Here is a 54,244-nt window from a genome sequence, read left to right as displayed (position 1 = left end):
CCGAGGCGGTCATGACCGAGGCCAGCGTCGGCGTGGACGACCTGTCCGGCACGCCGAACAAGACGACCACGACCGTGGCGATGGACTTCGGCCGGGTCTCGCTGGACCAGGAGCTGATCCTGTACCTGTTCGGCACGCCGGGTCAGCACCGGTTCTGGTTCATGTGGGACGACCTGGTCCGGGGCGCCATCGGGGCGGTGGTGCTGGTGGACACGCGGCGGCTGTCCGACGCGTTCGCCTCCATCGACTTCTTCGAGGACCGCGAGCTGCCGTACGTGGTGGGCGTGAACTGCTTCGACGGCCTGATGCACCACCGCGTCGAGGACGTGCGGGAGGCGCTGACCATCGACCCGGCCGTGCCGATCGTGCCGTGCGACGCGCGCAACCGGCAGTCCACCAAGCAGACGCTGATCACCCTGGTCGAGCACGCCCTGCGGCAGCCCACCTTCGCCTGACGGGACGCGCGGCTGGCGGGCGGTGCGGCGCGGATCAGCGCCGCACCACCAGATCCGCTCCCGGCACCGCTTCACCGTCGGCCACGACGAGCGCGCCGGTCTCCCGCAGCAGCGGGACCAGTTTGCTCAAGGCGTTGTGCGCCAGCGGTTCCACCGGGGCGGGGGCGAGCTCGACGCCGTGCAGGAGGTGTCGCTCCACAACGGACAGCTCGGCGAAACCACCGCCGAAGGAGTGCAGCAGGCGGCGCACGCCCATGTCCGCCAGCGCGGTCAGGTTGTCCTCCACCGCGTCGGCGTCCTCGCTCAGCGCCCGCGCGTCCAGGCTCAGCCACAACCACTGCGGCGGCAGCTCGGAAGTGCGCAGCGCGGTGCCCACCGACGCGGTCAGGTCCGGATCGCGCGACTGGTCCACCGACAGCCGCACCACCACGGGCAGCCGCTCCACGGCGGCGAACGAGCAGGTCTCGTCCAGCAGCCACGCCCCGAGCCTGCCGCTGAGCCCCAGCTCGTCGGCGAAGCGCAGGCAGTCGCCGTGGTCGGCGACGGCCTGCCCGTGCCGCCAGCGCAACCGCGCGGCGGCGGCCACCTGCTCGTCCCCTCGGCGCACCGGCAGGTAGTCGATCGCGATGTCGCCGCCGTCCAGCGCGCCCGGCATCGCGGCGAGCAGGGCCAGCCGGGCCCGCTCGCGGGCGTCCTGGCCCGCGTCGTAGATGCCCCACTGGCCCTTGCCGCCGTTCTCCGCGCGGCGCAACGTGCTGTGCGCCTGCCGCAGCAGCGCCATCGCGTCCAGCCCGCGCGCCGAGGTGCGCACGAAACCCATGCCCGCGGACGCGCTGACCTCGTGGCCCGCCAGCGGCACCGGCTCGGCCAGCGCGCGGTCGATCGCCTCGGCCAGCGCGGAGATGCTCGGCGTGCCGGGGGAGTCCTCCAGCAGCAGCACGAACTCGTCGCCGCCGATGCGGGCCACGGTGGCCCGTTCCCCCGCCACCACGGCGGTCAGCCGCTGGGCGACCACCTTGAGCAGCTCGTCGCCGTACTCGTAGCCCAAGCCGTCGTTGACGATCGCGACGCCGTCCACGTCCAGGTAGCACAACGTGACCGAGCCCGGCCTGCTCAGCACCTGCTCCAGCTTGGGCAGGAAGCTCTGCCGGTTCGGCAACCCGGTCAGCACGTCGTGCAGCGCCTGGTGGCGCAGGTACTCCCGGAGCACCCGCTGCTCGGTGACGTCCTCCACCACCGCCACGTGGTAGCGGGGGTGCCCGTCGGAGTCGCGCACCACCGACAGCGCCACGTTCGCCCACAGCGGGTCGCCGCGGCGGGCGGTGAACTGGCGCTCGGACCTGGCCGTCTCCGCGCCGTCGAGCGCCATCCGGCTCAGGTCCGCGCGCAGCGCCGCGAGGTCCAGCGGGTCGAACACCGCCGTGGTGCCCGGCTCGTGGTCCAGCATGCCCACCAGCGCCGGGTTGACCTCCACCACCTCGCCCCGGGCGTCGAAGACCGCGATGCCGACCGCGGAGCTGGAGAACACCTGGCGGAACCGGGTCTCGCTGTCGTGCAGCTCGCGCTGCGTGTGCTCCAGGGCGGTCAGCAGCGACGCGCGGACCTCCTCCTGCTGCGAGAAGACCTGCCTGCGCAACGCGTTGGCGTAACCGGCGGCCACCGCGCCGAGGACCGCGGGCACCCGCTCCCCGTCCCGCCCGGCCAGCCCCGGCAGCGCGGAACCCAGCACCTCCAAGGTGTCCTGGAGGCTGGTCTGGCCGGTGAACCGGGCCGACACGAGCCACTCGCCCACCGGGGCCGCCCGGTCCGGCTCGAACCGCGCCGCGCTCAGCACGCCGACCAGGTGCGCCAAGCGGGCGTCGAGCTCGCGGCGCACCTCGGCGCGCGACATCGGCGCGTACGCGCCCGCCGACAGCGCGTCGGCCCAGCGCTCGACCACCTCGGGGCGTGCCGCCATCGCCGCGGGCGGCGCGCTGGTGGCGACCCGCGTCGGTTCGGGGGGCTGCGTCACAGGTGTCGGTGTCCCGGCCGGGGCGGTGGTGGATCTCCGCAATTCTTGCGGAGGGTGCATACTCGCCGTCAACCCTAGCGCCGACCGCCCGCGGGGTGCCGCTTGGCCCGCCGTGCCCCGGTGGGGTCCGCGTGACGCGGATCAGTCGATCAGGACGCCGTAGCCGGGGAAGTGCTCGGAGGCGGCGAGGAGCTTGTCCCGTGCTTGGGGCGCGGTCAGGCCCTGGGCGGTCATGGTCCCGGCGATGCGGCCGGAGACGTGCGCGGCCGCGAACGAGGTGCCCAGCCAGTAGGCCCAGTTCTCGAAGACCTCCGCCGGGGCGCCGGGAAGTTCCCAGCGGCCCTTGAGGTAGGTGGAGGTGCGGTTGCCCACCGCGCACGCCCGCACCCAGTGGCCGTGGTTGCTGTAGCACGCCGGGCCGCGGCTGCCGTCGCGCTCCTCGGCGAGCGCGGCCACCGACGTCACGCCCGGCAGCGCGGCGGGCCAGCAGGGGCGGGTGGTGCCCTGGTTGCCCGCCGAGGCCACCACGACCACGTCCTGGTCGAGCGCCGCCAGCGCCCGGCGCACCGGCTCGGAGGCCACGTCGTCCTGGGTGAAGCAGCCCGTGGAGATGTTCACGACGTGCGCCTGCCGCCCGCCGAAGGAGGCGATGGCCGCGGCGAGCATCTCCTCGTCCCCCAGCCCGGTGGGCAGCAGGGCCCGCGCGGGCTCGATCCGGGCGCCCGGCGCGGCCTGTCGCACCAAGCCCGCCACGAACGTGCCGTGCCCGCCCCCCAGGGCGAACACGTCGGCGTGGTCGTACGCGGCGTCGACCTGGTCGGGGTGGGCGGTGAAGCCGCTTCCCAGCCACACCGGGTGATCACTCGCGGCGGTGGCGGAGATGCCCGTGTCGACCACGCCCACCGCCACGCCCCGGCCGCGCGGGTCGTCCAGGGCCGGGTCGTCCAGCGGGTCCGCCACGCCGGGTGGGCGGATGGTGTGGCCGTGCATGTTGCCGCCGTGGCCGACCGTCACGTGGTGCGGCTGCACGAACGGCACCCGCTCGCCCGGCCACTGCTGCGGGTCGCGCAGCAGCCGCACGATGTCGGGAATGTCGTCGGGATTGCGCGGCAGGATCAACCGCGCCATTCCCGCGAAATCCCGTCCCCGTTCGACGGGGATCGCCTTCTGCGCGAGTTTGCGGAGGACCCGGTCGAGTTCCTCGCCGATGGTGAGCAGTTGGCCGGGGCGGTAGAGGAACTCGCGGCCCCGCTCGGCGTGCAGCCGCACGTCCTGGCTCTGCTTGATGATCAGGTCGAATGCGCTCCGGTAAAGCTCGGCTCGATCCGGCGGTTCGGTCACCACGGCCTCACAGCGGTGTCGACGGGTGAGAGTTCGATGAAGCTATCACGGCGGCACCGGTAATAAGGTGTGGAACGTGGTGCTGCTTTCCGCCGCCGCGTTGGCGGTCCGGCAACGGGGTCCGCGCGGCGCAATCGAGATGGGCCGTTCGGCGCTGGCCGAGGCACGTCGGTCGGGTAACGCGGAGGAGGCGTCGAACGCGGAGCGCGTGATCGGGTTGTCGCTGCGCGAGCTGCACGACTTCGACGGCGCGCTGCGACACCTGCGCAGTGCGATTCGCCTTGCCGAAGGAGCGGGGTTGGCGCGGACCGCGGCGCTGGCGCGGGTGGACCTGGCATTCGCGCTGTCCGACACCGGACGGCACGCGCAGGCGTTGCGGGCGATCGACGAGGCTTTGCCGGAGTTGCGCGAAAGCGACGTCCCCATTGCGCGGACGCAACGCGGCTCGGTGCTGCGTTGCTTATGCTGGTACGACGAGGCGTTGCGCGAGTACAACTGGGCCGTCGAGGCGGCGCGGCGCACCGGGGACGAGCTGGGCGAGGCCCGAGCCCGTAATAATCGGGGTTTGTTGCGCGCTTATACCGGCGGTTCGCGCGCGGCCGACGAGGATTTCGACCGGGCCGCCGCGCTGTACCGGGAGCTGGGGCTGGAGCTGGCGGTCGCGGACGTCCGGTGGAATGCGGGGATTTCCGCGTCGCGGGCGGGTGACGTGCCGCGCGCGCTGACCATGTTCGCCGAAGCCGAGCGGGAGTACCGGCGGCTGGCGGTGCCCCGGCCGCTGCTGCTGGTGAACCGGTTGGAACTGCTGGTGTCGGTGCCGCTGCTGGAGGAGGCCCGCGCGGCGGCGGACCGGGCGCTGGCCGAGTTGGCCGAGGGCAACCTGGTGCTGGGCCGCTCGGAGTCCCGCTTCCACCGGGCGCGGATCGCGCTGGCCGAGGGCGACCTGGAGCTGGCCGCGACGATGGCGGCGCTGGCGCGCGAGGACTTCCGCCGGGAGGGGCGCGAGGTGTGGGCGGCCGGTGCGCGGCACGTGCGGCTGCGCGCGGCCTATCTGAGCGGGCAGCGGACCCGGCGGCTGTGCACGGAGCTGGAGCGGGTGGCCGCGCGGCTGGAGGAGCTGGGCTGGCGGGTGGCCGGGCTGGAGGCGCGGGTGGACGCCGCGCTGGTCGCGCGGGACCTGGGGGACCGGCGGCGGGCGGTGGCGCAGCTGGAGGTGGCGGCCCTGGCACGCCGCCGGGGCACGGCCGCGCAGCGAGCGCAGGGCTGGTACGCCGAGGCGCTGCGGCGCGGGCTGGAGGGCGACCGGCGCGGCGCGCAGTCGGCCCTGCGGCGCGGACTGGTGCTGCTGGACGAGTACCGGGTGTCGCTGGGCGCGGCCGAGCCGCGGGCGCTGAGCGGGGCGCAGGGCGAGGCACTGGCGCTGGAAGGACTGCGCGCCGCCGTCGCGAGCGGACCCGCCGCCAGCGTGCTGACCTGGGCGGAGAGCTGGCGGGCCGGTGCGCTGCGGATGACCCCAGCCCGGCCGCCGGAGGACCCCGGCCTGGCCGACGCGCTGGCCGAGCTGCGCGCGGTGACCGCCGACCTGGACGCGGCGCTGTCAGCGGGCAAGCCCACCTCGTCGCTGCGCGGGCGGCAGCTGCGGATGGAGCAGCGGGTGCGCGAGCTGACCAGGCGCACCAGCGGCGGCGCGGTGCACCGGCCCCCCTCGGTGCGCGAGCTGGCGCGGGCGCTGGGCGCGGCGGCGCTGGTGGAGTACGTCGACCACGACGGCGAGCTGCTGGCCGTGGTGGTCGCGGGCGGGCGGGCCAGCCTGCACCGGCTGGGCGCGGCGGACGCGGCGGTGCGGGAGATCCGGCTGCTGCGCTTCGGCCTGCACCGGCTGGTCACGCTGCCCGAGCACCTGGACCGCGCCCCGGTGCGGGCGGGCGCCGAGCACGCCGCGCGGCTGCTGGAGTCGCGGCTGGTGGCGCCGCTGCGGCGGCGGATCGCCGACCGGCCGCTGGTGCTGGCCCCGACCGGGCCGCTGGCGGGCCTGCCGTGGTCGGTCCTGCCCTCGTGCCGAGGACGCGCCCTGGTGGTGGCGCCCTCGGCGACGGTGTGGTTGCGCGCCGCGTCGTCGCCGTCGGCGGGGTCGGGGCGCGCCGTGCTGGTGGCGGGACCCCGGCTGCCCGCCGCGCCTGCCGAGATCAACGCCGTCGCACCGCTGGCGGGGGAGTCCTCGGTGCTGGTGGGCGAGGCGGCCACGGTGGACGCGGTGGCGGCGGCGATGGACGGCGCGCCGCTGGCCCACGTGGTCGCGCACGGCTCGTTCCGCGCGGACAACCCGCTGTTCTCCACGCTGGAGCTGGCCGACGGGCCGTTGGCCGTCCACGACCTGCAACGCCTGCGCACCCCGCCGGAGCGGGTGGTGCTGTCGACGTGCGGGTCGTCGGTGCGGCCGGGGGACGAGCTGATGGGGTTCACCGCGGCGCTGCTGGGGCTGGGGACGCGCACGCTGGTCGCCCCGGTGGTGCCGGTGCCCGCCGACAGGACCACCCCGCTGATGGTCGACTTCCACCGGCGGCTCGGTTCGGGCGCGTCACCCGCGCAGGCGCTGGTCGCGGCGCAGGAGGCGCACTCGGCGCGGGGCGACGAGGAGTTCGCGGCCGCCGCCTGCTTCCTCTGCTTCGGCGCCTGACGCCTGCAAGTACCACCCGACCCGTCCGCCGGGGCAGCTGACTACTACCCGGCGGTGCCGAAGGGGTTGTCGACGGCGTACCGCCAGCACCCGTCCGCCCCGCGCCGGGCCACGTCGGTCGCGGTGCCCGCCACCTCGTCCCCGATGGTCCAGTCGACCAGCAGCAGCGCGACGTCACCCGCGACGTAGACGTGCCGCGGTCGCACCTCGATCGGCAGGCCCAACGCCTGGAACCGGCTGTTCGCGGCACGGGCGGGCGCTCCGGTCAGCGGCACGCCGGGCTCGGGCACGAACACCGCCCCGCTCTCGTACAGCTCGGCCACGGCGGCGGGGTCGCCGCTGTTGAACCGCTCGGCGAACACGGCGGGCAGGTCCTCGGGGCGCTCGGCGAGCCGCACCGGCAACTCCTCTCGGGCAGGATCGGCACGACCGCGACGCTAGGAGGCGCCCTCGTGACTCACCAAACGGTTGGCCTGCCCGACGACCCCCGCGCGGAGGTCGCCGAGCCCAGCCCCGTGTGCCCGGTGGAGATCACCCTGGCCGCTCTGCGCGGGCGCTGGACCACCCTGGTGGTCCGGGAGCTGCTGCGCGGCGACCGCTCGTTCAGCGACCTGCGCCGGGCGCTGCCCGCGCTGTCGGACAAGGTCCTGGCCGACCGGCTGGCGCAGCTGACCGGCGCGGGCGTGGTGGACCGGCACCGGGAACCGGGCTGGCCGCCGCGCACCCGCTACCGGCTGACCGACGCCGGACGCGGGCTCGGCCCGGTGCTCCAGGCGATGTGGGACTGGGGCGAGCGCAGGCGGAGCCTTGACGGGTAGTGGCAAACGGCCCCGTGGATCGGGCCGGGTAGTACTTGCCGACGCTCTAGGGTGGGGTGGCATGGACGTGCGGGAGATGCTCGCGGTGGCCGTCGCGGAGGCCCGGCAGGGCCTGGTCGAGGGCGGCATCCCCATCGGCGCGGCGCTGTTCGGCCCCGACGGCGACCTGCTCGGCCGCGGGCACAACCGCCGGGTCCAGGACGGCGACGCCTCCACCCACGCGGAGACCGCCGCGTTCCGCGCCGCGGGCAGGCGACCGGGCTACCGGGGCACCACCATGGTGACCACTCTCTCACCCTGCTGGTACTGCAGCGGGCTGGTGCGGCAGTTCGGGATCTCGCACGTGGTGATCGGCGAGGCCCGCACGTTCCACGGCGGCCACGACTGGCTGGCCGAGCACGGGGTGCGCATCACACTGCTGGACGACCCGGAGTGCGTGGCCATGATGACCGACTTCATCGCGGCGCGGCCCGAGCTGTGGTTCGAGGACATCGGCCAGGAGGGCTGACCCCGCGCGGTCCGCAGGCGCGGACGGCGGCTCGGGAGTCGGCCTGGCCCGGTGGTCCGTGCCGTCGTCGGGGGGCGGCCAGGGCGTCGTCGCCTGCTGGCCGCCGTCCCCTCGGTGCGGATCAGACCTGGGCCAGGGCGTCCTCGACCGACTCGACGATGGTGAACACCGAGCTCAGACCGGTGGCCTGGATCGGTCGCAGCGCCGAGCGGTTGGTCGCCACGAGCACCAGCCGCACACCGAGCTCCTCGGCGCGCTGCCTGCCCACCACCAGCGACTCCAGGCCCGCCGACCCCAGGAAGCGCACACCGCCGAGGTCGACGACCACGGCCCGCACCCCCTCGGACAGGTTCGCCTTGAGCGGCTTGGCCAACTCTTCCGCGCTGGTCGTGTCCAGTTCTCCGGACACGTGCAGCACCACTACGCCGTCCGCGGGCCCTTCGACCCGCACGGAAGCGAGCGTCGCGGGTTCCGGCACGCCGGTCTCCTCTCACTCTGACGCCGCCGGTGCGGCGCTCGGTCCACGGTAATACGTCAGCGGTCGTCGGCGATGGTCTCGGTCAGCACCATGTCGACGAGCTCCCGCGCGTCGGCGGCGGCGCCGAGGGCCCGGCGCTGCCGCGCGGCCCCGCTGCCGTGCCCGCGCAGCCACTCCAAGCGCGCCTCCACCTCGGCCAGCACGCCCGCGTCGCGCAGCGCGGCCGAGCCGCGCCCGACCAGCTCGGCGGCCAGCTCACGGGCCTGCACCAGGCCGCCGGTGCGCGGGTCGATGCCCAACCCGTCCACGCCGTCGCGGGCGGCCCGCCAGTACGCGCCGCGCAGCAGCACGTCGTCGACCGGCTCGGGCTCGCCCTCCTCCGCCGCAGTGCGCGCGAAGGCCCGGACGATCTCGGCGATCACCACGGCGTCGCGGCTGGTCAGCGGGATGTCGGAGACCCGGATCTCGACCGTGGGCACGTGCGCGGAGGGGCGGATGTCCCAGTAGACCATGCCGGGGTCCAGCAGCACGCCGGTGTCGACCAGCGTGGTGACCAGCCGGTCGTAGTGCTCGGCGGAGTCCAGGTGCGGCGGCGGGCCGCCCACCGGCCAGCGCGACCAGACGATCGAGCGCCAGCTCGCGTACCCGGTGTCACCGGCCTGCTCGATGGGGGAGTTGGCGCTGAGCGCGAGCAGTGTCGGAAGCCACATGCGCAGCGCGTTGGACACCCGCACGGCCGTCTCGCGGTCCGGCACGCCGACGTGGACGTGCATCCCGCACACCCCCTGGCCGCCGAGCAGCTTGCGGTGCGAGTACTGCATCCGCCGGTAGCGCGGCTCGTCGGTGTTGGGCGGCGGGCCCGCGGTGCCCAGGGGCGGGACGGCCGAGGCCATCAACCTGCACCCCGCCGCGTGTGCGGCCTTGGCCAAGTGGGTACGTCCCAAGAGGACCTGGTCGTAGAGCTCTTCGGACGTCCGGCAGACCGGGGTGGCCACCTCGATCTGGAAGGGCGTCAGCTCGCGTTGCACGTCGAGCTCGTCGCCCGCGTGCTCGGCCACCTCCTCGGCCAGCGGCACGGGGTGGCGGGTCTCGGGGTCGACGAGGAAGAACTCCTGCTCGACCCCGACGGTCCACGGCTGCGTCATGCGCAGCCCTTACCCATTCCGAGGATGGATCAATCATGCGTGTTTGCCGGGGTCTGCCCGAGGGCACCTCGTGGCGGTGAGATTGCGGCGCAGCGACCCGTCGGCCCCCGGCTGGCGCAGGCGGCGGCGCGGGCGCGGGTTCAGCTACGTCGACGCCGAGGGCGCGGTGCTGGACGACCCCGAGCAGCTGGCGCGGATCAAGGACCTGGTGATCCCGCCCGCCTGGCGCGACGTGTGGATCTGCCCGCACCCCAACGGCCACATCCAGGCGGTGGGCATCGACTCGGCAGGCCGCAAGCAGTACCTCTACCACGAGCGGTGGCGGCGGGAGCGCGACGAGGAGAAGCACGACCGGGTGCTGGCGCTGGCGCCGAAGCTGCCCGCGTTCCGCGAGCGGGTCGCGAGCGGGCTGCGGGAGCGGGACCGGGCCATGTGGGTGGCGCTGGCGCTGCTGGAGCGCGGCGTGTTCCGGGTGGGCGGGGAGACCTACGCCGAGGACAACGGCTCGCACGGGGTGGCAACGCTGCTGTGCGGGCACGTCGCGGTGCACCGGTCGGCGGTGGACTTCTGCTATCCGGCCAAGAGCGGTGTGCAGTTCACCACCACCGTGGAGGACCGGGAGCTGGCGCGCGCCGTGGCCTCGTTGCGGCGCGGGCGCGCGGCCGAGGAGCGGCTGCTGGTGGACAAGGCGGGCAACCCCGTCCGCTCCGACGACGTGAACCAGCGGTTCAAGGAGCTGGTCGGCGAGGAGTTCTCGGTCAAGGACCTGCGGACCTGGCACGCCACCGTGCTGGCCGCCGCCGCCTTCGCCTACCAGGGGCGCCCCGACTCGAAGCGGGGCCGCAAGCGCGTGGAGGCGGCGGTGATGCGGGAGGTGTCCGAGGCGCTGGGCAACACCCCCGCCGTGGCTCGCAAGTCCTATGTGGACCCTCGGGTGGTCCGGCTCTACGAGCGCGGGGTCGTGCTCAACACGCGCCGGACCGACCGCGAGTCGCTGGAATCGGCGGTGCTGCGGATGTTGCGACGGGGGTGAGGTCCCGGCCCCACACGACGGCGAGGCCGCCGGGAAGGCGGCCTCGCCGTCGTGGTGGAACTCAGGGGGTGAGGAGGGCTCCGACGTCCTCGTGCAGGCGGACGGCGCCGCCCACCAGGACGATCTCCGCGTCGTGCTCGACCGCCAGCAGCGGCAGCACCTCGTCGGCCCGACCCCCGCCGATCAGCCGGTCGCCCACCAGGGGATCGCTGAGCAGCAGCGTGGCCACCCGGCCCTCGCTCAACGCCGTGAACACCGCGTCCATGCCCTGCACGGCCCGCCCGGTCATCCGGGTGGCCTCGTCGCGGAACCGCACGACCACCGCGCGCCGCTCGTTCCGGTTGGCCCGCCCGGCGAGGTGGTGCACCGCCGGGTCGGCGGGCCCCTCCATCTCCACCACCAGCCGGTGGCACCGGCCGGGCAGCGCGACCCGCAGCGCCCGCCGCGCCGACAGCGGCCCGGACAGCACCAGCAGCTCGGCGCGCAGCCGGTCGACCAGCGCGGTGGCCTCCTGCGCCACGTCCCGCAGCTCCACGTCGTCGAGCCCCGGCGGCAGTGGCCCGCTCTGCCGCGCGCCCACCGTGGCCACCGCGACCGGCCTGCCCGAGGAGTCCACCCCGCGCAGGTCCGCGCTGCGCTCGTCGACCTGCACGACCACGTGCGGGATCAGCGGTTCGGACAGGTCCACCAGCGGCAGCAGGTAGGGCAGCGGCCCGACCCGCTCGGCGCTGCCTCTGGGCGGCACCGGCAGGTGCCGGTCCAGCACCACGTGCCCGTCGGCGGCGATGAGCGCCCGCCCGGTCATCCCGTGCTGCCGCGACCTCCTGGCCACGGCCTCGTCGAGCGCGCTCAGCGAGTCGGCGTCGGCCTCTTGCGCCTCCAGCCTGTCGCGAATCGTCTGCCAGCGCAGGTCCACGTGCTGGGCCGCGTCGAAGTACACCGAGATGAACGGCCCACCGGCGCGGACGACGCTGCGCAGGGAAGCGGTGTGCATCGCAGGCACTCCTCCCAGTCGTCCTCACCGGGGAAGTACCCGTCGCGGAGTGCTGACAATCTCTCACCAGAGGTGTCGATCACACTATTTTCGGCCGTGTCCGGGCGCGAAAATCCCACCCGCCCGATGCGGGGCGGAAAGTGGATCAGGAAAGGCGGTGGTGCGTCCGGTTGCCGGTCGGGCGATCGCGCAGCGCGCACCACGCGCAGCTCTCCGCGACGGCGACGAACGCGAAACCCGCGAGCAGGTGCAGCACGTTGCCCAGCACTCCCGCGTCCAGCACGCTGCCGGACTCGCTCGCCCCGAGCGCGAAGGTGGACAGGAACACCACGCCCATCAGCACGCCCATCCCGCGAGCGATCTTGGTGCGCACCGCGGACAACCCCACCAGCACGCCCGTGACCAGGTGGAACACCCCCAGCGCGGTGCCGCCCAACCAGACGGTGTCAGCCAGGCCCCACGCCGTGAGCAGCACACCCAGGCAAAGCGCGGCGCGCTGCGGCCACGAAAGCCCCGTCATCGCGACCACCCCTTTCCCGTCTCGCTGTTCAGCCGTCGTCGAGCAGATCCCGCAACCGAGCCAGCGAGCGGCTCAACAAGCGTGACACGTGCATCTGCGACACGCCCACCGAATCCGCGATCTGGCTCTGCGTCATGTTGCGGAAGAAGCGGAGCACCACTATTCGACGTTCCCGTTTCGGCAGCCCCCGTAACATCGGGTCGAGGGCGTGGTGGAGTTCGACGACCTCCAGGGCGGGGTCCTCGGCGGTGAGCCGGTCGGTGAAGTCGCCCTCGTCCAGCGAGAGCAGGTGGTGCGCGGAGGCGGCGTGCAGGCCCTCGTAGACCTCGTCGAGGCCGATGCCCAGGTGCTTGGCGACCTCGCTGGGCGTGGGGGTGCGGCCGTTGAGCCGGACCAGCTCCACCCGCGCGGTGTCGATGGCGGTGCACAGCTCCTTGAGCCTGCGCGGCACCCGCACGGCCCAGCCCTGGTCGCGCAGGTAGCGGCGGACCTCGCCGGTGATCGTGGGCACCGCGAAGGCGAGGAAGTCGATGCCGCGGCGCACGTCGAACCGGTCCACCGCGTGGATCAGCCCGAGCGCGGCCACCTGGCGCAGGTCCTCCACGGACTCGCCGCGCTCGGCGAACCGGTCGGCGATGTGCCTGGCCACCGGCAGGTGCTCGGTCACCAGCCGGTCCCGCAACTGCTGGTAGCGGTCCCCGCTGCGCTCGGTTTCGGCCAACTCGTGGAACAACGGCTGGTAATCGACCACGCTCATCCTCGACACCCCGACTCGACGCGCGGCGCGACAGGGGGCGGGTGGTCGACCGCGCTCATGCCCGACACCTCAGCTCGACGTGCAGCAGGCCGTTCCCGTCGACCCAGCTGGCCACCGCGTCCGTCACCGAGCTGACCACTCGCCAGTACAACGAGTCGTGCGCGGGAACGGTGACGGCCGACGAGCCGACCTCCGCGCGGAACCGGACCGAATCCGGCTCCACGTCGAAGCGGCACTGCAGCAGGGAGTGGTCGCGGGCCTTGGCGATCAGCGCCGAACACGCCTCGTCGACCGCGATCACCAGGTCGGCGGCCAGCTCCGGGGTCCAGCGGCCGAGCCGGGCGACCTGAGTGGCCACGGCGCGGACCGTCGACAGGCTGGCGGGCCGTGCCGCCACTGTGAGCTCCACCTCCGAGCTGTCCATCCCTGCCGGTGCTCCTCAGCCTCGGTGCCGATAGCCCGATGCATACCCACCGGGGAGCAGCCCTACACCAAGGGTGGTAAGCCGATCAGGTCCACAGAGGACAGGCGTCGGAATCGTGAAAGCGGCCCGATCCGGCAGCGCTGATGGCGGTCAGGAGTCGCGCGTGGAGCGTTCGCCCGCCGGCTCCCCGCTCCGGTCGCGGCGGCGTGCCAGCGCGAAGCCCGCCGCGAACCACAGGACCGCGGCACCGGCCAGCGACAGGGAGGCCCACCGCAGCGGGGCGCCGCTGTCGAGGTCGACCGGCGGACTCGCCGGGAAGCCCGCGTCGGCGAACGCCGACGTCGTCGGGACCGGGACGACGCCGTCCTCGGTGCGGACCCCGACGACCCTGGCGACCACGGCCGACCGCGGCACCGGGCCGAGGTCGCCCGACCGCGAGTCCCGCGAGTGGTTGCGCCAGTCGCCCGCCAGGTACACGTGGTCGTCGGGGACCTGTGCGGCGAACGGCGTGTGCACCCCGCCGGGGCCGTCGGACCGGAGGTAGTCCTCGGCGATCGGGTGGCCGTTGACGTAGATGCTGCCGTCCTTCGCGCAGCACCCCACCTCGTCCCCGCCCAGACCGATCACGCGCATGACGAACACGCCGTTCCGCTTCCCGTCCCAGGGTTCGGTCCGGAACAGCACGACGTCGCCGTGCCGGGGCTGGTCCCGGTCGAGCGGCGCGGTCACCACCACGCTGTCGTCCGGCACGGTGCGGCCCATCACGCCCTTGCCGTAGCGCAGCTCGTCGAAGGCCGCCCACCTGGTGCTCAGCGCCAGCAGCACCAGCGCGACGACCAGCAGCACACCCACCGGCACCCATCTGACGACGAACCTGACCACCGTCGACTCCCCCGCGCCCGTCACAGAAGAGCAGCATGGCCGATCGGCGGTTTCGCTGTCCCGCGTTTCATCCCGGACGCGGGTGCTGGTCTTCCGCGAGCGCGGTGGAAGCCGATGTGGCGGTGGTGCACCCATGACCACGGCGGGTCCGCGGTCTCGTCACCGCGAACCCGCCGCTTCAGCGCACGGCGTCACGAGCCCCGGTCGCGGTGCCGCTCCCGCGAGGGGGAAGTCCAAGGGGCACTGGTCTGATGCGGTCCAGCCGACGTCGCACGCTAGTGGTCGCGGCGCTCGGAGGGCTGGGGGTACACCTGGTCCATCTCTTCGAGAGCGTGGTACAGCTCGTCCACGGACAGCTGCGGGGCGCCGGGGGTCGAGGTCCAGGTGTGGTTGGCCACGTAGTAGCCGAGGGGCTCGGTGCGCCCCGGTCTGTGCTGCCGGGGTCCGATTAAGTTCGCCATGGTCCATCCTCCGGTTCTGGATACCCGATCCTGTTGAGTCGGATTTGTCGGTTCCGGTGCGTTGTCGCTCATAGCTCTTCCCGTCCGGGGCAACCAACGTGATTTGCGGTCGAAGGAGGGTAGCACGAGAAAAACCGGGATACACGCGTTAGTGAACTTCTTTAGCTAGAAGGTGCGAATACTGCCAGGTGCGCACGAGGCACTGGTAGCCGATCCGGGCGGCGTTGAGCAGGGCGAGCGCCACGGTGATCGCCCAGCCGAGGTCGGTGATGCCCAGCAGCGAGTTGCCGTCCGGGACCTGCGGCCACGAGCGGCCCTGGCCGAAGCTCTTGTGCAGCATGAACAGGCCGCAGCCGGTCAGTGACAGCATCGCGGTGACGACCAGGCACAACCGGGCGGAGAGGGTGCCCTCGAGCAGCTTCCGGGACGGGGCGTCGAACCCCAGCCAGGCCGCGGCCACCGCGGGAAAGGCCAGCAGGAAAGCGGGCGCGTCCGTTCCGGGGTCGGGGAACCTCGAGTTCACGAAACCGATCAACCACAGGATCGCCAACGCGGCCGCGGCGGTGATCGCGGCTCGGAGCACCGATCCGGGCGGGACCTCGAAAAAGCTCAGACGAATAGCGGGCCGTTCGCTTTCCGTGAAAGCGGGCATGTACCGGCAGTAGAAGTGCGCGTGGGGTTGTCCCAAGCGCCGCCGGAAACGGCAGTGCGGCAGGGTGGGCGCGCCCTCGGCCCGGCGTTTCAGCGCTTCGTCGAAGCCGGTGGCCTCCTGGCGGGTCAGGAACAGGTCGTCCGGGGCGTGCACGTGGAGGTGGAAGCTCTCGCAGGTGGGGGCGTTGGAGATGTCGAGGTTCAGGTCGACGGGGCGGGTGCCGAAGACGAGCCGGAAGAACCCGGCCCACCTCCTCGCGGCGGATCGGCCGAACTTGACCTCGGGCATCAGGGTGAGCTGGTACTTGAAGCGGTGTCGCCGACCGACCGGTCCGTGCACGGAGGCCACGATCGGGTAGTTCTCGGTCAACTGCCGCACGAACAGGCCCGCCAGCTTGCGGGCCGAGGTGCTGGCGACCTGGAGCTGCTCGACCGCTTCGGCTCCGCTGAAGTCGACGACGGAGTGGGCCCTGGTGTCCCGGCGCTGCACGATGCCCTGCAGGGCGAGGAGTTCGGCCTGCTCCGCCTCCGGGGGCAGGTCGCTGCCCAGGGGGAGCCGGTACGCCGTGAGCAGCAGGATGTGCAGCACCTCGGCGGCCAGGCCGAGGTACTGCCGGTAGGACAGCCACTGGGTCTCGTCGCTGTTGGCCTCGTAGATGTGGAAGTCGTCCAGCAGGTCGCCCTTCTGGTTGATGACCACCGGCAGGTAGACGTGCTGGGGAGTGGCGGCCTCCAGCAGGCGCTTGGGGATGTCCAGGTCGACCGTGGCCAACTTCTGCAGGGTCCTGCGGCTCGGCGTGTACTCCTCGACGACCCGGCGGCGGAACTGCTCGGGCTTGACCACCGCCCCCGCGAAGACCCTGGCCTCGTGCAGTTGCAGCTCGCCCGAGTTCTTCTTCGCCTCCCGCTGCAGGGAGGCGGCGCGGTCCACGGGCACCTGGTGGAACTTGAAGGGGTTCTTCGGCTTCGCCAGGAACGGCCTCCGGTGGAAGTGCCGCGTGTGCAGCACGACCGCGGCGGCCAGCAGCACCAGCAGCAGCGCCAGGACCTGCCAGCCGCTGCCCCGGTGTCGGACCACGGAGGTGGCGGTGAGCGCGTTGAGGACGATCAGCGTCATGATGACGACGCCGGAGAGGAACTTCAGGTTCTTGGTTAACACTGCGGTCCTCGGCGGGGGAGAATTTCCGGTTTTGCTGCTGCATGTCGCCGGGACCGGTGTTCACGTTACGTAATCACTCTCGTGTCACTCGGGTGGGGGAAGTGGTCCGTTCGCGGTGCCGGAAAGGTCTTCCCTGTGATTTCCGCACAATTCGGTATTGGCGTCGGAACACGCGGCGGCCCTCCCCGACCGAAGCCGGGGAGGGCCGATGGCGCAGTGGTCAGCGCGCGTTCTCGATGGCCCGCGCGAGGTCGTCCAGGCCGGTGGGCGAACCCCAGTCCGGCGCGAGGTCCTCCCGGTGGGCGGCGGTGCCGACCATCGCCCGGTCTCCCGCACCCTGCAGCCACAGGCCGTCGGTGAAGGCGAAGTACAGCCGGGCCCCGTCCGGCACCCCCGCGGGCCGGTGCACGGTGGCGTCCGGCGCGGGCTTCCAGTCGGTGATGTCGTCGAGCACCAGCACCGCCGACGGCTTCGGGTTGGCCTTGGCCACCGCGTCGGTCGGCGTGGACTGCGCCTTGGCCACCTGGACGTAGACGGTCCCGCCCTGGATCTGCGCGTCGGGACCGGAGAGGACCTGGTCGACGGAGACCCGGAAGGTCACGTAGGAACCCGCCGAGCGGGCGCCGCGCTGCTTGTCGGGGTAGCTGGTGGAGATGCCGTCGAACACCTCCTCCACGGTGCCGCGCACGATCAGGTCGCTCTTCTCGACGGCCTGCCGGGGCGAGGCCAGCGGGTCGTAGTCGGCGTGGTAGTCGCGCCCCAGCTGGGCGGCGAACTCCTCGACCGTCGTGGTGCCCTCGGGGGCGGACTGCTGGGCCGTGGTGCCGCACGCCGCGAGCACTGCGCCCGCCGCGACGAGCACGCTTGCGGTGATCTTGTGTCGCACGTCGGACTCCTCTCAGTACTGGGCGTTGATGTGGCCGATGTCGTGCGGGCTGTAGCGGCGCCACACCAGGTCGGTGCTGGGCACCTCGCCGGAGATCATGGCGCTGATGGTGTCGTGGCCCAGGCCCACGCTGTGCCCCAGCTCGTGCACCGAGGTCTTGCGGCGGTCGTACCAGTCGTTGTCACCGATGTCGAGCTCCGCGTAGTCCAGCTTGACGTCCGACGAGTCGCACACGCCGGGGCTGCTGTGGGAGGCGCAGGAGCGCTGGCCGCGCAGACCGGCGGGCAGGTCCTCCTGCCACCACCACACGTCGGTGGCGAGGTTGGTGCAGCCGCCGAGGTCGGAGTCGGTCATGTCGGTGGTGTCGTCCAGCGTCGCCATCGCGTAAGTGGCGACGCTGCGGTCGGTGGTGAAACCGGTCGTGGTGCAGAAGTCGTGCAACGCGCCGTCGGCCACCGCGCTGTCGTAGTTGTTCGGGAACGGGTTCGCTTGAGCGATACCGCCCAGTCCCGCGGTCAGCGCGGCGACCAGTGGTAACAGCAGAATTCTTCTCGTACGCGACATATGCGTTATTACCTCCCCGGTTGCACGGATGAGTTCCGCACCACTGAAGTCGTTTCACTCGACAGTGGTGTGACTGGTCCGATCGAGTGACGTGGGGGAGTCGTGCGCGATTCCGAGATTTTAGCGGACGTTTAGTCGAAATCGACGAGCGTGGTGTAGGTGCCGTCGTCTCGAACGCGCCAGGAATCGTCGTCGGCGAGCACGGCGAGGGGCAGCGGCCCGGCCAGCACCTGACCGTCGGGCCACCGGGCGGTGCGCAGCGCGGCACGCCCGCGCGCCACGGCGGCCCCGACCACCCGGCGGGGCAGCTCCGCCAGCGCCTCGGCGGGCAGGTCGAACGGCGAGCCGTTCAGCAGCCACGGCAGCTCGTGCAGCCCGATCGACCCGTACGCCTCCAGGTGCTGCTCCACCTCACCCGCCAGCCACGCCTCGGCGGCAGGGATCACCTGACGCCGGTCAGGAAGGCCGCGAGCCGGGCCGAGGGGAACACCAGGACGGGACCTTCCGGGTTCTTGGAGTCGCGAACCGCCACCACCGCACCCACGCACGCCAGTTCGACGCAGGAGGACGTGTCGCTGCTGCGGCTGCTCTTGCGCCACTGGGCGGTGCTCAGCTCCTGCACGATCACTCCCTGGCTAGTCCGGAGATCAGCTCGGCCGTTGCACCGGGTGCAAGGGCTACTCCGAGAATATTGCGCAGGGCAAGGCGGTAGCCCTCCAGATCCGCGGGCTCCTCCAGGAACAAGCCGGTGACCTGGTTCTCCACGTGCACGATTGCCGGTTCGTGCTCGAACTCCAGGATGTTGAACGAGCCGCGCAGGCCCGTGTGCGCTCCCGTGCTCATCGGTACTGCGGCGATCCTGATGTTGGTGCGCTCGGCCGCGTCGACCAGGTGGCGCAGTTGGCGGCGCATGAGTCCACGATCACCCACTTGGATGCGCAACGCCGCTTCATGGATAACCGCGCAGTACTGAGGGGCGTTGGCCCTGCTCAGGAGTGTCTGCCTGGTCATTCGGGCGGAGACGAGGTTGTCCAACTCGTGCTCCGACACGGTCGGGTTGACGGCCTTGATAATCGCCTGCGTGTACTCGGGGGTCTGCAGGAGACCGGGCACCATGAGCGGTTCGTAGGCCTGGATGCGACTGGCCTTGTTCTCGAAGTCGATCAGCGCGCGCCAGAGCTTGGGCAACCCGGCCTGACGTTCCCACCAGCCCAGTTCCTCACCGCGTCGCATCAGGTCCAGCAGTTCCTTCCGGCGCGCCCCCGGCACCTTGTAGAACCCGAGCAGCGCGGAGACGTCGTCCAGTTGCAGGCCGCTCCTCCCGGTCTCCATCCGGGAGATCTTGCTCGACGACACCCCCAGCACCTCGCCGACGTCCTCGCAGCTCAGCCGGTGCTGCTCGCGGTAGGCGCGCAGCGCGTTGGCGACCGTGCGGGACTTGACCGACGTGTACCCGTTGCCTGGCATGGCGTCATGATCGGCCGGTGGAAAGAGGCGGGCAATAACACGATCGAGCTATGTATTGCACCCGTCGCAACGTGCCACTGTCGTCCGGAATCCGATCGAACACCAACCGAGGAGAACCGTGGACGAACAGCGGCACGTCGAGGAAATGGAAGAGCTCGCGACCACGCGGAAATGGGTCGTCCCGGCGCACCTGGACCACGGCCCGGTGACCGTCGAACTGGCCATGCCCGAGGTCCGCGTCACCGATTCGCAGGGCCGGTTCATCGTCATCACCCCCGGCCAGGCCGAACTGGTCGGCCGCAGGCTGGACGACGCCGCCACCTGGATGTCGCAGCAGTAGAACCACCGCGCCTGCAAGTACTACCCGACCCGTCGAATCGGGCCGCTGACTACTACCCGACCCCGAGACGGGTAGTAGTCATACGCTCCTCAGGAGGGCACGGGTAGTACTTGCAGGCGCGGTCAGATGAGGCCCTCGCGGAGGGCGAAGGCGACGGCGTGGGCGCGGTTGCGCAGCCCGAAGCGGTTGGTGACGTCGTGCAGGATGCTCTTGACCGTGCGCTGGGAGTAGCACAGCTTCTCGGCGATCTCCCTGGTCTCGAAGCCGTCGGCGATCAGCCGCAGCACCTCGGTCTCCCGGTCGGACATCCCGGCGGTGGTCCAGCCGTGCGGGCCGAGGACGTTGCGCTGCAGCCGGGAGACCCGGCTGAGCAGCTTGCCCAGCAGGTCCGGCGGCAGCGCCCCCTCGCCCGCCGCGGTCGCCTTCACCAGGCGCACCAGCACCTCCGGGGTGGCCTCGGCGCGGCGCACCACGGCGGAGACCCCGCTGCTGACCACGTTGAGCAGGTCGGCCTCGGCCACGTCCCCGGTCACCAGCACGATGCCGGGGCAGTTGCGCGCCTGGAGCCTGCGGATGAGCTGCTGCGCCTCGGCGTCCAGCCGCTCCAGCACCACCAGCGCCACCGGGTGCGGCACCGCCGTCTCCGCGCGTTCCGGTTCCACCAGCCGGATCTCCGGCCGGGACCGCAGGGCCGCGGTGACGCCCGCCCTGGTGATCGAGTCCGCCGCGTGCAGCACCACCGACAACTGCCCTGAGCCCATTACCGCTCCCCACTCGGCGACGCGTTCCCTCCTACGGGCGGCGCGGGAAGCGCAGTCCGTCAGTAGGGGAAGTCGCCTGCCCCTCCGGGGCCGTTTCGCGGCCCGCGCCGAGTTCCTACGTTGGAGGGACGCTCTTGGATCTTTCGTCACCCAGGACGTATCAAACGGGCCCGAGCCTGCTCCATACGGATAACCAAGCGGTACGGGAGGGCTGGGCGATGAGGCGTGCGGGCGGTCGGGCGGTGCTCCAGGTGCACCCCACCAGGCTGTGCAACCTGCGGTGCCTGCACTGCTACTCCAGCTCGGGGCCGGACGTGGCCGAGTCGATCCCGATCGCCGTGCTGGAGACCGTGGTGCGGGACGCCGCCGAGGTGGGGTACGACGTGCTCAACGTCTCCGGTGGCGAGCCCTTCCTGTACCCGGAGCTGCCCGCCCTGCTGCGTGCGGCGCGCGACGCGGGGATGCGCACCACGGTGACCACCAACGCGGTCGCGCTCACCCAGCGCCGCATCGGGCTGGTGCGCGGCCTGGTGGACCTGGCCGCGGTGTCGCTGGACGGCGAGCGCGCGACCCACGACCGCATCCGGGGCAGGCAGGGCGCGTTCGACCGGGCGCTGATGGGGATGCGCAGGCTCACCGAGGCGCGCATCCCGGTCGGCGTGGTCACCACGCTCACCCAGGGCAACGCCACCCAGTTGGGTGAAGTGGCGGTGGCGGCAGCGGGGTCGGGCGCGCTGCTGCTCCAGGTGCACCCGCTGGAGCCGGAGGGCGCGGCGGGCAGGCTGATGCCGGGGGAGCGGCCGGACGCGGTCGAGCTGGCCTACGCCGCGGTCGAGCTGGGTCGCATCGCCGAGGAGCACGGCATGGCGGTGCAGCTGGACGCGGTGCCGCGCACCATGCTCACCCGCAAGCCGGAGGCGTTCATGGCCGCGCCGGTGCCCGAGCGCCACCCGCTGGGCCGCTGGCTGACGCCGCTGGTGGTGGAGGCCAACGGCGCGGCGGTGCCGGTGGCCTACGGCTTCGACCGCCGCTACGGGCTGGGCAGCGTGCTGGAGCGCCCGCTGGCCGAACTGGCCAGGCGGTGGGACGCCGAGCCGTTCCTGGCGCTGTGCCGGGCGACCTGGCGCAAGCTGGTGGAGAGTCGGACCGGACCGCTGATCCCGTGGTACGGCCACCTCGTGCGGGCCTCGCGGGTGAACAGGTCAGCCACCGCGGGCCGCTGAAACCGTCGAAACCGGCTGGAGCCGGTCTGGGGGCCGCTGCCGGTCAGCGGGCCAGCAGGTCGGCGGCGCTCAACGTGTTGATCACCCGGTCGACGGGCACGCCGCACTCCTCGGCGCGCTCGCAGCCGTAGGACAGCCAGTCCAGCTGCCCCGGCGCGTGGGCGTCGCTGTCGATGGCGAACTCGCAGCCGACCTCCAGCGCCAGCCGCAGCAGCCGGGTCGGCGGGTCGCGGCGCTCCGGGCGGGAGTTGATCTCCACGGCGGTGCCGTTGTCGCGGCAGGCGGTGAACACCGCTTCGGCGTCGAACACCGACTCGGGCCGCCCCCTGCCCAGCACCAGCCGACCGGTGCAGTGGCCCAGCACGTCCACGTGCGGGTTGGCCACCGCGGTCAGCAGCCGCTCGGTCATCTCCGGTGCGGGCATCCGCAGCTTCGAGTGCGCGCTGGCGACCACGACGTCCAGCCGGGCCAGCAGTTCCTCCTCCTGGTCGAGCGAGCCGTCGTCGAGGATGTCGACCTCGATGCCGGTGAGGACGGTGAACGGCGCGAGTTCGGTGTTCAGCTCGGCGACCACCTCCAGCTGCTCGCGCAGCCTGGCGGGGGACAGCCCGCGCGCGATGGTGAGTCGGGGGGAGTGGTCGGTGAGCGCGATCCACTCGTGGCCGAGGTCGCGCGCGGTCTCCGCCATCTCGCGGATGGGGCTGCCGCCGTCGGACCAGTCCGAGTGCGCGTGGCAGTCGCCCTTGAGCGCGGCGCGCAGGGCCTGCCCGCCGCGCACCGGATCACGAAACTTGTTCAGATAGGAGGGTTCCCGGCCCTCCAACGCGTCCACGACGACACCGGCGGTCGACTTGCCGATGCCGGGCAGCTCGGTCAGCGTGCCGGTGTCCGCGCGGAACTCCAGCTCACCCGGCGGCAGCCGCGCCACGACGTCCGCGGCGCGGCGGAAGGCGCGCACGCGGTAGGTGGGCTCACCCGCGCGCTCCAACTGGAACGCGACCTGTCGCAGTGCCCGAACCGGGTCCACCCCCCATGTCTACCGCACCTGGGCCATAAGGACCTTGCGGACGTCCCGGCGCGCACCCAGGATGGCCGCCATGCCCCCTCACGCTCCGGTCGGCTCGCGACGCGGGCCCAGCAAGGGCGATCGAACCTCGCAGGCCATCCTGGACACCGCCGAGCGGCTGCTGCACACGCGCCCCCTCGACGACATCGCGGTCGACGAGCTGGCCTCCGGCGCGGGCATCTCGCGCTCGGCGTTCTACTTCCACTTCTCCTCGCGCGAGGCCGTGCTGCACGCGCTGGCCTCACGGGTGCTCGACGCGCTCTACGAGTCGGCGACGCTGTGGCTGCGCCGCGGCAGCGAGCCGCCCGAGGCGTCGATCCGCCGGGCGCTGGGCGCGAGCATGTCGCTGTGGCGCAGCCACGGCCCGGTGCTGCGGGCGGCGGTCCGGGCGCGCGACCGCGACCCGCTGATGCGCGACTTCTGGGCCGGGGTGGCCCGGCGGTTCATCGACGCCACCGCGGAGCAGATCACCATCGAGCGCGAGGCGGGCGTCGCGCCACCGGGTCCGCCCGCCCGCGCGATGGCCACCGCCCTGGTGTCGATGAACGAGCAGGCGTTCCAGAACCGGTCGCGCGCCCGCCGCTCGGCCGCGCGGGACCGGGAGCTGGTGGACACGCTGACCGTGATCTGGATGCGGGCCATCTACGGCACGGCCTGACCGGCGCGCCGAGCGCCACCCGCCCGCGTCACCGGCCGCGTCACCGGCTGCACAGCGCGGCGGAGAAGGTGGCCATGATCTCGGCCGACGCGGCGCGCGGCACCGGGTACATGTTGGCCGACACCACCGCCTGGCGGCCGTCGGGCCCGACGCCCGCCATGGTCATGAAGCCGAAGATGGAGCCCTCGTGGCCCCAGTACTGCCCGCCGCAGGGCAGTGGCGCGGTGAACAGGCCGAGGCCGTAGCCTGCCTGGTCGACGCCCAGGCTGGGCGCGGGCACCGCGGTCTTCATCTGCTCCAGCTGGGCGGGCGGCAGGATGCGACCGCCCAGCAGCGCGTCGTAGAACGCGGAGACGTCGCGCGTGGTGGAGACCAGACCGCCCGCCGCCCAGGCCATCGTCGAGTCGAAGTCGCTGAAGTCGATCGTGCCGCTCTTGCCCGGCACGTGGCCGACCGGGTGCGGATCGGGCAGGCGGGTGTCGCCGCGCTCGGGCAGGTAGGTGTCGTCCAACTTCAGCGGGCGGGCGACGCGGAAGGACAGCTCCTTGGACAGGCTGTTGCCGGTCACCTCCTCCACGAGCATCCCGAGCACGATGTAGCTGGTGTTGGAGTAGGTCCACCCGGTGCCCGGTGCGAACAGCGGGGGCTGCTGCACGGCCATCCGCACCAGGTCGATGGGCTCGGCCCCCTGGTTGCGCACCGTCTCCGGGTCCACGCTCGCCAGCTTGGCGAAGTAGTTGGGCAGGCCGCTGGTGTGCTGGAGCAGCTGCCGGGTGGTGATCTTCGCGCCGTCGTTGCCGTTGCCGCTGATCACCCCCGGCAGGTAGCGGTCGACGGGCACGTCGAGCTCGACCTCGCCCTCCGCCACCAGTTGCAGCACCACGGTCGCCACGAACGACTTCGTGATGCTGCCCGCGCGAATCCGGCCGTTGCCGGGCATCGGGGACTTGTCCGCCAGCGCGCCCACCCCGCTGGTCGAGGCGCGCACCTGGTCGCCGTCCCGCAGCAGCGCCTCCACCCCCGGTATGCCGCCCGTCGTGGTGAGCTTGTCCAGCTCCGGCTGCACGACGCCGCCGCCGGTGCCCGCGGGCTCCGGCTCGGTACCGCCGCAAGCGGAGACGAGCACCCCCGCCAAGGCGCAGACGAGCGCGACGCGCCTGCCCGGAAATCCCTTTTCCATCGGTGTTCTTCTTCTCTCGATCGACAACTCGGGCGTGTGGGAACGCAACGGTAGGAGCGCGCCGCGCACCGATCGTCACACCGCGCGGGGAGCGCGGATCCCCCTGCGGAGGGACGCCCCGGCACCCGGTGATCCGCACAATGCCTCCATGACCAGCAGCGCAACGGGGTTCGGTGAACCGGTCCTCTGCCGGGCGCCCGACCGCGAGGGCGGGGTGGCGCGGTGCTTGGCGCGCCAGTCGGTCCTGGTCGCGGTCGTGTCCCTGGCCACCGACGCGGTGAGCTTCGCGACCAGGGGCCCGCAGGCGCTGGGCGCGCTGGAGGTGCTGGTCCTGCTCGGACTCGTCGCCGCCGACGCCGCCCTCGCCTCGTCCCCCCGGTACTCGGGGTGGGTGGCGCTCGCGCACGCCGCCCTGCTGCCGGTGCTGGCCACCGTCGTGCCGGGGCGCACCGCGAACACGGCCGGGCAGTTGATCTCCGCCTACCGGGCGGGCGCCTGGCTGCGGGGCAGGCCCGCCGCCGCCTCGCTGGCCGCCCTCGCGCTGGGCGTGCTGTCCTCGCTGTGGGTCGGCGACGAGGTGGAACCGTTCACCCTGCTGACCCTGGTGACCGCCAACTCGGTGGTGCCGTGGCTGGTCGGCCGCTACACCACCGCGCGCAAGGCCTACGTCGACGAACTGCGCCACCAGCGGGAGAACTCCCTGCGGGACGCCGAGGCCGAGGTGAGCCGGGCGGTGGCCAGGGAGCGCGAAGCCATCGCCCGCGACCTGCACGACGTGATCTCGCACCACGTCAGCGCGATCGGCGTGCACGCGGCGGCGGCGCGGATGAACCTGGCGGGTCACGGCTCCGCCGACGACGCCGGACCGGTGGGCACCTCGCTGGCGGCGGTGGAGACGTCCAGCCGCGCGGCCATGGTCGACCTGCGGCGGCTGCTCGACCTGCTGCACCACGGCGACGACCTGCCCGACCAGCCGGGCCTTGGCAAGCTCCAGGAGCTGTTCGACGGCGTCAGGTCCTCCGGCCTGCGGGTGGCCTTCGCCGTCTACAACGACCCGTACCCGGTGCCGCGCGCCGTCGACACGGCCCTGTACCGGGTGGCGCAGGAGATGATGACGAACGCCCTGCGGCACGGCGACGGCACGGCCGTGCGCGTGGAACTCGAGTACGGTGGCGACCACGTGTCGATCACCGCGCGCAACCGCGTCCCGTCCGGTGCGGCGCAGGGGGAGCGGGCGTCCCTGACGGCACTCGGCGGTTCCGCCCTCGGCCTGGAGGGAATCCGCAAGCGCGCCGAGGTGTTCGGCGGATCGGCGACCTTCGGGCTCGTCGAGGACGGGCGGTACTGGCAGACCAGCGTGACGGTGCCGACGGAGGGGGGATCATGACCCTGCGCATCGTGATCGCCGACGACCACGTGATGTTCCGCTCCGGCCTGCGGGCGGTGCTGGACGCCCAACCGGACATGAGCTGCGTCGCCGACGTCGGGGACGGCTACAGCGCCGTCGAGGCGGTCCGGGCGCTGCGGCCGGACCTGGCCATCCTCGACGTGCGGATGCCGAAGCTGGACGGGATCGCGGCGGCCCGCGAACTGGTGCCCGCGACCAAGGACCTCAAGGTCGTCCTGCTCACCACCTTCGACGCCGACGACTACGTCCGGAAGGCGCTGGCCTCGGGGGTGAGCGGCTTCGTGCTGAAGAGCCTGCCCCCAGAGGAGCTGGTGACCGCGATCCGCGTCGCCGCGCGGGGCGACACCTACATCGACCCGTCGATCACCCGCAGGCTCGTCCCCCGGCTGGCCGACGTCCTGGTGCCCAACACCCCGCCCCGGAGCACGGCGCCGGGCGTGGACCGGCTCACCGCGCGCGAGCACGAGGTCTTCCTGCTGATGGCCGCGGGCTTCTCGAACGCGGAGATCAGCGACCAGCTCTACGTCGGCAGCCAGACCGTCAAGACCCACGTGTCGCGCGTGCTCGCCAAGCTCGGGCTGCGGGACCGCGTGCACGCGGTGCGCTTCGCCCACCACTACGGCCTGATAGAGCAGCACGACACCTCGGGCTTATGAGCCACCACCGCCGCGAGTCGCGCGTTCGGACACCGTGAACCGAGCGTTCACGCACCACGAACTGAGCGTTCGGGGAGTCGGGTAGTAGTCAACGGCCCACGTGGGCACGTCGGGTAGTACTTGCAGGCGGTCAGAGGGGGGTGAGCCAGGCGGTGGTGCGGACTTCCTTCACGGCGATGTGCACGGGGTGGTAGGAGGTGGGGTCGAGGCCGCGGTAGGCGTGGCGCACCACGCCCTGGTAGATCAGGTCGGACACGACCAGCACCGCGTCGCCCGTGCTCGCCGCCAGGTGCTCGCGCAACGGGTCGCTGTCCACCAGCCTGCACGCGGTGTTGAGGTCGCCGCCGACCCAGCCGTGCGCGTCGCGGTGCACCTCGCCCGCGTGCAGGCTCACCCGCACCCGGATGCGCGGATCCGGCCCGACGGCGTCGTTGTGCCGCCGGAGCAGCCCGACGAAGTGCGGCAGCACCGGGTCGAGCAGGTCCACTTTGGACACCCAGGCGGGCACCAGCACGGCCATCCCGTCGCCGCGGTCCTGCACCGCCAGGTCGGACCACCACACCCCGGCGGCCCGGAAACCGGCCTTCATCGCGCCTGCCAGCACTTCTCGCGCGGTGATCTGCTCGGGATCGGACCACCGCCCGAACCCCGCGATGTCCACGACCAGGATCGACCGGTGCTCCGGCCCGCGCGCGGGACGCGGTCGCAGGCGTCGCAGCGCCCAGCCCAGCACCTCCGGCGCGGCGCTCATCGCGGCGCCTTCACCGCGTGCACGCCGAGGGCGCGGCGCAGCACGCACGACCGGCTGAGCAGGCGCAGCGCGTGCGGCACCCGCTTGACGCGGGGCAGGTCGGCCAGTTCGGCCAGGTACTCCTCGAAGTAGCGGGTGCGGTGGCGCAGCGGCAGCAGCGACACCGCCCAGCCGACCAGGCGCGCCTGGTCGGCCGGGCAGCGCTCGATCTCCTCCAGCGCGACCCGGATGGCGTGGGCGTCGCAGCGCATCGGGGAGAAGCTGGCCGTGGCGTGGTAGTTGCGCTCCACAGTGGACTCCAGCAGGCGCACCCGCTCGTAGAGCCGGAGCAGCCGCAGGTCCCAGATCCTGCTGCGCTCGATGGCCCGCTTCAGCTCCAGCGACACCTCGTGCGCCAGCTTGCGGTCCAGGATGCGGTCGAGCTTGCCGTCCAGTGCGCGTTCCAGCTCGCGCGCCAGCGCGCAGAGCTGCCGCACCCGTCGTCGTCGCGTCATGTCCCACCTGCCGGATGCGCTCGCAGGAGTCCGAGCCGGGTGATGGAGCCGTGCGCGCGGGCCACGGCGGCCTGTGCCGCCGCTACGCCGTCCGGGGCCATCCGGTAGTACCGGCGGCGGGGCCTGCCCTGCTCCCTGGGGTCGACCTCCTCCCACTGGCTGGTCACCCAGCCGCAGCTCTCCAGCCGGGCGAGGATCGGGTGCACGGTGCCGCTGGGCAGTCCGGCGGCCTGGCACACCTCCAGCCCGTAGTGCTCCTTGTCCGGCTCCGCCAGCAGCACGCCCAGGACGAGCTGCGTCGGGAGCGTCATCTTGGGTTCACGACGCGCCACCATGGTTTAACTCTACCTAGGGGTTCTGCGGTGGAGTCCGCAAAACAGCGGGGTTTCCAGGTAGTACCCACAGGAGCGAAAGACTGGGGCATCTGGTGTGGTGTGCTTCGCGGTGCTGGGGAATGCTGGTGACCCAGAGTGGCTGCCAGAGTGACCCTGATCACCCGTTCGACGTCTATGTGCGCTGATCGTGGAGTCGGTGATCGGACATCGGGTTGCGGGTCATCGGGGGACGCGAGCCGACCTTCGAGGGAACGACCTCGCACCGCCGATCGCCGTCGCGGGGCTCAAGCCTGCGCGCGTCCAGATTCGCCAAACCATCAGCGCGATCCAGTGGTCATTCCGGTGACAGAGGAGCTGTACGCCTGAGAACGGTAGTTGGCAGACTACGGTGAGGGTGCACATGGACAGTTCGGGCAGGATTCACGCTCACCCGAAGGGGCCGGAGCACTGATGGGCAAGCGCAAGGGGAAGGTCTTCATTCCCTCGGTGTACGAGCGGTACCTGCGCCAGTCGTACGGCGATCTCAGTTCTCCTCAGCGGCGCTTCGCCCTGGAAATGGCGAACCGGCAGCCGTTCGAAGGGATCGCGCACGAGTTGGCCGAAGTCGGCCCGGTAGCGGATGACACGGACATCAACTGCGATGTCTGCTTCACCTACATCGTGCACGCTGAACGGCCGTTGAGCGTCAAGCTGTCGATGGTCGGCCCCTACGCCGTGGTGCTGTCCTCCGCGCTGGATGGGCAGCGCGGAACCGTCCTGGTTCCCGCAAGACCGCCGACGGGGACGCCGGAAGCTCGCGTGATGTCAGTGGTGGCCGCGCACGGGTTCGTCATCGTGCCCGATGAGCACCTGGAAGCCAGGGTTCCGCTGGCGGTGGGCGAAGGCCGTGACGAGGTCACGTTGTACGCGGCCCTGTTCGAGCCCGAGGGGGAGGTTTTCTGGAAGGCGGCGGCTACTGCGCCGGATCTTTCAGGCGGGTCACCAACTGGGTCGGGTTGACGAAGCGCAGGGCGATGACCAGCAGCACGAGCATGGACGCGGTGTAGATGACGGCCATCGCGTCCACCGTCTGCTGCGCCCGGATGCCCGCCGCCGACACGGAGTAGAACAGCGACACCACGAGGGTCTGGCTGTCCGGCCCGGCGGTGAGGAAGGTCAGCTCGAACATCCCGACGGTGCGCACCAGCACCAGGATGGACGCGGCGAGGATGCCGGGCACCAGCAGGGGCGCGAGGACGCGCAGGAACACCGCCGAGGTGCGCGCCCCGCACATCCGCGCCGCCGCCTCGATCTTGGTGTCGATCTGCTCGATGAACGGCGTCATGGTCAGCACCACGAACGGCACGGCGGGCACCAGGTTGGCCACGATCACCCCGGCCGTGCTGCCCGCCAGGTGGAACTTGTAGAGCACCGTGGCCAGCGGGATGCCGTAGGTCATGGGCGGCATCAGGATCGGCAGCAGGAACAGCAGGCTCAGCAGCTTCTTGCCGGGGAAGTTCCGGCGCGCCAGCGCGTACGCGGTGGGCACGCCGATGAGCACCGAGACGACGACCACGGCCAGGGACACCTGGAGGGTGACCAGCAGGACGTCGAACAGGTCGTACTCGCGCCACGCCTCGGCGTACCAGGCGGCGGTGAACCCCTCGGGCCACCACGTGCCGAACCACCTGGTGCTGAACGAGTTCACCAGCACCGCGCCGACCAGCGCGGCCAGGTTCAGCATGAAGAACGCCAGCGCGCCCCACGTCAACCACGCGGCGGGCCTCATCCCTTGCCTCCCGTCGCGCCCCGGTACAGCGTGGTGCGCCACAGCAGCACCAGGGCGATGACCACGAGCATCACCAGGGCCATGATCATGGCCACCGCCGAGCCCATGGAGTAGTCGAAGTCGCGGAACGCCGTGTCGTAGGCGGCGATGGAGATCACGTGGGTCTCGCCCTGCGGCTCGCCGACCATGACCGCCGACGGGAACACCGAGAACGCCAGCACGAACGACAGGCAGAACGTCACCGCCAGGCCCGGCGCCAGCAGGGGCATGGTGATGTAGCGGAACCGCTGGCCCCGCGAAGCGCCCAGGGTGGCCGCGGCGCGCTCCAGGGTGGGGTCGATGCCGGACAGGTAGGACAGCGTGAGCAGGAAGGCGAAGGGGAAGCCGGTGATGATCAACGACAGCAGCACGCCCCAGTAGTTGTGCACCAGGCGCACCGGCTCGTCGACCAGCCCCAGCGCCATGACGACCTTGTTGAACCAGCCCACCGGGCTCAGGTACTCGATCAGGCCCTCGGCGGTGAGCACGGTGCCCAGGGTGATGGGCACGACCAGCAGGGTGGTGATCAGGCGCTTGCCCCGGAACCGGCCCCGCATCCGGTAGGCGATGGGAATCGACGCCAGCACGTTGAACAGCGCGGCGGGCAGGCCCAGGCGCAGCGTGATCCAGATGGTGTCGCGCAGGTAGGCGTCGGTGAAGAAGCGCCGGTAGTTGGCCAGCGGCCCGCCGCCGTCCTTGGGCTGGAACGACAGCTGCAAGCCGTACAGGAACGGGTAGAGGAACAGCAGCGCGACGAACACCGCGCCGGGCACCAGCAGGAGCAGCACGCGGTCCACGCCGCGCTCGGCCAGCCGGTGGCGCAGCGCGACGGTGGTCACGAGTCCGCCCCGAAGATCAGCACCCGCTCCACGGGCACGCGCAGCCGCACGGCGTCGCCGGGGGCGAGCCTGCTGGTGGTGCGCAGGTGCAGCGGCTCCCCGCCGGGCAGGCGGGCCTGCACGGCCTGCTCCCGGCCGTGGTACTCGACGATCTCCACCTCGGCCCGGATGGTGTTCTCGCCGTCCTGCTCGGTCACCGCGAAGTCCTCGGGCCGGATCGCGGCCACGGCGGGACCGCCGGTGAGGCGGTCGCGGTTGACGCCGGTCAACGTCAACCCGTCCACGGCGGCCGTCGCGTGCTCGCCCGCCCACGAGGTCACGGTGACCGGCAGCATGGTCCGGTAGCCCATGAAGCCCGCGACGTAGCGGTTCGCGGGGTGGGCGTAGACCTCCTCCGGCGAGCCGACCTGCTGCACCTCGCCGTCGCGCAGCACCACCAGGCGGTCGGCCAGCGCCAGCGCCTCCTCCTGGTCGTGGGTGACGTAGACGGTGGTGAGCCCCAGCGACTGGTGCAGGCGCCGGATCTCGGTGCGCATCTCCAGGCGCAGCGCGGCGTCCAAATTGGACAGCGGCTCGTCCATCAGCACCAGCGGCGGCTCCAGCACGATCGCGCGGGCGATCGCGACGCGCTGCTGCTGGCCGCCGGAGAGCTGGGCCGGGAACTTGTGGGCGTGCTCGGTCAGCCGCACCATGCGCAGCGCCTCGTCCACGCGGCGGTTCAGCTCCGCCTTGCCGACCTTGCGCATGGTGAGGCCGAAGCCCACGTTGCGGCGCACCGACATGTGCGGGAACAGCGCGTAGTTCTGGAACACCATGCCGAAGCCGCGCTTCTCCGGCGGCAGGTGGTCGATCCGCCTGCCGTCCAAGGAGATCCGGCCGCCGGTCAGCGGCAGCAGGCCGGCCAGGCAGTTCAGCGCGGTGGACTTGCCGCAGCCGGAGGGCCCCAGCAGCGCCACGAACTCGCCGCCCTTGATGGTCAGGTCCATGTCGTTGAGCGCGACGTGCGTGCCGAACGCGCGGCGCACCCGGTCGACGCGCAGCTCCGCGAACCGGCCGCTCACTTGCGCGTCTTCCCGCTGCCGATCTCCCGCTCCCACTTCTGGAACGCCTTCACCTGGGCCGCCGCGGGCAGGGAGGTCTCCTTGGGGTTCTCGGCGATCAGCCGCTCGTACTCGGGCCTGCCGAACTTCGCGATGACGTCCCTGGACTCCTGCGGGGCCATCTCCAGCGTGACGCCGTTGACCGCCGGGCCGGGGTAGAAGTAGCCCTTGTCGTAGGCCTTGGCCTGCTGCTCGGGCTTGAGCACCCACTGGATCAGCGCCAGGTTCGCGGCCAGCACGTCGGCGGAGACGCCCTTGGGCACCACGGCGTAGTGGGCGTCGGTGACCCAGTGGAACCCCTGCAGGGTGGTGACCTTCATCCGCTCGGGCACGGTGCCCAGCACGCGCGGGTTGATGTCCCACCCGGTCGTGGTGGCCACGACGTCCACCGTGCCGTCGGCCAGGTTCTTCATCGTCTCGGTGGTGCCCGACGGGTAGTGGTCGACGTGCTCGCCCAGCTGCCGGAGGTACTCCCAGGTCTTCTCCCAGCCGTTCTCCGGGTCCTTCGGGTCGGAGTCGCCGAGGATGTAGGGCAGGCCCATCAGGAACGTGCGGCCGGGACCGGAGTTGGCGGGCACCGCGTACTGGAACTTCTTGGGGTTGGCCTTGGCCCACGCCAGCAGCTCGTCGGCGGTGGTGGGCGGGTTCGGCACCTTGTCGGGGTCGAACTCCAGCAGCGGCCCGGACGGGTAGTAGGTGACCGTGATCCCCTTGCCCTGCGCCAGCTCCTGCATCGCCGCGGCGGGCGGCAGGTAGCTCTCCTTGAGGTTGGGGAACTTCTCGGCGTACTGGGGTGCAGGTCCAGCGCCAACTGCTGGTCGATCACCGCGGCCAGGCCGTCGGTGCCGGTGAGCACCAGGTGCGTCTGCGACTGGCCCGCGTTCTGCTCGGCCTTGAGCTTGCCCGGCATGTCCGGCGCGGTCGCCTTGGTGTAGTTGACTTTGCTGACCACGTCGGGGTGCTGGGCCGCGAAGTCGTCGATCATGCCCTGCGTCAGCTGGAGGTTGCCCGCCACGTCCAGGATGTTGAGCTCCACCGGCTGGGAAGGCTTGTCGGGCACCGAGGTGGGCGCTTCGGGGGCCGGACCTGTTGTCGGTGCGCCGCATCCCGCCATCAGGAGGAAGATCGGTAAGAGCTTTCGCAAGTGTTTCGGGCGACTCATATGGTTTTCTCCTGCGACGATGCGGGCAGACCGAACGAGACGCTGACAGACCTCCGCTCCGGTGGGCTTTCCGGTTTCGGGCCGGTTAGCGAAAACCTAAACTGGAGCCGCCGAGGGGTCAACGGCCCTTCGTCCGACCGCCGGACCTCCGCCGCCACCGCACTGCTCCGTCCCCAACGACGTGGGAGGTTCCCGTGGCACCCCAACCCCGGCGGTCCGCGATCGCGGCTGCGGCGGCGCTCGCGCTGCTCGCCCCACCTTCGACCGCCCAGGCGGACACCGCGCCCGCCGACCCGGTGGGCGAGGTCACCCAGCTGACCACCGACACCGACCTGCCGTGGGGCTTGGGCTTCCTGCCCGACGGCTCCGGGGTCTACACCCGGCGCGACGCCTTCGACGTGGTCCGGCTCAGCCCCACCGGGACGCGCACCACGTTGGGCGCGGTGCCCAACGTGGCGGGCACCAACGCCGAGGGCGGCCTGCTCGGCCTGGCCGTGTCGCCGACCTTCGCCACCGACGGCTGGCTGTACCTGTACCACACCTCCAGCAGCGACAACCGGATCGTGCGGATCAGGGTGCAGGGCGACGCGCTGGTGCCGTCGTCGCTGCAAGTCCTGCTCTCCGGCATCCCGCGCAACACCTACCACAACGGCGGCAGGCTCCGGTTCGGCCCGGATGGCAAGCTGTACGCGGGCACCGGCGACGCGCAGAACTCGGCTTCCGCGCAGGACTTGTCCAGCCTGGGCGGGAAGGTGCTGCGGCTCAACCCCGACGGCACGCCGCCGACGGACAACCCGTTCTTCGGCAACGGCGGCAACGCCCGCTACGTCTGGACCTACGGGCACCGCAACGTCCAGGGCCTGGCCTTCGACGACGGGGGCAGGCTCTGGCAGGCCGAACTGGGCAACCTGGTGATGGACGAGCTGAACCTCTCGCAGCGCGGCGGCGACTTCGGGTGGCCGCAGTGCGAGGGCACCTCGGGCAGCTGCCCCGGCGCGGTCGCGCCCAAGCGCACCTGGAGCACCGCCAGCGCCTCGCCCAGCGGCATCGCCGTCGCGGGCGACGGGCTGTACGTGGCGGCGCTGCGCGGCACCCGCATGTACCGGCTCCAGCTCGACGGCGCCGAGGTCGGCGCGGAGACCGTGCACTTCCAGGGCACCTACGGCAGGTTGCGGGTGGTGGAGCCCGCCCCGGACGGCAGCCTCTGGCTGGCCACCAGCGGCGGCGGCGACCGCGACAGCGTCGCGAACAACTCCACCAGCCGGGTGCTCAGGGTGCAGTTGACGCCCGAACGTTGAACTCAGGGGGCCCGGAAGTTCGACTCGCGCGAGGTGGGGTGAACCGATCGGCGGGCGGGGACGTGTGGAGGGTGACCGTCCCCGCCAGGAAGGCCGCACCGCGATGACCCGCCGCAACCCCTCCCCGCTCGGGGCGCACGCGCCGAGCTCCGACGACTGAGCAGCAGGAAACCCAGGGAGAGATGCAGGACCCCACCCTCGACCCCGTCCTCGACCGGGCGCTGCGCCAGGTCCGCGTCGAGCGGACCCGCGACCACCGGCGCCGCGTCCGCGCGAGCACCGCGGTGAGCACCACCCTGGCCACCGCGGTGCTCGCCGGGGGCTTCTACCTCGGCCAGCACAGCACGCCGGAGGCGGAGGACCGCCCCCCTGGACAGCGCACTTCGGAGGAGCGCGTGCTGGTCGGCGCCACCGAAGGCGTCCGGATGACGGCCACCGTCACCCCCGTCGAGGGCTGGCTGCGGCTGCGGTCCGTCGTCGACGGGGTGCCCGCGGGCGAGCGCTGCAAGCTCGTGGTCACCGACGCGGGCGGCCAGAGCTTCGTCGCGGGCGGCTGGGTGGCCGCGCAGCGCGGGGAGACCGCGCTGGCCGGGGCCGCCCTGGTCGACCTCGACCACCTGCGCGACATCAGCGTCGTGACGGCGGACGGCCGAGTGCTGGTCACCGCCACCCCCTGAAAGCCGGCAAGCTTCCACCCGTGAAGGTGCGCAGCCTGCTGAGCTTGGTGGTGGTCATCACGGGATGCGGCACCGGGGACCAGTTCGTCGCCATCGACGAGGTCCCCGTGTCCGTCGAGTCGGTGGTGACCACCCCGGACGCCTCCACCGGCACGTTCGAGCTGGACTGCGGGCGCAACGAGGAGCGCCACCTCAACGCCGACAACGTGGTCAGCTCGCCGGGCCTGCGGCACGGCGCCCACCACACCCACGAGTACGTCGGCAACCTGTCCACCGACTTCGCCTCCACCGACCGCAGCCTGGCCGCCGGGGGCACCACGTGCGCGGGGCAGGACCGCTCCACCTACTACTGGCCGGTGCTGCGGCTGACCGACCGCACCGGCCACGACCACCACCAGCAGGGCGGCGGTGTGCACGGCAACAGCGGCGAGGTGCTGCCGCCGTCCTCGGTCGCCGTCAGCTTCACCGGCAGCCCGGTGAGCGAGGTGCTCGCCATGCCCCGGTTCCTGCGCATGATCACCGGCGAGCCCGCCGCGCTGACCAACGGCGGCGGGCGGGCGCGGTGGAGCTGCACCGGTTTCGAGGACCGGCGGACCGACCGGTACCCGCGCTGCGCCCAGGGCAGCGAGGTGGTGCGCACCTTCGAGTTCCCCAGCTGCTGGGACGGGCGCAACACCGACAGCGCCAGCCACCGCTCGCACGTGGTGTTCCCGGTCGCGGGCGGGGTGTGCCCGCCGGGCACCTTCCCCGTCCCCAAGCTGCGCGTGCGGGTCACCCACGACGTGCCCGAGGGCAGGCCGTTCGCCATCGACAGCTTCCCGGAGCAGCTGCGCGACCCCGGCACCGACCACGCGATGTTCATCAGCGTCTTCCCGGACGAGCTGATGGCCAGGGTGGTCGACTGCCTCAACGCCGGTCGGCGGTGCGCGGAGAAGAAGTCCGCTCCGCGTTGAACCGAACCCGCCCCGCGTCCGTGTCCGCTGTCACCAGCTGTCGAGAGGAGTGGGTGGATGGCGGCTTTGTGGTCCCGCAAACGGGAGACCGCGGCCGACGAGGCACTGATCCGATCCCTCTACGAGGAACACGGTCGGGCACTGCTGGCCTACGCGACGCGGCTGACCGGTGATCGGGCGGCTGCCGAAGACGTCGTCCAGGAAACCCTCGTCCGCGCGTGGCGGCACCCGGAGGCGCTGGTCAACGGCAAGGGCTCGGTGCGCGGGTGGCTGCTCACGGTGACCCGCAACCTGGTCACCGACCGGATCAGGGCCAAGGCGGCACGGCCCAGGGAGGTCGCCGAGTCCCCGGCCACGCCGCCGGTGCAGCGCGACCACGCGGATTCCGTGGTGGACTCGGTGGTGGTGCTCGAAGCGCTGGACCGGCTCTCCTCCGATCACCGCGACGTGCTGATGGAGATCTACTTCAGGGGGCGCAGCGTGACCGAGGCCGCGGAGGCGCTCGGAGTCCCGCCGGGAACGGTGAAATCGAGATCGCACTACGCGCTCAGAGCACTGCGGGAGACCTTCGGCGGACAGCAGGTCGCACTGAAGGGGGTGGCCGGATGACCACCAACCACGATGCGCAGCTGCTCGGCGCGTACGTGCTGGGCGTGTTGGACGAGCGGGAGGCCCGCGCGGTGGAGGAGCACTTGGCGACCTGCCCGCGGTGCCACGACGAGCTGGCCGAGCTGCGGGCGATGGAGGAGGCGCTGGGGGAGGTGCCCCCGGAGGCGCTGCTGGACGGTCCGCCCGAGGACGGCGACCTGCTGCTGCAGCGCACGCTGCGGCAGGTGCGCGCCGAGCGCGGCGGCCAGGTCCGGCGCAGGCGGGTCGGGGTCGGCCTGGCCGCGGCGGCGGTGGCCGCCGTGGTGCTGGGCGGCGGGTTCGCGGTCGGCCGGGGCACCGCGCCCGACGGCGGCGGCCAGGCCGCGTCGACCGCGCCCGCGCCGCCCGCGGGCACCAAGCTCGGCACGGCGACCGACCCGGCGACCGGGGCGCGGATGACCGTGCAGGTCAGACCGGCCGCGGGCTGGGTGCGGGTGAACGCCTCGGTGGCCGGGATCGCGGCGAACGAGAAGTGCAAGCTGATCGTCGTGTCCAAGGACGGCAGCAGGCAGGAGGCCGGTAGCTGGCTGGTCTCCGCGCAGGGTGAGAAGGACGGCACCAACCTCGACGGCTCGGCACTGGTCGCGCCCGAGGACGTCGCCGCCGTCGAGGTGCGCAACTTCGAGGGCGAGCAGATCGTCACGGTGCCGGTCTGACCCACCGAGGGGGAGACGCGCCCCCGCCCGGAGCACGGGCGGGGGCGCGTCGTCTCACGGCTTGAGCACGACCTTGCCGACGGTGTCCCGGCTCTCCAGCGCGCGGTGCGCCGCGGCGGCCTCGGCCAGCGGGAAGGCGGAGCTGACCACGGGCGAGAGCCGCCCGCTGGCCAGCGCGTGCAGCGCGCGGCTCTCCAGCTCGCGCAGGCTGGTGCCCTGGAACAGGCGCGGCCCCAGCGCGACGGTGGCGGTGAGCCCGCGCGCGTACAGGTCGGGCGTCTCGATCCTCGTCGGCGTGCCCGCCGACCAGCCGAACAGCACGATCCGCCCGCCCACGCCCAGCAGCTCCAGCGCCGCGCGCCCGGCCGCGCCGCCCACGCCGTCGAGCACGGCGGTCACCTCGCCGACCTCGGCGCGCACCCGCTCGGCCCAGTCCGGCGCGGTGTAGTCCACCACGTGGTCCGCCCCCAGCCCGCGCACCAGGTCGAGCTTGCCCGCGCTCGCGGCGCCGACGACGGTCGCGCCCAGCGCGTGCGCCTCCTGCACGAACAGGCTGCCCATGCCGCCCGCGGCGGAGGTCACCAGCACCACGTCGGCCGCGGTCAGCCGGGCCACCCGCAGCACGCCCACCGCGGTGCGGCCGGTGCCGATCATGGCCACCGCCTGGTCGTCGGAGACGTGGTCGGGCAGCGCGTGCAGCGCGGTGGCGTCCGCGACGGCCAGCTCCGCGTAGCCGCCGGAGCGCTGCCCGAGGTGCGCGGTGACGCGCTTGCCCAGCCAGCTCGGGTCCACGCCCGCGCCCAGCGCGGCGACCACCCCGGCCACCTCGCGGCCAGGGGTCGTCGGCAGCGGCGGCAGCGGCAGCGGGCCCGCCTGGCCCGCGCGGAGGTGGGCGTCCAGCAGGTGCACCCCGGCGACGGAGACGGCGACGCGGACCTGCCCCGGACCGGGTTCCGGGTCGTCCACCTCCGCCAGGCGCAGGGTCTCGGCGGGGCCGAACTCGTGCTGTCGGATGGCGCGCATGGTGCTCCCCCTCGGTCGTCGGTGGTCGCGACCGTAAGATCTCCAGTTAACTGGAGGTCAATGGCGTGCTGAAGCACTTCGACCACAACCGGCACCACCACCGGTTCCTGCTGCGCCAGGTGCCGCCGGGGGCGGCCACCGCGCTGGACGTGGGCTGCGGGGACGGCGCGTTCGCGCGCGAGCTGGCCGCGCGCGGGCTGCGGGTGACCGCCGTGGACCGGGCGACCGAGGTCACCGCGGCGGGCGTGGACTTCCGGCGGGCCGACGCGATGGTGGACGACCTGGGCGGCCCCTACGACTACGTCTCGGCCATCGCCTCGATCCACCACATGCCGCTGGGGCCCGCTCTCGCGCGGCTGCGGGACGTGCTCGCCCCCGGCGGCGTGCTGGCGGTCCTCGGGGTGGCCAGGGAGCGCTCCGCCGCGGACTGGGCGTTCAGCCTCGCCTCCGTGCCGCTGAACCTGGTCGCGCGCCTGGTGCGCGACGACCCGCGCGGCGACGCCCCGGTCCTGCGCCCCGCCCTGACGCTGCGCGAGATCGGGGCCGAAGCGGATCGCGTCGTGCCCGGCGCGCGGCTGCGCAGGCACCTGTTCTGGCGCTATTCGCTGATCTGGCGGAAAGCGCCCCCACCGGTGGTCACGGCCGGTTAATGCTTTGACTCCGGTTGTCCGCGAGGGGATAGTCGAAGTCGACGCGGAAAGGGGTGAACTCGTGCGCAGCGAGCAGTTCGACGAGTGGACCGGTGCCGCCACGCGCCGCGTGAACGACCTCATCGCGTCGCTCTGACCTGCGGTCGGCCGTCGCGTCCGGCTGCGGAGGAGTGGTGTTCGCGGCTATTGGGAAATCTTTGCGGAGCGATTCGTCGGGATAATTCCGGACGATTTCTCCGAACAGGTGTCCCGGCCTTCATGGGGTGGGTCGGGACGGAGCCCCGGCACGGCGGGGCTCGGCACGAGTGGGTGCACTCCTGTCCGGTTGGGGCGGGAGCGGGTCCGTGCGCCCGCTCCCGTCACGGTGCGTTTGTGCGGCAGACCACAGGGGTAGCCGGGGGGCGTCCGGAGCCCGGAAGGAGGGCTCTCGAGTCCTCTTGGGAGGGCGTGATGTCCCACTCGACCCACGGTCGTGTCAAGGTCGCGGGCGTGCAGCCAGCCCAAGTGCTGGCAGGCCTGCTCGGCCTGGTGTTCCTCGTCGTCGGCGTGCTGGGCTTCCTGCGCACCGGGTTCGGCGACTTCGCGGGTGAGCAGCACGCGATGCTGTTCGGCTTCGCGGTGAACCCGCTGCACAACGTGGTGCACCTGGCCTTCGGCGTGCTGGGCCTGCTGATGGCCACCAGGTCGGGGCTGTCCCGGCTGTACGGCTGGCTGGTGTTCCTGGCCTACGGCGCGGTGCTGGTGTGGGGCCTGATGCTGGTCGGCCTGGTCTCGGTCAACCCGGTCGAGCGACTGGGCAACCCGCTGGCGATCAACGCCAACGACAACTGGCTGCACCTGGGCCTGACCGCGGCGGGCCTGCTGACCGCGGTCCTCCCGGCGCGGCGCAAGGTCGTCGTGGACGAGCCCGAGGTCTACGACCACCACCGGGCGCCGGAGCCGGTGCGCGAGGAGAGCATCCGCGACGAGCACGGGCACCCCGTGCCCGAGCCCAGGGTGGAGTCGATGGACCCGACGGTCACGACCCGCCCGATCGACACCCGGCACGACGTGCACGGCGGTGTCCGCGGAGACCTCCAGGACCAGACCCGCCACGCGGAGGACGCCGCGTCCAGGGCGCGGCACGCGCGCTAGACCCCACAGCGGAACCCGAGGCAGACCTCACAGCGGAACCCGCGGCGGCGCCGGTGAGCCCGAGAGCTCACCGGCGCCGCCGCGTCCGCGTCAGGAGGGCTCGTCCAGCCGCGCCACCTGCTCGTCGTCCAGCTCCAGCGCCACGCCGCCGACGGCTTCCTCCACCTGGGCCACCGAGCTGACCCCGACCACCGGGATCACCCCCTTGCCCAGCAGCCACGCCAGCACCACCTGGTTCGGCGTCGCCCCCGACTCGGCGGCCACCTCGCGCAGCACCGCCAGCCGCCCGGTCGTGCCGGGGTGGTCGTACGCCTCCGGCAGCGGCTTGCCCGCGTAGCCGCCGAACAGCAACGACCCGTAGGAGACCAGCGCCAGGTCGCCGTCCGCCGCCGCGTAGTCGAACAGCTCCTCGGTCATCAGCGCGTGACCGGCCTCCGGCAGTCGCGCGCCCGGCCGGGGCCGCAGGTAGCTGTGCCGCATCTGCACCGCCGCGTACCGGGGCCACCCGTTGGCCCGCGACACGGCGTGGGCCTGGGCGATGCGCCACGTCGCGTGGTTGCTGCACGCGATCTCGCGCACCGCCCCGGCTTCCACCAGCGACGCGAACCCGCCGAGCGTGTCCTCCAGCGGCACGCCCCGGTCCTCGACGTGGCTGTAGTACACGTCGATCCGGTCGGTGCCCAGCCGCTTCAGGCTGCCCTCCGCCGCCGCGCGGATGGTGTCCCCGGCCAACCCCTCGGCGTTGTCCAGCCCGGTGCCCGGAGTCCTCGGCCGCGCCCCCACCTTGGTCGCCACGACCAGCGAGTCCCGGTTGCCGCGAGCGGCCATCCACCGGCCGACGGTCTCCTCGCTCTCGTCGCCCGTGCCGCCGTCCCAGAACACGTAGTTGTTCGCGGTGTCCAGGAACGTGCCCCCGGCCTCGGCGAACCGGTCCAGGATGGCGAACGAGGTGGCCTGGTCGACGTACTTGCCGAACGGCAGCGTCCCCAGGCACAGGGCGCTGACCTCGACATCCCCCACGTACTTGGTCCTCATGGCGGCCCATCCTGGGTGCTGGAGCGCGCTCCAGGTCAAGCCTGGCATCCTGGACGGCGATGTCGACGATCGCGAAGTGGGCGCCCGCCGCGCTGGCGCTGGTGCTGGTGGCCAGCCCCGGACTGTGGCGGATCAGCAGGCACGTCATCACCATCGCCCACGAAGCGGGGCACGCGCTGGTCGCACTGCTGACCGGGCGCAGGCTGGAGGGCATCAAGCTCAACGCCGACACCTCCGGGGTGACCGTCTCACGGGGCAGGCCCACCGGCCCGGCCGTGGTGGTCATGTACTTCGCGGGCTACGTCACCCCGTCGCTGCTGGGCCTGGCCGCCGCCGCGCTGGTGACCGCGGAGCTGGCCCGCCCGCTGCTGTGGGCCACGGTGGTGCTGCTGGCCGGGATGCTGGTGATGATCCGCAACGCCTTCGGCGTGCTGTCGGTCGTGCTCACCGGCGCGGTGATGTTCCTGGTGTCCTGGTACGCCACGGCCGAGGTGCAGTCCGCCTTCGCGCTGTTCGTCACCTGGTTCCTGCTGCTGGGCGGGGTGCGCCCGGTGGGGGAGCTGCAGAGCAGGCGGATGCGCGGGCGGGCGCGGCAGTCCGACGCCGACCAGCTGGCCCGCATCACCCGCGTGCCGGGCCTGGTGTGGGTGCTGCTGTTCGCGGCGGTGGCGGTGGGAGCACTGGTGCTGGGCGGCCGGATGCTGCTGCCGGTCTACTGAGCAGTCGGTCCCAGGGCGGGCGACCCGGTCGACAGGAACACGCCGATCCCGTCGAGCACGCGCTGCAGGCCGAAGTCGAACCACGCCCGCAGGTCCACCGGGTCGTCGGCCAGCTCGGCCAACCACGGGTACCACCCCGATCCGAGGGCTCCCGCCAGCTTGCCCCGCTGCGCCGCCCACCACTGCCGATCACCGACCCCGCTCTCGCGGGCGGCCTCGGCCCCGCCGACCGCGGTGGCGGCCATTCCCTGCACGTACCCGCTCACCAGCAGGTACACCGACATCGCGGTGCGGGCGGGCAGATCGGGCAGCGCGGCCAGGAACCGGTCGACCGCCGCGAGCACCGGGCGGCCCAGCGGCGGGCGGGTGCTGGCCAGCACGCCCAGCACCCACGGGTGCCGCTGGTAGAGCGCCCACTCCTGGCGCGCTTCGTGCTCCACCAGCGCCCGCCAGCCCGCGGCCGGGGACGGCTGGTACTCGGCCAGCACGAGCTCCACCATCGCGGTGACGAGGTCGTCCTTGCCCGACACGTGCCGGTACAGCGCCGTGGCCGCCGCGTCCACGCGCGCGGCCAGCGCCCGCATCGACACGGCGTCGAGCCCTTCGGCGTCGGCGAGCTCGACCGCCGCCCGCACCAGGGCGGGGCGCTCCAGGGGAACTCGCGGGCCCCGCTCGACCGGGCGGGCCCGGCGGGTGCCGTCCCGGCGGGCCCGGTAGGCCCTGGCCTGGCAGGCCCGCCCGCAGTACCGCCGAGGCCGTCCGCGAGCCGAGCGGACGATCTCGGCACCGCACTGGGCGCACCGCACGCGAGTCCCCCGTTCCCGCACATCCGATTCTGTGACGAAAATACCCAGTTCAGGGGTCCTCCCGCCGGAGTATCGGACTCGTGCGAACCACGATCAGAACCGCGACCCCCGCCGAAGCCGACCGCGTCGCCAGGGCGTACGCCGAAGCCTGCGTCGACGAAGCGGTCACCGGTTGGGTGTTCCAGGGTGACGCGGTGCCCTTCCCCGCGCTGCTCGCCTCGCTCGACGACCCGCTGCGCGGGGGCGGGGTCGTCGTCGCCGAAGGACCGGACGGGATCGAGGGGGTCTCCACCTGGGTCGACTCCGGCGGGGACGCGCCGCACCAGCCCGCCGAGCAGCCCCTGTCGCCCCGCATGGCCGCGGTGCTGGCCCTGACCGCCGAACGCCACCCCGCTGTCCCGCACCTCTACCTGGCCTCGATGGTGGTCCTGCCCGCCGCTCGCGGCCGGGGGGTGGGCAGCGCGATCCTGCGCCACCGGCTGACCGGGGAGCGGCGGCCGGTGTACTTGGAGGCCAGCACCCCGCGCGCCGCCCGGCTGTACGCGCGCCACGGCTTCCGCCCGCTCGGGGAGGAGATCGCGCTGCCGTGGGGTGGCCCCCGGCTGCGGCCGATGTGGCGGGACGGGCGGCGGGTGGAGTCCTGAATGGACCTGATACGACGTGGTTGAGCCGCCGATCCAGGGGTAACCGGGGCCCATGGTGAGCATCGGCTACTTCCTCTCCTGTGAGGAGCACGGCCCGCGCGAGCTCGTGCAGCAGGCCCGATGGGCGCAGGAGGCGGGCTTCCAGCGGCTGTGGATCTCCGACCACTTCCACCCGTGGAACGACGAGCAGGGCCAGAGCCCGTTCGTCTGGTCGGTGATCGGCGCGCTGTCCGAGGCCACCACCCTGCCCATCACCACCGCGGTGACCTGCCCCACGCTGCGCATCCACCCGGCGGTCATCGCCCAGGCCGCGGCCACCGCGGCGGTGCAGACCGAAGGCCGGTTCGTGCTCGGCGTCGGTTCGGGCGAAGCGCTCAACGAGCACATCTTCGGCGACCGCTGGCCTTCCGCCCCGGAGCGGTTGGAGATGCTGGAGGAGGCCGTCGAGCTGATCCGCGAACTGCACCGCGGCAAGGTCGTCGACCACCGCGGCAGGCACTACCGCGTGGAGAACGCCCGCATCTACACCAGGCCCGAGCAGCCGGTGCCGATCTACGTCTCCGCCTTCGGCCCCAAGGCCGCGGAGGTCGCGGGCCGGATCGGCGACGGCCTGTGCAGCACCATGCCCGACGCCGACCTGGTGCGCCGCTTCCGCGAGGCGGGCGGGCAGGGCAAGCCCACCCAGGCCGGCTTCAAGGTCTGCTACGCCCCCACCGACGACGAGGGCGTCGACACCGCCTTCCGGCTGTGGCCCAACGACTACCTGCCCGGTGAGCTGGCGCAGGTGCTGCCCACGCCCCAGCACTTCCAGCAGGCCGCCTCGCTGGTGACCAGGGACGCGGTCGCCGAGGCGCTGCCGGTCGGCCCGGACCCGGACCGCTACGCCCAGGCCGTGCGCGAGTACGCCGAAGCGGGGTTCGACGAGATCTACCTGCAGCAGATCGGTCCGCGCCAGGAGGAGTTCTTCGAGTTCTTCTCCAGCCAGGTCGCGCCCAAGCTCGACCTGGACCGCTAGCACATAACTCAATGGTGCGCACCACGTTTGCCCCCCAGGGGTGACCGGGTACGCCGTGATCACGAATGACAGCCCGGAGTAGGGGGTCCACCCGATGACCAGCACCGCCCGCCTGCCCAAGCCCGTGACCGAAGTCTGGGACTGGCAGAAGGAAGGTTTGTGCCGCGGCCGCGACAGCGCGGTCTTCTTCCACCCGGACAACGAACGAGGCTCGGCGCGGGCGTCGCGCGAGAACCGCGCGAAGGAGCTGTGCGCGCGCTGCCCGGTCCTGATGCAGTGCCGCGAGCACGCCCTGGCCGTGCAGGAGCCCTACGGCGTGTGGGGCGGCATGGGTGAGGACGAGCGGCGTCGCATCATCGCCGCGTCCCGCCGCCGCGTTCGGGCCGCCTGAGAGCGTCGACGCGGAGAAGACGCGGAAAAGGGGCCTTCCCCGGTGGAGGAAGGCCCCTTTTCGCTGTTCTCCTCGCGCTGTCCGCTCGCGCCCGGCCTACTGCTCCAAGCCCTCGCGCAGCTGCCGCAGCGTCTTGGCCAGCAGCCGCGACACGTGCATCTGCGAGATGCCCACCTTCTGCGCGATCTGGGTCTGCGTCATGTTGCCGAAGAACCGCATCACCACGATCTTGCGCTCCCGCTCCGGCAGCTTCTCCAGCAGCGGGTGCAGCGCCTCGCGCTGCTCGATCGCCTCCAGCTCCGGGTCCTCCTCGCCCAGCGTGCTGCCCAGCGAGATCGAGCTGTCGTCGGCCACCAGCAGGTCGTCCAGCGACGCGCTGTGGTAGGCGTTGCCCGCCGCCAGCCCCTCGTGGACCTCCTCCCGGCTCAGCCCCAGGTGCTGCGCCAGCTCGCTGGGCGTGGGCGCGCGGCCCAGCTCCTGCGACAGCCGCGCCGAACCCGCGTTGATGGCCAGGTGCAGCTCCTTGAGCCGCCGCGGCATCCGCACCGACCAGCTGGAGTCCCGGAAGTACTTGCGGACCTCGCCCATGATCGTGGGCACCGCGAAGGACAGGAAGTCGCTGCCCCGCTCCGGGTCGAACCGGTCCACCGCGTTGATCAGCCCGACCGTGGCCACCTGCACCAGGTCGTCGTGCGGCTCGCCGCGGTGGCCGAACCGGCGGGCGATGTGCTTGGCCACCGGCAGGTGCTCGGTGACCAGCTCATCGCGCAGCCGAACCCGTTCCGGGTCGTCCGCAGGCGTCGCGGCGAGCCGGACGAACAGCGGGGCCAGGTGGTCGTAGTCCCCCTGCGAACCCGTCGTCGCCGACCGCGTCGTGCCCCCGTCCGCCGTCGTCACGCATCCACCATCCCCGAGGACCGCTTGACCAGGTCGATGTGCACCTCGTAAGCCTCCTCGCCCGCCACCGGGGCGACCCAGGTGGTCACCGAGTCGACCAGCGCGCTGAGCACCCGCCAGCCGAAGCTGTCCCGGTCCGGCGGCGCCGAGCGCTCCGTGCCCACCGTGGTGGCCACCTGCACCGCCCCGTCGACCACGACGAACCGGGCGCTGAGCACCGCGCCCTTCGCGGCCAGCGAGATGAGCGTGGAGCAGGCCTCGTCCACCGCCAACTTCAGGTCCTCGATCGAATCCAGGTCGAAGTCCTGGCGCATCGCGATGTCGGCGGCCACCGCGCGCACGATCGACAGCTGGGTGGGATCGGCGGCCATCCGCAGCTCCACCCCGGCCAGGGCGTTCTCCGACTCACCGCTGTGCGGCTCCGTGTGCGACACGCTCACCTCATCGTCCGTTCCTCGTCTCGACGTGCACGACGCTAGCGGTACCCGGATTGATCGTGACTCACACGTGTAACCACCGCGTCGCCTGGGAAGTCTGACTGGTGCACCACGGGAGGCACCTGTTGACCGATCAACTCGCCGACCACCACTGGGGCGTGGAGTTCCCGGCTGACGCCCGACGGCTGGCCGCGATCCGCTCCGACCTGGGTGGTTGGCTTGCCATGGCGGGCGTCGGCGAGGACGACCGCTACGACCTGCTGCTCGCTGTGAACGAGGCGATCAGCAATGCCGTGGAGCACGCCTACCCGCCCGACGAGCGGGGAACCGTGCGGGTTGAGGCGGACGCCACACCGGACGGGCGCGTGCGGGTGGTGGTGGCCGACCGCGGCCGCTGGCGGGTGCCGCCGGTCGCGCTGTCCTCCCGCGGCCGGGGGCTGCTGCTGATGCGCGAGAGCGTCGACGAGGTGGTCGTCGACAGGTCGCCCACCGGGACCACCGTGACCCTCGTGCTGGCCCCCCGGCACCTGGCGGGCGGGACGCTGCTGTCCATCGGGCCCCGCGAGGACGTGCTGGTGCGCCAGTGCGACGGGTGGGTCGAGGTGGTGGTGCGCGGGGACGTGCCCCTGCGCGCCGGACCGGCGGTGCGCCGCGCGGTGCTGACCGCGGCGCGCGGCGGCGCGGTGCCCGTGGTGGTCGACCTGCGCGAGCTGGGGGAGAGCAACGAGGGCCTGGTGCGCAGCCTGCGCGCGTTGGCCGACGCGGCTGCCTCGGCGGGGGTGCGGGTGGTGGTGCGGGCCCCGGAGGGCGGGGCCGCGCACCGGGCCCTGGTCGCGGCGGGCGTGGACCAGGTCGTGGACCTGGTGTCGCACGCTAGCCCCGGCCCGCGGCCTCCACGGCCGCGGCCACCGTCGGGTGAACGTTGAACACCCCGCTCAGCCCGGTCGCCGCCAGCGGCCGGGTGACCGCGCGCGCCACGGCGACGACGTGGAAGTCGGCTCCGCCGCGCTCGCTCTGCTGCGACGCCTCCACCAGCACGGCCAGGCCCGCCGAGCCCAGGAAGCTCACCCCGGACAGGTCGAGCACGACGGCGCGGCTGGTGCTCAGCTGCTCCTTGACCTCGGTGCGCAGGCGGGGAGCGGTGAGCATGTCGATCTCACCGGTCACGGCCACGACGGTGACGTCCGCACCCACCCGCTCGACGCCGATGCCGATCTGCTCGCCCGGCCCGCCGGACTGGACGACCGGCTGCCCGGCTGTGTTCGAGGCCACGACGTCAGGATCGCGAACCGTCACAAAGGTCTCCTCTTCAGCTGCTGTTGCTGGGGTGGGGAGCCCTGGCGCGGTGGACCGGGCCGAACGTGAACTGTGCAGCGTGCGGCCGTGTGCGGCCCCGCCTACCGGAACTCCCCGGCGCGGCTGTTGGCTCAACCGCTGCGCCACTACCGTACGGAGCACGCGCCCCTACCACAAGCGCGCCGGTAGCGGGGTGATCGGCTCCGGTGTAGACGGGGGCGCGGTGTGCGGCGCACCACGCGCGGTGAGCGGTTCCGGCCCCGACCGGTCGCCTGCCCCCTCCCGGCGCTCCGGTGGCCCTTCGGCGACCGAACCGGCCCGGCGGGCGAGCCGCCGTCCTCTCGGGAGGGTGTCCCCGGACACAGTCGCGCAGAATTCGACCGGCGGGATAACGCCACGAGGGTCGTGCGCGACACCCCCAGTGGAGGATGGAGAACATGAGCACCAAGACGGAGACCGGCGCAGAGACCGCGCAGCACCGGGGGCCCCGCCCCGGCGCGGGAACGCTGCCCACCGCTCCGTGCAGCGTGGTCTGGAGCAAGGGCCACGCCTACGTCCTGGAGGGCTTCCGCGCCCGCTGGGTCGGCGTGGACGACCGCGGCCGCCCCCAGGTCCTCTCCGCCGCCGACCTCCAGCGCCGCGGGTGGAGCCGCACCCGCTGACCCTCCGGTCCGCCGCCGGAGCCGCGCCTTCGGGCACGAGTTGGTGAACGTCCGAGCACGATCCGACGCCGGAACGCCGCGGTTCCGCGAGTCCGAGCGCGCGAACCGCGCGTCCGGGGGCGGGGGTGCTCCGGGGCCTGGTGAGCCCGTGGCCTGCGGACCTCGTCCAACCACACGTTCGGGTGATCTCTCCCCACCACCGGCTGAACAGGTGGCGGCACGGCCGCGTCGCGCGGCAGCGGCGGGGGCCGTGCCGCCCGTCCTGGCCTTAGCATTTGCCCCGTGCCGCATGACCCCGCCGACCGGCTGCTCACCATCCCGAACGCGCTCAGCGTGGTGCGGCTGCTCGGCGTGCCGCTGTTCCTCTACCTCCTGCTCGGCCCGCACGCCGACGGGTGGGCGCTGGTCGTGCTGGTGGCGGCGGGCCTGTCGGACTGGCTGGACGGCAAGATCGCCCGCTGGCTGGACCAGACGAGCAGGCTCGGCGTGCTGCTGGACCCGGCCGCCGACCGGCTCTACATCCTGGCCACCCTGATCGCCTTCGTCGCCCGCGACATCGTGCCGCTGTGGGTGGCGCTGGTGCTGGTGGGCCGCGAGCTGGTGGTCGGGGCCTGCCTGCCGGTGCTGCGGCGGCTGGGCTACGGGCCGTTCGAGGTGCACTACCTGGGCAAGGCGGCGACGTTCAACCTGCTCTACGCCTTCCCCATGCTGCTGCTGGCCCAGGGCTCCTCGACCGCCGCGCAGGTCGCCCGGCCGATCGCCTACGGCTTCATGGTCTGGGGCGTCGGCCTGTACCTGTGGTCGGGCGCCCTGTACGTCTACCAATTCGTGCTCGCGTCCCGACGGCGGCCGGGGGTGGTGGCCGCGTGAGCGGGACGTGGGAAGATCCGGTGGCGAAGATCCACCGTCATGAAGGAGCGCGCCGCGGTGATTCCCGAGGAGCTCAAGTACACCGAGGAACATGAGTGGGTCCTGCGCACCGGTGACAGCACCGTGCGCGTGGGCATCACCGACTACGCTCAGGAGCAGCTCGGCGACGTCGTGTTCGTCCAGCTCCCGGAGCTCGGCGAGCAGGTGGGCGCCGGGCAGACGCTCGGCGAGGTGGAGTCGACCAAGAGCGTCTCGGACATCTACGCGCCGCTGGCGGGCGAGGTGGTGGCCCGCAACGACGCGCTGGACCAGCAGCCGGAGCTGGTCAACACCGACCCCTACGGCGAGGGCTGGATGGTGGAGCTGAGGCTGACCGACCCGGCGGCGGTGGACGACCTGCTCGACGCGGCCGCGTACCAGGAGCTGGTGACGCAGGGGTGACGTCGATCTTCCGGCGGCTCTTCGGTCGGTGGGGGAGCCGCTCCTCAGACGCCGGTTCAGGCACGATAGGTTCTAGTGGTCTCGACGGTTCCAGCAGCAGGAGGAGAGCTCAGGTGAGCACGAACGACGGGCCAGGCGTCCCGCCCGAGCAGTCCCCGGAGCGGACCTCCGTTTTCCGGGCGGACTTCCTCGCCGAGGTCGAGGGCGCCGACGCGCCCGCCCAGGAGCCGGCGGTCGCCGGTGTCGACGCGCTGCCCGCCGGGTCGGCGCTGCTGGTGGTCAAGCGCGGCCCGAACGCGGGGTCCCGCTTCCTGCTCGACCGCGACACGACCAGCGCGGGTCGGCACCCGGACAGCGACATCTTCCTCGACGACGTGACGGTCTCGCGCAGGCACGCCGAGTTCCGCCGCGAGGGCGGCGAGTTCGTGGTGATCGACGTGGGCAGCCTCAACGGCACCTACGTCAACCGCGAGCCGGTCGACCAGGCGGTGCTGGCCAACGGCGACGAGGTGCAGATCGGCAAGTTCCGCCTCGTGTTCCTGACCGGTCCGGGCGCCGGGGGCCAGGGGGCCTGAGCGATGGGGTCCCGGTGACAGCGGCCGGGCGGCCACAACGCGGGGGGTTGAGCATCGGGGCGGTGCTGGCGCAGCTGCGATCCGACTTCCCCGACGTCACGATCTCCAAGATCCGGTTCCTGGAATCGGAGGGGTTGGTCCGCCCGGCCCGCACCGCGTCGGGGTACCGGCAGTTCACGCCCGCCGACGTCGAGCGGCTGCGGTACGTGCTGTCCGCGCAGCGCGACCGCTACCTGCCGCTGAAGGTCATCAAGGAGCACCTCGACGCCGCCGATCGCGGCAGCGGGGCGGCGCGCCCGGCGGGCGGCGCGGTGGACGGGGTGCCCGTCGCCGACCACTTCGCGGGCGCTCCCGCCCGAGGGCTGACCCGCGAGGACGTGCTGGCCCAGGCGGGCGTGGACCGCGCCCTGCTGGTCGAGCTGGAGCAGGCGGGCCTGCTGGTGCCCGACGCCTCCGGCCGCTACGACGCCGACGCGGTGGCCGTGGCGCGCACCGCGCACGCCATGGCGGTCCACGGCGTGGAGCCGCGCCACCTGCGCTACTTCCGCGCCGCCGCGGACCGGGAGCTGGAGCTGCTGGAGCAGGTGCTGGCCCCGCTGTACCGGCAGCGCGCCGCCGGGGCCCGCGCCGAGGAGACCGCGCGCGAGCTGGCCGCGCTGTCGGTGACCCTGCACACGCTGCTGGTGCGGTCCGGGCTGCGCGACATCGCCGCGGGCCGGGTTGCGCCGAGGTGAACACCCGGTTTTTCGGGACGAGGATCGTCGGCGATTGCGCACAGAGCCCGCTTGGCGGGTAGCGTCGGTAGGGCATTTGGGGAATCCTCGTGGAACACGGGGACGCCAGGGTTTCAGCGCGCTGAGGGAGGCGATACCCGATGAGCGAGATGCGCGTCGTCGGAGTGCGGGTGGAACTGCCCGCGAACCACCCGATCCTGCTGCTGCGCGAAACCGAGGGCGAGCGCTACCTGCCGATCTGGATCGGTTCGGTCGAAGCGACGGCCATCGCGTTGGAGCAGCAGGGTGTCCGCCCGGCCCGTCCGCTGACCCACGACCTGCTCAAGGACGTGATCGGCGCGCTGGGCCGCCAGCTGGAGCAGGTCCGGATCACCGACCTGCAGGAGGGCACCTACTTCGCCGAGCTGGTCTTCGACGGGGACGTGCGCGTCTCCGCCCGGCCCAGCGACTCCGTGGCGCTCGCGCTGCGGATCGGCGTGCCGATCCACGCCGAGGAGTCCGTGCTGGCGGAGGCGGGCCTGATCATCCCGGACGAGCAGGAGGACGAGGTGGAGAAGTTCCGCGAGTTCCTCGACTCGGTCTCGCCCGAGGACTTCCGCGGCGCGGACACCTGATCGGAGACGGACGCGAGGGGCCGTCCGCCGGGCTCGACCCGGTGGGCGGCCCCTCGTCCGTGTTGCGGTGCGTTGTGGATCAGGTTGTCGTGTCACCCGTGCGCCACGCCCGCGCACTGCGCGACATCAGCGCTGAGCGACTAAACGCTCACTAAACGTCGCTCGAATGGCTTACAACGACCGACTGGCTCAACCTCAACCTGAGGTTGAGCTTCGGTGCATCCCGCGCGTCGCGTTGACCTGCCCCCCGGCCAGTCTTACCGTCGGACCCAGGTGAATCGCCACGGTGTGATTCCGCATCGCGGCGGCTTCACGAGGGGCACCGGCCGTCGTGGTCGGACCGAGGGGAGGCAGGCGTGGTCGAGGAAGCGCCCATCCGGGCCGGATTCGGCGAACAGGGTGAGCTGTTCCCGGACTCCTCGCTGCCGGACGAGCTCGTCGGCTACCGGGGGCCCGCCGCGTGCCAGATCGCAGGCATCACCTACCGCCAGCTCGACTACTGGGCGCGGACCGGCCTGGTGAACCCGACGATAAGGAGCGCGCACGGCTCGGGGAGCCAGCGGCTGTACTCGTTCAAGGACATCCTGGTGCTCAAGGTGGTCAAGCGCCTGCTGGACACCGGGGTCTCGCTGCAGAACATCCGGGTCGCCGTGGACCACCTGCGCAGGCGCGGCGTCCAGGACCTGGCCAGGATCACGCTGTTCAGCGATGGCACCACCGTCTACGAGTGCACCTCGCCGGAGGAGGTGGTGGACCTGCTCCAGGGCGGCCAGGGCGTGTTCGGCATCGCGGTCAGCGGTGCGATGCGCGAGATCAGCGGCACCATCCACGAGTTCCCCGCCGAGCGGGCCGACGGCGTCGAGGTCGACAGCGCGGCGGAGGACGAGCTGTCGCGGCGCAGGCGCACCCGCGCCACCGGCTGAACCCGCGCAGGGATTCCCGCGCCGGGATTCTCGCGCTGAGATCCACGTCGCGCTCCGGGGTTCGGAACCGGTTCCGGAGGGTACGCTCCACGCGCAGTCGCTTTATCCCGTGCGGGAGAGTCCGAGCCAGTCTCGGCGCCGAAGGAGCAAATCCTCCCCGGAACCTCTCAGGCGCAAGGACCGCGCGGGTGAGACGCCTCTGGAAAGCGGGTCGGTCCGCCGACCCCGCCGACGGTGCAAGCCCGGTTCCGCCGGGTGAAGCTCTCAGGCGCCCGTCCGGGCGGAAGACAGAGGGGGAGGGCACGGCAGCAGCACGCCCGTAGCCCGACGCCGGAGGCGCACCCATGACGCAGGACCGCATCCCCCTCGCCGCGCTCGAACACGGCACCCCCTTCGCCGACCGGCACGTCGGCCCGCGGCCCGCCGAGCTGGCGCGCATCCTCGACGTCATCGGCGTCGGCTCGCTGGAGGAGCTGGCCCAGCACGCGGTGCCGGAGTCGATCCGCGAGCGCGACCTGGTGCTGGACCTGCCCGCCCCGGCCACCGAGACCCAGGCGCTGGCCGAGCTGCGCGCCCTGGCCGCGCGCAACCGCCCGATGACCCAGATGATCGGCCTTGGCTACTACGGCACCACCACCCCGGCGGTGATCCGCCGCAACGTGCTGGAGAACCCGGCCTGGTACACCGCCTACACCCCGTACCAGCCGGAGATCTCGCAGGGGCGGCTGGAGGCCCTGCTGAACTTCCAGACCATGGTCGGCGACCTGACCGGGCTGCCGGTGGCCAACGCCTCCATGCTGGACGAGTCCACCGCCGCCGCCGAGGCGATGACCCTGGTCCGCCGCGCGGGCCGGTCGAAGTCGAACAAGTTCGTGGTCGACGCCGACACCCTGCCGCAGACCCTGGCGGTGATCGAGACCAGGGCCGAGCCGCTGGGCATCGAGGTCGTGGTGGCCGACCTGTCGCAGGGCATCGAGGGCCTGGGCCTGGGCGGCGACTTCTTCGGCGTGCTGCTGTCCTACCCCGGCGCCTCCGGCGTGGTGCGCGACCACGCGGGCGTGATCGAGGAGATCCACAAGGCGGGCGCGCAGGCCGTCGTGGCCGCCGACCTGCTGGCGCTGGCGCTGCTGCGCCCGCCCGGCGAGATCGGCGCGGACGTGGTGGTGGGCACCACCCAGCGCTTCGGCGTGCCCATGGGCTTCGGCGGTCCCCACGCGGGCTACATGGCCGTGCGCTCGGGCCTGGAGCGGCAGCTGCCCGGCCGCCTGGTCGGCGTCTCGGTCGACGCCGACGGCTCGACCGCCTACCGGCTGGCGCTGCAGACCCGCGAGCAGCACATCCGCCGCGAGAAGGCCACCAGCAACATCTGCACCGCGCAGGTGCTGCTGGCCGTCATCGCCTCGATGTACGCGGTCTACCACGGCCCGGAGGGGCTGCGCGCGATCGCGACCAGGGCGCACCGGATGGCCACCGTGCTGGCCGCCGGACTGTGCGAGGGCGGCGTGGAGGTCGCGCACGGCGAGTTCTTCGACACCGTCCGGGCGGTGGTGCCCGGCCGCGCCGCCGAGGTGGTGGCCGCCGCCCGCGAACTGGGCGTCAACCTGTGGCGGGTCGACGACGACACCGTGTCCATCGCCTGCGACGAGACCACCACCCGCGAGCACCTGGCCAAGGTGTGGCGGGCCTTCGGCGTCGAGGTGCCGGACGTGGACGCGCTGGACGCCGACACCGCCGACGGCATCCCCGCCGACCTGCGCCGCACCTCGGACTACCTGACCCACCCGGTGTTCCACGCGCACCGCTCGGAGACCGCGCTGCTGCGCTACCTGCGCGCGCTGTCGGACAAGGACGTGGCGCTGGACCGCAGCATGATCCCGCTGGGCTCGTGCACCATGAAGCTCAACGCCACGGCCGAGATGGAGCCCATCACCTGGCCGGAGTTCGCCGAGCTGCACCCGTTCGCGCCCGCCGAGGACGCCGAGGGCCTGCTCACCGTGGTCACCGACCTGGAGCGGTGGCTGGCCGAGGTCACCGGCTACGACGCGGTGTCGCTGCAGCCCAACGCGGGCAGCCAGGGCGAGTTCGCGGGCCTGCTGGCCATCCGCGCCTACCACCGCGCGCAGGGCTCGCCCGAC

The 54,244-nt window shown here is 72.5% G+C and carries 64 protein-coding genes and 1 riboswitch (2 of these 65 cut by a window edge); of the genes, 31 read left to right on the top strand and 33 right to left on the bottom strand.

The annotated features are described in order from the left end of the window. Positions 1-455, top strand: the 3' portion of a protein-coding gene (locus JOF41_RS20900; protein ID WP_189224842.1) for a GTP-binding protein. The gene continues 127 nt to the left of window position 1, outside the view; 455 of the gene's 582 nt are visible here — the last part of the coding sequence; its start codon lies off the left edge, out of view; its stop codon occupies positions 453-455. A 34-nt stretch (positions 456-489) separates the two neighbouring features. Here the strand turns inward: JOF41_RS20900 and JOF41_RS20895 are convergent, their stop codons facing one another. Both JOF41_RS20895 and JOF41_RS20890 read right to left on the bottom strand, forming a co-directional pair. After that, a complete protein-coding gene (locus JOF41_RS20895; RefSeq protein ID WP_307867483.1) occupies positions 490-2,466 on the bottom strand; it encodes a diguanylate cyclase domain-containing protein in 1,977 nt (658 codons plus the stop codon). A 141-nt stretch (positions 2,467-2,607) separates the two neighbouring features. After that, on the bottom strand, positions 2,608-3,807 hold the full coding sequence (locus JOF41_RS20890) for a S8 family peptidase (RefSeq protein WP_209621331.1): 1,200 nt from the start codon (positions 3,805-3,807) through the stop codon (positions 2,608-2,610). Positions 3,808-3,883: 76 nt separating this feature from the next. Here JOF41_RS20890 and JOF41_RS20885 point away from each other — a divergent pair, with 76 nt between their 5' ends. Then, complete coding sequence (locus JOF41_RS20885; protein WP_307867482.1) at positions 3,884-6,484, top strand: CHAT domain-containing protein; 2,601 nt, start codon at positions 3,884-3,886, stop codon at positions 6,482-6,484. Between the two features lie 44 nt (positions 6,485-6,528). On the opposite strand, the gene JOF41_RS20880 is transcribed toward JOF41_RS20885, so the two are convergent. Continuing rightward, positions 6,529-6,882 (bottom strand): YybH family protein, encoded by a 354-nt coding sequence (locus tag JOF41_RS20880; RefSeq protein ID WP_229795926.1) that lies wholly within the window; start codon positions 6,880-6,882, stop codon positions 6,529-6,531. A 54-nt stretch (positions 6,883-6,936) separates the two neighbouring features. Between JOF41_RS20880 and JOF41_RS20875 the strand changes: the two genes are divergently transcribed. Together JOF41_RS20875 and JOF41_RS20870 are read left to right on the top strand one after the other, a co-directional pair. After that, positions 6,937-7,302 (top strand): winged helix-turn-helix transcriptional regulator, encoded by a 366-nt coding sequence (locus JOF41_RS20875; protein ID WP_209621325.1) that lies wholly within the window; start codon positions 6,937-6,939, stop codon positions 7,300-7,302. A gap of 61 nt (positions 7,303-7,363) precedes the next feature. Beyond that, on the top strand, positions 7,364-7,810 hold the full coding sequence (locus JOF41_RS20870; RefSeq protein WP_229795925.1) for a nucleoside deaminase: 447 nt from the start codon (positions 7,364-7,366) through the stop codon (positions 7,808-7,810). A 121-nt stretch (positions 7,811-7,931) separates the two neighbouring features. Here JOF41_RS20870 and JOF41_RS20865 read toward each other — a convergent pair whose 3' ends face one another. Both JOF41_RS20865 and JOF41_RS20860 read right to left on the bottom strand, forming a co-directional pair. Next, the gene (locus JOF41_RS20865; RefSeq protein ID WP_189224836.1) at positions 7,932-8,288 is read right to left on the bottom strand and encodes an STAS domain-containing protein; all 357 of its coding nucleotides are present in this window, start codon (positions 8,286-8,288) and stop codon (positions 7,932-7,934) included. Positions 8,289-8,344: 56 nt separating this feature from the next. Continuing rightward, positions 8,345-9,433: a carboxylate-amine ligase gene (locus JOF41_RS20860; RefSeq protein ID WP_189224835.1), complete on the bottom strand. Its 1,089-nt coding sequence runs from the start codon at positions 9,431-9,433 to the stop codon at positions 8,345-8,347. 70 nt (positions 9,434-9,503) lie between these two features. On the opposite strand from JOF41_RS20860, the gene JOF41_RS20855 reads away from it, so the two are divergent. Continuing rightward, on the top strand, positions 9,504-10,466 hold the full coding sequence (locus JOF41_RS20855; RefSeq protein ID WP_504739839.1) for a DNA topoisomerase IB: 963 nt from the start codon (positions 9,504-9,506) through the stop codon (positions 10,464-10,466). A 61-nt stretch (positions 10,467-10,527) separates the two neighbouring features. Here the strand turns inward: JOF41_RS20855 and JOF41_RS20850 are convergent, their stop codons facing one another. The 12 genes from JOF41_RS20850 to JOF41_RS20795 form a co-directional block, all read right to left on the bottom strand. Then, on the bottom strand, positions 10,528-11,460 hold the full coding sequence (locus JOF41_RS20850; protein ID WP_209621322.1) for a baeRF2 domain-containing protein: 933 nt from the start codon (positions 11,458-11,460) through the stop codon (positions 10,528-10,530). Between the two features lie 145 nt (positions 11,461-11,605). Next, positions 11,606-11,980, bottom strand: a complete 375-nt coding sequence (locus JOF41_RS20845) for a hypothetical protein (RefSeq protein ID WP_189224834.1) — start codon at positions 11,978-11,980, stop codon at positions 11,606-11,608. A gap of 28 nt (positions 11,981-12,008) precedes the next feature. Beyond that, positions 12,009-12,737, bottom strand: coding sequence for a SigB/SigF/SigG family RNA polymerase sigma factor (locus JOF41_RS20840; protein WP_189224833.1), 729 nt, complete (start codon positions 12,735-12,737; stop codon positions 12,009-12,011). A gap of 55 nt (positions 12,738-12,792) precedes the next feature. Then, positions 12,793-13,161 (bottom strand): ATP-binding protein, encoded by a 369-nt coding sequence (locus JOF41_RS20835; RefSeq protein WP_189224832.1) that lies wholly within the window; start codon positions 13,159-13,161, stop codon positions 12,793-12,795. 150 nt (positions 13,162-13,311) lie between these two features. Further along, positions 13,312-14,043, bottom strand: a complete 732-nt coding sequence (lepB, locus tag JOF41_RS20830; RefSeq protein ID WP_209621319.1) for a signal peptidase I — start codon at positions 14,041-14,043, stop codon at positions 13,312-13,314. Positions 14,044-14,318: 275 nt separating this feature from the next. Then, positions 14,319-14,504: a hypothetical protein gene (locus tag JOF41_RS20825; protein ID WP_189224830.1), complete on the bottom strand. Its 186-nt coding sequence runs from the start codon at positions 14,502-14,504 to the stop codon at positions 14,319-14,321. Positions 14,505-14,652: 148 nt separating this feature from the next. Beyond that, a complete protein-coding gene (locus tag JOF41_RS20820; protein ID WP_209621316.1) occupies positions 14,653-16,314 on the bottom strand; it encodes a hypothetical protein in 1,662 nt (553 codons plus the stop codon). A 220-nt stretch (positions 16,315-16,534) separates the two neighbouring features. Continuing rightward, positions 16,535-17,200: a hypothetical protein gene (locus JOF41_RS20815; RefSeq protein ID WP_209621313.1), complete on the bottom strand. Its 666-nt coding sequence runs from the start codon at positions 17,198-17,200 to the stop codon at positions 16,535-16,537. 12 nt (positions 17,201-17,212) lie between these two features. After that, on the bottom strand, positions 17,213-17,764 hold the full coding sequence (locus tag JOF41_RS20810) for a hypothetical protein (RefSeq protein ID WP_209621310.1): 552 nt from the start codon (positions 17,762-17,764) through the stop codon (positions 17,213-17,215). Between the two features lie 131 nt (positions 17,765-17,895). Continuing rightward, complete coding sequence (locus JOF41_RS20805) at positions 17,896-18,210, bottom strand: hypothetical protein (protein WP_209621307.1); 315 nt, start codon at positions 18,208-18,210, stop codon at positions 17,896-17,898. After that, positions 18,207-18,386, bottom strand: coding sequence for a DUF397 domain-containing protein (locus JOF41_RS20800; RefSeq protein WP_209621304.1), 180 nt, complete (start codon positions 18,384-18,386; stop codon positions 18,207-18,209). The genes JOF41_RS20805 and JOF41_RS20800 overlap by 4 nt, the downstream gene beginning before the upstream one ends. 2 nt (positions 18,387-18,388) lie before the next feature. Next, a complete protein-coding gene (locus JOF41_RS20795) occupies positions 18,389-19,231 on the bottom strand; it encodes a helix-turn-helix domain-containing protein (RefSeq protein WP_209621301.1) in 843 nt (280 codons plus the stop codon). Positions 19,232-19,349: 118 nt separating this feature from the next. On the opposite strand from JOF41_RS20795, the gene JOF41_RS20790 reads away from it, so the two are divergent. Continuing rightward, positions 19,350-19,571: a hypothetical protein gene (locus JOF41_RS20790; protein ID WP_307867481.1), complete on the top strand. Its 222-nt coding sequence runs from the start codon at positions 19,350-19,352 to the stop codon at positions 19,569-19,571. A 122-nt stretch (positions 19,572-19,693) separates the two neighbouring features. Here the strand turns inward: JOF41_RS20790 and JOF41_RS20785 are convergent, their stop codons facing one another. Continuing rightward, positions 19,694-20,332, bottom strand: a complete 639-nt coding sequence (locus JOF41_RS20785; protein WP_189224824.1) for a helix-turn-helix transcriptional regulator — start codon at positions 20,330-20,332, stop codon at positions 19,694-19,696. Positions 20,333-20,550: 218 nt separating this feature from the next. Between JOF41_RS20785 and JOF41_RS20780 the strand changes: the two genes are divergently transcribed. Further along, the gene (locus JOF41_RS20780; RefSeq protein WP_209621298.1) at positions 20,551-21,555 is read left to right on the top strand and encodes a radical SAM protein; all 1,005 of its coding nucleotides are present in this window, start codon (positions 20,551-20,553) and stop codon (positions 21,553-21,555) included. A 43-nt stretch (positions 21,556-21,598) separates the two neighbouring features. Here JOF41_RS20780 and JOF41_RS20775 read toward each other — a convergent pair whose 3' ends face one another. After that, entirely contained in the window at positions 21,599-22,582 is a 984-nt protein-coding gene (locus JOF41_RS20775) for a PHP domain-containing protein (protein ID WP_209621295.1), read from the bottom strand. A gap of 70 nt (positions 22,583-22,652) precedes the next feature. On the opposite strand from JOF41_RS20775, the gene JOF41_RS20770 reads away from it, so the two are divergent. After that, on the top strand, positions 22,653-23,279 hold the full coding sequence (locus tag JOF41_RS20770) for a TetR/AcrR family transcriptional regulator (RefSeq protein WP_189224821.1): 627 nt from the start codon (positions 22,653-22,655) through the stop codon (positions 23,277-23,279). Between the two features lie 40 nt (positions 23,280-23,319). Here the strand turns inward: JOF41_RS20770 and JOF41_RS20765 are convergent, their stop codons facing one another. After that, positions 23,320-24,459: a serine hydrolase domain-containing protein gene (locus JOF41_RS20765; protein ID WP_209621293.1), complete on the bottom strand. Its 1,140-nt coding sequence runs from the start codon at positions 24,457-24,459 to the stop codon at positions 23,320-23,322. Positions 24,460-24,607: 148 nt separating this feature from the next. Between JOF41_RS20765 and JOF41_RS20760 the strand changes: the two genes are divergently transcribed. Together JOF41_RS20760 and JOF41_RS20755 are read left to right on the top strand one after the other, a co-directional pair. Continuing rightward, positions 24,608-25,846, top strand: coding sequence for a sensor histidine kinase (locus JOF41_RS20760; RefSeq protein ID WP_209621290.1), 1,239 nt, complete (start codon positions 24,608-24,610; stop codon positions 25,844-25,846). Beyond that, positions 25,843-26,523 carry a response regulator gene (locus tag JOF41_RS20755; protein ID WP_189224819.1) on the top strand — a complete coding sequence of 227 codons (681 nt, stop codon included), beginning with the start codon at positions 25,843-25,845 and terminating at the stop codon, positions 26,521-26,523. Before JOF41_RS20760 ends, JOF41_RS20755 begins: the two co-directional genes overlap by 4 nt. Before the next feature lie 130 nt (positions 26,524-26,653). On the opposite strand, the gene JOF41_RS20750 is transcribed toward JOF41_RS20755, so the two are convergent. From JOF41_RS20750 to JOF41_RS20740, 3 genes are read right to left on the bottom strand one after another with little or no spacing between them, the layout of a single operon-like run. Further along, a complete protein-coding gene (locus JOF41_RS20750) occupies positions 26,654-27,274 on the bottom strand; it encodes a hypothetical protein (RefSeq protein WP_189224818.1) in 621 nt (206 codons plus the stop codon). Next, a complete protein-coding gene (locus JOF41_RS20745) occupies positions 27,271-27,768 on the bottom strand; it encodes a hypothetical protein (RefSeq protein WP_189224817.1) in 498 nt (165 codons plus the stop codon). Before JOF41_RS20745 ends, JOF41_RS20750 begins: the two co-directional genes overlap by 4 nt. Continuing rightward, a complete protein-coding gene (locus JOF41_RS20740) occupies positions 27,765-28,103 on the bottom strand; it encodes a PadR family transcriptional regulator (protein ID WP_244989643.1) in 339 nt (112 codons plus the stop codon). The genes JOF41_RS20745 and JOF41_RS20740 overlap by 4 nt, the downstream gene beginning before the upstream one ends. 450 nt (positions 28,104-28,553) lie before the next feature. Between JOF41_RS20740 and JOF41_RS20735 the strand changes: the two genes are divergently transcribed. After that, positions 28,554-29,102 (top strand): hypothetical protein, encoded by a 549-nt coding sequence (locus JOF41_RS20735; protein WP_209621287.1) that lies wholly within the window; start codon positions 28,554-28,556, stop codon positions 29,100-29,102. Here JOF41_RS20735 and JOF41_RS20730 read toward each other — a convergent pair. The 4 genes from JOF41_RS20730 to JOF41_RS37270 are packed head-to-tail and all read right to left on the bottom strand — an operon-like array spanning position 29,056 to position 32,583. Then, on the bottom strand, positions 29,056-29,871 hold the full coding sequence (locus tag JOF41_RS20730) for an ABC transporter permease (protein WP_209621284.1): 816 nt from the start codon (positions 29,869-29,871) through the stop codon (positions 29,056-29,058). The two genes, JOF41_RS20735 and JOF41_RS20730, sit on opposite strands and share 47 nt — an antisense overlap. Next, on the bottom strand, positions 29,868-30,749 hold the full coding sequence (locus JOF41_RS20725; protein ID WP_209621282.1) for an ABC transporter permease: 882 nt from the start codon (positions 30,747-30,749) through the stop codon (positions 29,868-29,870). Before JOF41_RS20725 ends, JOF41_RS20730 begins: the two co-directional genes overlap by 4 nt. Then, on the bottom strand, positions 30,746-31,810 hold the full coding sequence (locus JOF41_RS20720; protein ID WP_307867480.1) for an ABC transporter ATP-binding protein: 1,065 nt from the start codon (positions 31,808-31,810) through the stop codon (positions 30,746-30,748). The genes JOF41_RS20725 and JOF41_RS20720 overlap by 4 nt, the downstream gene beginning before the upstream one ends. After that, the gene (locus JOF41_RS37270; RefSeq protein ID WP_244989642.1) at positions 31,807-32,583 is read right to left on the bottom strand and encodes an extracellular solute-binding protein; all 777 of its coding nucleotides are present in this window, start codon (positions 32,581-32,583) and stop codon (positions 31,807-31,809) included. Before JOF41_RS37270 ends, JOF41_RS20720 begins: the two co-directional genes overlap by 4 nt. Before the next feature lie 622 nt (positions 32,584-33,205). On the opposite strand from JOF41_RS37270, the gene JOF41_RS20710 reads away from it, so the two are divergent. From JOF41_RS20710 to JOF41_RS20690, 5 genes are all read left to right on the top strand, one after another. Continuing rightward, positions 33,206-34,309, top strand: a complete 1,104-nt coding sequence (locus JOF41_RS20710) for a PQQ-dependent sugar dehydrogenase (protein WP_229795918.1) — start codon at positions 33,206-33,208, stop codon at positions 34,307-34,309. A gap of 182 nt (positions 34,310-34,491) precedes the next feature. Next, entirely contained in the window at positions 34,492-34,986 is a 495-nt protein-coding gene (locus JOF41_RS20705) for a hypothetical protein (protein WP_189224812.1), read from the top strand. A 20-nt stretch (positions 34,987-35,006) separates the two neighbouring features. After that, complete coding sequence (locus JOF41_RS20700) at positions 35,007-35,939, top strand: DUF1996 domain-containing protein (protein WP_229795917.1); 933 nt, start codon at positions 35,007-35,009, stop codon at positions 35,937-35,939. A 57-nt stretch (positions 35,940-35,996) separates the two neighbouring features. Then, positions 35,997-36,548 (top strand): sigma-70 family RNA polymerase sigma factor, encoded by a 552-nt coding sequence (locus JOF41_RS20695; RefSeq protein ID WP_189224811.1) that lies wholly within the window; start codon positions 35,997-35,999, stop codon positions 36,546-36,548. Beyond that, positions 36,545-37,243, top strand: coding sequence for an anti-sigma factor family protein (locus JOF41_RS20690; RefSeq protein WP_189224810.1), 699 nt, complete (start codon positions 36,545-36,547; stop codon positions 37,241-37,243). Before JOF41_RS20695 ends, JOF41_RS20690 begins: the two co-directional genes overlap by 4 nt. A gap of 54 nt (positions 37,244-37,297) precedes the next feature. On the opposite strand, the gene JOF41_RS20685 is transcribed toward JOF41_RS20690, so the two are convergent. Further along, positions 37,298-38,266: a zinc-binding dehydrogenase gene (locus tag JOF41_RS20685; RefSeq protein WP_189224809.1), complete on the bottom strand. Its 969-nt coding sequence runs from the start codon at positions 38,264-38,266 to the stop codon at positions 37,298-37,300. Between the two features lie 65 nt (positions 38,267-38,331). Here JOF41_RS20685 and JOF41_RS20680 point away from each other — a divergent pair, with 65 nt between their 5' ends. Then, entirely contained in the window at positions 38,332-38,916 is a 585-nt protein-coding gene (locus tag JOF41_RS20680; protein ID WP_307867479.1) for a class I SAM-dependent methyltransferase, read from the top strand. Between the two features lie 450 nt (positions 38,917-39,366). Continuing rightward, positions 39,367-40,050: a DUF4383 domain-containing protein gene (locus JOF41_RS20675; protein ID WP_209621279.1), complete on the top strand. Its 684-nt coding sequence runs from the start codon at positions 39,367-39,369 to the stop codon at positions 40,048-40,050. Positions 40,051-40,140: 90 nt separating this feature from the next. Here JOF41_RS20675 and JOF41_RS20670 read toward each other — a convergent pair whose 3' ends face one another. Continuing rightward, positions 40,141-41,085 (bottom strand): aldo/keto reductase, encoded by a 945-nt coding sequence (locus JOF41_RS20670; RefSeq protein ID WP_209621277.1) that lies wholly within the window; start codon positions 41,083-41,085, stop codon positions 40,141-40,143. Positions 41,086-41,144: 59 nt separating this feature from the next. On the opposite strand from JOF41_RS20670, the gene JOF41_RS20665 reads away from it, so the two are divergent. Beyond that, positions 41,145-41,804 (top strand): M50 family metallopeptidase, encoded by a 660-nt coding sequence (locus tag JOF41_RS20665; RefSeq protein ID WP_189224806.1) that lies wholly within the window; start codon positions 41,145-41,147, stop codon positions 41,802-41,804. Here JOF41_RS20665 and JOF41_RS20660 read toward each other — a convergent pair. Next, complete coding sequence (locus JOF41_RS20660; protein WP_307867478.1) at positions 41,798-42,610, bottom strand: TetR/AcrR family transcriptional regulator; 813 nt, start codon at positions 42,608-42,610, stop codon at positions 41,798-41,800. The genes JOF41_RS20665 and JOF41_RS20660 overlap by 7 nt on opposite strands. A gap of 80 nt (positions 42,611-42,690) precedes the next feature. Here JOF41_RS20660 and JOF41_RS38365 point away from each other — a divergent pair, with 80 nt between their 5' ends. From JOF41_RS38365 to JOF41_RS20645, 3 genes are all read left to right on the top strand, one after another. Continuing rightward, positions 42,691-43,254, top strand: coding sequence for a GNAT family N-acetyltransferase (locus tag JOF41_RS38365; protein ID WP_209621274.1), 564 nt, complete (start codon positions 42,691-42,693; stop codon positions 43,252-43,254). A gap of 52 nt (positions 43,255-43,306) precedes the next feature. Beyond that, positions 43,307-44,269 (top strand): TIGR03557 family F420-dependent LLM class oxidoreductase, encoded by a 963-nt coding sequence (locus tag JOF41_RS20650; protein WP_189224804.1) that lies wholly within the window; start codon positions 43,307-43,309, stop codon positions 44,267-44,269. A gap of 94 nt (positions 44,270-44,363) precedes the next feature. Then, the gene (locus tag JOF41_RS20645; protein ID WP_189224803.1) at positions 44,364-44,660 is read left to right on the top strand and encodes a WhiB family transcriptional regulator; all 297 of its coding nucleotides are present in this window, start codon (positions 44,364-44,366) and stop codon (positions 44,658-44,660) included. A 96-nt stretch (positions 44,661-44,756) separates the two neighbouring features. Here JOF41_RS20645 and JOF41_RS20640 read toward each other — a convergent pair whose 3' ends face one another. After that, positions 44,757-45,557 (bottom strand): SigB/SigF/SigG family RNA polymerase sigma factor, encoded by an 801-nt coding sequence (locus JOF41_RS20640; RefSeq protein ID WP_189224802.1) that lies wholly within the window; start codon positions 45,555-45,557, stop codon positions 44,757-44,759. Then, positions 45,554-45,991 (bottom strand): ATP-binding protein, encoded by a 438-nt coding sequence (locus JOF41_RS20635; protein WP_229795914.1) that lies wholly within the window; start codon positions 45,989-45,991, stop codon positions 45,554-45,556. Before JOF41_RS20635 ends, JOF41_RS20640 begins: the two co-directional genes overlap by 4 nt. A gap of 128 nt (positions 45,992-46,119) precedes the next feature. Here JOF41_RS20635 and JOF41_RS20630 point away from each other — a divergent pair, with 128 nt between their 5' ends. Beyond that, positions 46,120-46,920: an ATP-binding protein gene (locus tag JOF41_RS20630; protein ID WP_209621271.1), complete on the top strand. Its 801-nt coding sequence runs from the start codon at positions 46,120-46,122 to the stop codon at positions 46,918-46,920. Here the strand turns inward: JOF41_RS20630 and JOF41_RS37900 are convergent. Continuing rightward, complete coding sequence (locus JOF41_RS37900; protein WP_229795913.1) at positions 46,868-47,266, bottom strand: STAS domain-containing protein; 399 nt, start codon at positions 47,264-47,266, stop codon at positions 46,868-46,870. The genes JOF41_RS20630 and JOF41_RS37900 overlap by 53 nt on opposite strands. Before the next feature lie 461 nt (positions 47,267-47,727). Here JOF41_RS37900 and JOF41_RS20620 point away from each other — a divergent pair, with 461 nt between their 5' ends. From JOF41_RS20620 to gcvP, 8 genes are all read left to right on the top strand, one after another. Further along, positions 47,728-47,952, top strand: a complete 225-nt coding sequence (locus tag JOF41_RS20620) for a hypothetical protein (protein WP_189224798.1) — start codon at positions 47,728-47,730, stop codon at positions 47,950-47,952. A gap of 273 nt (positions 47,953-48,225) precedes the next feature. Next, positions 48,226-48,822: a cardiolipin synthase ClsA gene (gene clsA, locus JOF41_RS20615; protein WP_189224886.1), complete on the top strand. Its 597-nt coding sequence runs from the start codon at positions 48,226-48,228 to the stop codon at positions 48,820-48,822. A gap of 39 nt (positions 48,823-48,861) precedes the next feature. Further along, positions 48,862-49,263: a glycine cleavage system protein GcvH gene (gene gcvH / locus JOF41_RS20610; RefSeq protein ID WP_189224797.1), complete on the top strand. Its 402-nt coding sequence runs from the start codon at positions 48,862-48,864 to the stop codon at positions 49,261-49,263. Between the two features lie 113 nt (positions 49,264-49,376). Continuing rightward, a complete protein-coding gene (garA, locus tag JOF41_RS20605) occupies positions 49,377-49,838 on the top strand; it encodes a glycogen accumulation regulator GarA (RefSeq protein ID WP_189224796.1) in 462 nt (153 codons plus the stop codon). A 14-nt stretch (positions 49,839-49,852) separates the two neighbouring features. Beyond that, the gene (ftsR, locus tag JOF41_RS20600) at positions 49,853-50,572 is read left to right on the top strand and encodes a transcriptional regulator FtsR (protein ID WP_189224795.1); all 720 of its coding nucleotides are present in this window, start codon (positions 49,853-49,855) and stop codon (positions 50,570-50,572) included. Positions 50,573-50,712: 140 nt separating this feature from the next. Continuing rightward, complete coding sequence (locus JOF41_RS20595; protein ID WP_189224794.1) at positions 50,713-51,186, top strand: bifunctional nuclease family protein; 474 nt, start codon at positions 50,713-50,715, stop codon at positions 51,184-51,186. A 356-nt stretch (positions 51,187-51,542) separates the two neighbouring features. After that, positions 51,543-52,109: a MerR family transcriptional regulator gene (locus JOF41_RS20590; RefSeq protein WP_189224793.1), complete on the top strand. Its 567-nt coding sequence runs from the start codon at positions 51,543-51,545 to the stop codon at positions 52,107-52,109. Positions 52,110-52,211: 102 nt separating this feature from the next. Next, positions 52,212-52,302, top strand: a riboswitch (glycine riboswitch). Between the two features lie 151 nt (positions 52,303-52,453). After that, positions 52,454-54,244, top strand: partial view of an aminomethyl-transferring glycine dehydrogenase gene (gcvP, locus tag JOF41_RS20585; protein WP_209621267.1) — the 5' portion only. The gene runs 1,098 nt beyond the window's last position; the window shows 1,791 of its 2,889 coding nt (coding positions 1-1,791); the start codon lies at positions 52,454-52,456; its stop codon lies off the right edge, out of view.

It is taken from the genome of Saccharothrix coeruleofusca (assembly GCF_017876325.1).
In the GTDB taxonomy this organism is placed as follows: domain Bacteria; phylum Actinomycetota; class Actinomycetes; order Mycobacteriales; family Pseudonocardiaceae; genus Actinosynnema; species Actinosynnema coeruleofuscum.
This window is presented reverse-complemented; position numbering and strand designations above follow the sequence as displayed.

Coding starts and splice junctions, on each gene's coding strand:
- JOF41_RS20870 (WP_229795925.1), top strand. CDS start 7,364: ATGGACGTGCGGGAGATGCTCGCGGTGGCCGTCGCGGAGGCCCGGCAG.
- JOF41_RS20845 (WP_189224834.1), bottom strand. CDS start 11,980: ATGACGGGGCTTTCGTGGCCGCAGCGCGCCGCGCTTTGCCTGGGTGTG.
- JOF41_RS20755 (WP_189224819.1), top strand. CDS start 25,843: ATGACCCTGCGCATCGTGATCGCCGACGACCACGTGATGTTCCGCTCC.
- JOF41_RS20750 (WP_189224818.1), bottom strand. CDS start 27,274: ATGAGCGCCGCGCCGGAGGTGCTGGGCTGGGCGCTGCGACGCCTGCGA.
- JOF41_RS20850 (WP_209621322.1), bottom strand. CDS start 11,460: ATGCACACCGCTTCCCTGCGCAGCGTCGTCCGCGCCGGTGGGCCGTTC.
- JOF41_RS20620 (WP_189224798.1), top strand. CDS start 47,728: ATGAGCACCAAGACGGAGACCGGCGCAGAGACCGCGCAGCACCGGGGG.
- JOF41_RS20705 (WP_189224812.1), top strand. CDS start 34,492: ATGCAGGACCCCACCCTCGACCCCGTCCTCGACCGGGCGCTGCGCCAG.
- JOF41_RS20685 (WP_189224809.1), bottom strand. CDS start 38,266: ATGCGCGCCATCCGACAGCACGAGTTCGGCCCCGCCGAGACCCTGCGC.
- JOF41_RS20650 (WP_189224804.1), top strand. CDS start 43,307: ATGGTGAGCATCGGCTACTTCCTCTCCTGTGAGGAGCACGGCCCGCGC.
- JOF41_RS20690 (WP_189224810.1), top strand. CDS start 36,545: ATGACCACCAACCACGATGCGCAGCTGCTCGGCGCGTACGTGCTGGGC.
- JOF41_RS20795 (WP_209621301.1), bottom strand. CDS start 19,231: ATGCCAGGCAACGGGTACACGTCGGTCAAGTCCCGCACGGTCGCCAAC.
- JOF41_RS20860 (WP_189224835.1), bottom strand. CDS start 9,433: ATGACGCAGCCGTGGACCGTCGGGGTCGAGCAGGAGTTCTTCCTCGTC.
- JOF41_RS37270 (WP_244989642.1), bottom strand. CDS start 32,583: ATGCAGGAGCTGGCGCAGGGCAAGGGGATCACGGTCACCTACTACCCG.
- JOF41_RS20780 (WP_209621298.1), top strand. CDS start 20,551: ATGAGGCGTGCGGGCGGTCGGGCGGTGCTCCAGGTGCACCCCACCAGG.
- JOF41_RS20645 (WP_189224803.1), top strand. CDS start 44,364: ATGACCAGCACCGCCCGCCTGCCCAAGCCCGTGACCGAAGTCTGGGAC.
- JOF41_RS20825 (WP_189224830.1), bottom strand. CDS start 14,504: ATGGCGAACTTAATCGGACCCCGGCAGCACAGACCGGGGCGCACCGAG.
- JOF41_RS20810 (WP_209621310.1), bottom strand. CDS start 17,764: ATGTCGCGTACGAGAAGAATTCTGCTGTTACCACTGGTCGCCGCGCTG.
- JOF41_RS20740 (WP_244989643.1), bottom strand. CDS start 28,103: ATGGTGGCGCGTCGTGAACCCAAGATGACGCTCCCGACGCAGCTCGTC.
- JOF41_RS20840 (WP_189224833.1), bottom strand. CDS start 12,737: ATGAGCGTGGTCGATTACCAGCCGTTGTTCCACGAGTTGGCCGAAACC.
- JOF41_RS20770 (WP_189224821.1), top strand. CDS start 22,653: ATGCCCCCTCACGCTCCGGTCGGCTCGCGACGCGGGCCCAGCAAGGGC.
- JOF41_RS20745 (WP_189224817.1), bottom strand. CDS start 27,768: ATGACGCGACGACGACGGGTGCGGCAGCTCTGCGCGCTGGCGCGCGAG.
- JOF41_RS20735 (WP_209621287.1), top strand. CDS start 28,554: ATGGGCAAGCGCAAGGGGAAGGTCTTCATTCCCTCGGTGTACGAGCGG.
- JOF41_RS20760 (WP_209621290.1), top strand. CDS start 24,608: ATGACCAGCAGCGCAACGGGGTTCGGTGAACCGGTCCTCTGCCGGGCG.
- JOF41_RS20595 (WP_189224794.1), top strand. CDS start 50,713: ATGAGCGAGATGCGCGTCGTCGGAGTGCGGGTGGAACTGCCCGCGAAC.
- JOF41_RS20665 (WP_189224806.1), top strand. CDS start 41,145: ATGTCGACGATCGCGAAGTGGGCGCCCGCCGCGCTGGCGCTGGTGCTG.
- JOF41_RS20675 (WP_209621279.1), top strand. CDS start 39,367: ATGTCCCACTCGACCCACGGTCGTGTCAAGGTCGCGGGCGTGCAGCCA.
- JOF41_RS20785 (WP_189224824.1), bottom strand. CDS start 20,332: ATGGGCTCAGGGCAGTTGTCGGTGGTGCTGCACGCGGCGGACTCGATC.
- JOF41_RS20670 (WP_209621277.1), bottom strand. CDS start 41,085: ATGAGGACCAAGTACGTGGGGGATGTCGAGGTCAGCGCCCTGTGCCTG.
- JOF41_RS20835 (WP_189224832.1), bottom strand. CDS start 13,161: ATGGACAGCTCGGAGGTGGAGCTCACAGTGGCGGCACGGCCCGCCAGC.
- JOF41_RS20765 (WP_209621293.1), bottom strand. CDS start 24,459: ATGGAAAAGGGATTTCCGGGCAGGCGCGTCGCGCTCGTCTGCGCCTTG.
- JOF41_RS20695 (WP_189224811.1), top strand. CDS start 35,997: ATGGCGGCTTTGTGGTCCCGCAAACGGGAGACCGCGGCCGACGAGGCA.
- JOF41_RS20730 (WP_209621284.1), bottom strand. CDS start 29,871: ATGAGGCCCGCCGCGTGGTTGACGTGGGGCGCGCTGGCGTTCTTCATG.
- gcvH (WP_189224797.1), top strand. CDS start 48,862: ATGAAGGAGCGCGCCGCGGTGATTCCCGAGGAGCTCAAGTACACCGAG.